This is a genomic window from Empedobacter stercoris (assembly GCF_020281205.1).
Classification (GTDB): domain Bacteria; phylum Bacteroidota; class Bacteroidia; order Flavobacteriales; family Weeksellaceae; genus Empedobacter; species Empedobacter stercoris.
Window position 1 is genome coordinate 1 of the sequence record NZ_JACXZC010000022.1, and the last position, 54,897, is coordinate 54,897.

At 32.2% G+C, this 54,897-nt stretch carries 52 protein-coding genes, 6 tRNA genes and 2 pseudogenes; 39 read left to right on the forward strand and 21 right to left on the reverse strand.

Going from position 1 to position 54,897, the window contains the following annotated elements; all coding sequences use genetic code 11:
• Positions 1 to 137: 137 nt before the first annotated feature.
• Complete coding sequence (locus IF125_RS10345; RefSeq protein ID WP_225542415.1) at positions 138 to 1,784, reverse strand: Na/Pi cotransporter family protein; 1,647 nt, start codon at positions 1,782 to 1,784, stop codon at positions 138 to 140.
• Positions 1,785 to 2,061: 277 nt separating this feature from the next.
• Between IF125_RS10345 and IF125_RS10350 the strand changes: the two genes are divergently transcribed.
• The 5 genes from IF125_RS10350 (at position 2,062) to IF125_RS10370 (ending at position 2,546) form a co-directional block, all read left to right on the forward strand.
• Positions 2,062 to 2,135 (forward strand) — tRNA-Thr (locus IF125_RS10350).
• Between the two features lie 17 nt (positions 2,136 to 2,152).
• A tRNA-Tyr gene (locus IF125_RS10355) sits at positions 2,153 to 2,234 on the forward strand.
• A gap of 7 nt (positions 2,235 to 2,241) precedes the next feature.
• Positions 2,242 to 2,318: transfer RNA gene (locus IF125_RS10360), tRNA-Thr, on the forward strand.
• Between the two features lie 40 nt (positions 2,319 to 2,358).
• A tRNA-Thr gene (locus IF125_RS10365) sits at positions 2,359 to 2,432 on the forward strand.
• A gap of 32 nt (positions 2,433 to 2,464) precedes the next feature.
• Positions 2,465 to 2,546, forward strand: a tRNA-Tyr gene (locus IF125_RS10370).
• 94 nt (positions 2,547 to 2,640) lie between these two features.
• On the opposite strand, the gene IF125_RS10375 is transcribed toward IF125_RS10370, so the two are convergent.
• Positions 2,641 to 3,399: a 5'-methylthioadenosine/adenosylhomocysteine nucleosidase gene (locus IF125_RS10375; RefSeq protein WP_171622030.1), complete on the reverse strand. Its 759-nt coding sequence runs from the start codon at positions 3,397 to 3,399 to the stop codon at positions 2,641 to 2,643.
• A 218-nt stretch (positions 3,400 to 3,617) separates the two neighbouring features.
• Between IF125_RS10375 and IF125_RS10380 the strand changes: the two genes are divergently transcribed.
• The gene (locus IF125_RS10380; protein ID WP_225542416.1) at positions 3,618 to 4,271 is read left to right on the forward strand and encodes a hypothetical protein; all 654 of its coding nucleotides are present in this window, start codon (positions 3,618 to 3,620) and stop codon (positions 4,269 to 4,271) included.
• Between the two features lie 55 nt (positions 4,272 to 4,326).
• Complete coding sequence (locus tag IF125_RS10385; RefSeq protein ID WP_225542417.1) at positions 4,327 to 4,653, forward strand: DMT family transporter; 327 nt, start codon at positions 4,327 to 4,329, stop codon at positions 4,651 to 4,653.
• Between the two features lie 68 nt (positions 4,654 to 4,721).
• Here the strand turns inward: IF125_RS10385 and IF125_RS10390 are convergent, their stop codons facing one another.
• Genes IF125_RS10390 through IF125_RS10400 form a run of 3 tightly spaced genes read right to left on the reverse strand, consistent with a single transcriptional unit; the run spans position 4,722 to position 7,752 of the window.
• Entirely contained in the window at positions 4,722 to 6,074 is a 1,353-nt protein-coding gene (locus IF125_RS10390; RefSeq protein WP_188319807.1) for a UDP-N-acetylmuramate--L-alanine ligase, read from the reverse strand.
• A gap of 18 nt (positions 6,075 to 6,092) precedes the next feature.
• Entirely contained in the window at positions 6,093 to 6,977 is an 885-nt protein-coding gene (locus IF125_RS10395; RefSeq protein WP_171622026.1) for a lysophospholipid acyltransferase family protein, read from the reverse strand.
• Between the two features lie 19 nt (positions 6,978 to 6,996).
• Positions 6,997 to 7,752, reverse strand: a complete 756-nt coding sequence (locus tag IF125_RS10400; protein WP_225542418.1) for an NUDIX hydrolase — start codon at positions 7,750 to 7,752, stop codon at positions 6,997 to 6,999.
• A gap of 114 nt (positions 7,753 to 7,866) precedes the next feature.
• Here IF125_RS10400 and IF125_RS10405 point away from each other — a divergent pair, with 114 nt between their 5' ends.
• The 8 genes from IF125_RS10405 to IF125_RS10440 all read left to right on the forward strand — a co-directional run bounded on the left by IF125_RS10405 (position 7,867) and on the right by IF125_RS10440 (position 14,613).
• Complete coding sequence (locus IF125_RS10405) at positions 7,867 to 9,975, forward strand: M3 family metallopeptidase (protein WP_225542419.1); 2,109 nt, start codon at positions 7,867 to 7,869, stop codon at positions 9,973 to 9,975.
• A 95-nt stretch (positions 9,976 to 10,070) separates the two neighbouring features.
• Positions 10,071 to 10,802 (forward strand): YebC/PmpR family DNA-binding transcriptional regulator, encoded by a 732-nt coding sequence (locus tag IF125_RS10410; protein ID WP_225540470.1) that lies wholly within the window; start codon positions 10,071 to 10,073, stop codon positions 10,800 to 10,802.
• An 82-nt stretch (positions 10,803 to 10,884) separates the two neighbouring features.
• Positions 10,885 to 11,292 carry a hypothetical protein gene (locus IF125_RS10415; RefSeq protein ID WP_225542420.1) on the forward strand — a complete coding sequence of 136 codons (408 nt, stop codon included), beginning with the start codon at positions 10,885 to 10,887 and terminating at the stop codon, positions 11,290 to 11,292.
• Positions 11,293 to 11,423: 131 nt separating this feature from the next.
• Positions 11,424 to 11,508, forward strand: a tRNA-Ser gene (locus tag IF125_RS10420).
• Positions 11,509 to 11,838: 330 nt separating this feature from the next.
• Positions 11,839 to 12,774 (forward strand): site-specific integrase, encoded by a 936-nt coding sequence (locus tag IF125_RS10425; RefSeq protein WP_225542421.1) that lies wholly within the window; start codon positions 11,839 to 11,841, stop codon positions 12,772 to 12,774.
• A 30-nt stretch (positions 12,775 to 12,804) separates the two neighbouring features.
• Entirely contained in the window at positions 12,805 to 13,059 is a 255-nt protein-coding gene (locus tag IF125_RS10430) for a tyrosine-type recombinase/integrase (RefSeq protein ID WP_225542422.1), read from the forward strand.
• Positions 13,060 to 13,135: 76 nt separating this feature from the next.
• Positions 13,136 to 13,336: a hypothetical protein gene (locus tag IF125_RS10435; protein WP_225542423.1), complete on the forward strand. Its 201-nt coding sequence runs from the start codon at positions 13,136 to 13,138 to the stop codon at positions 13,334 to 13,336.
• Positions 13,337 to 14,184: 848 nt separating this feature from the next.
• The gene (locus IF125_RS10440; protein ID WP_171623696.1) at positions 14,185 to 14,613 is read left to right on the forward strand and encodes a cold shock domain-containing protein; all 429 of its coding nucleotides are present in this window, start codon (positions 14,185 to 14,187) and stop codon (positions 14,611 to 14,613) included.
• Positions 14,614 to 14,623: 10 nt separating this feature from the next.
• Here IF125_RS10440 and IF125_RS10445 read toward each other — a convergent pair whose 3' ends face one another.
• Both IF125_RS10445 and IF125_RS10450 read right to left on the reverse strand, forming a co-directional pair.
• Positions 14,624 to 14,827, reverse strand: a complete 204-nt coding sequence (locus tag IF125_RS10445) for a (4Fe-4S)-binding protein (protein ID WP_171623695.1) — start codon at positions 14,825 to 14,827, stop codon at positions 14,624 to 14,626.
• Between the two features lie 57 nt (positions 14,828 to 14,884).
• Positions 14,885 to 15,052 carry a hypothetical protein gene (locus tag IF125_RS10450; RefSeq protein WP_225542424.1) on the reverse strand — a complete coding sequence of 56 codons (168 nt, stop codon included), beginning with the start codon at positions 15,050 to 15,052 and terminating at the stop codon, positions 14,885 to 14,887.
• 243 nt (positions 15,053 to 15,295) lie between these two features.
• Between IF125_RS10450 and IF125_RS10455 the strand changes: the two genes are divergently transcribed.
• A complete protein-coding gene (locus IF125_RS10455) occupies positions 15,296 to 15,541 on the forward strand; it encodes a hypothetical protein (protein ID WP_171623693.1) in 246 nt (81 codons plus the stop codon).
• A gap of 58 nt (positions 15,542 to 15,599) precedes the next feature.
• Here IF125_RS10455 and IF125_RS10460 read toward each other — a convergent pair whose 3' ends face one another.
• The 4 genes from IF125_RS10460 to IF125_RS10475 form a co-directional block, all read right to left on the reverse strand.
• Positions 15,600 to 16,112 carry a hypothetical protein gene (locus IF125_RS10460; RefSeq protein WP_225542425.1) on the reverse strand — a complete coding sequence of 171 codons (513 nt, stop codon included), beginning with the start codon at positions 16,110 to 16,112 and terminating at the stop codon, positions 15,600 to 15,602.
• Between the two features lie 78 nt (positions 16,113 to 16,190).
• On the reverse strand, positions 16,191 to 17,630 hold the full coding sequence (locus tag IF125_RS10465; protein ID WP_225542426.1) for an MBL fold metallo-hydrolase: 1,440 nt from the start codon (positions 17,628 to 17,630) through the stop codon (positions 16,191 to 16,193).
• Positions 17,631 to 17,768: 138 nt separating this feature from the next.
• Complete coding sequence (locus tag IF125_RS10470) at positions 17,769 to 18,356, reverse strand: methyltransferase domain-containing protein (RefSeq protein WP_188319031.1); 588 nt, start codon at positions 18,354 to 18,356, stop codon at positions 17,769 to 17,771.
• Between the two features lie 8 nt (positions 18,357 to 18,364).
• On the reverse strand, positions 18,365 to 19,168 hold the full coding sequence (locus IF125_RS10475) for a sulfite exporter TauE/SafE family protein (RefSeq protein ID WP_171623689.1): 804 nt from the start codon (positions 19,166 to 19,168) through the stop codon (positions 18,365 to 18,367).
• 221 nt (positions 19,169 to 19,389) lie between these two features.
• On the opposite strand from IF125_RS10475, the gene IF125_RS10480 reads away from it, so the two are divergent.
• Both IF125_RS10480 and IF125_RS10485 read left to right on the forward strand, forming a co-directional pair.
• The gene (locus IF125_RS10480; protein WP_225542427.1) at positions 19,390 to 20,712 is read left to right on the forward strand and encodes a M16 family metallopeptidase; all 1,323 of its coding nucleotides are present in this window, start codon (positions 19,390 to 19,392) and stop codon (positions 20,710 to 20,712) included.
• A gap of 14 nt (positions 20,713 to 20,726) precedes the next feature.
• A complete protein-coding gene (locus IF125_RS10485) occupies positions 20,727 to 22,769 on the forward strand; it encodes an insulinase family protein (RefSeq protein ID WP_225542428.1) in 2,043 nt (680 codons plus the stop codon).
• A 419-nt stretch (positions 22,770 to 23,188) separates the two neighbouring features.
• On the opposite strand, the gene ccsA is transcribed toward IF125_RS10485, so the two are convergent.
• Positions 23,189 to 26,476: a cytochrome c biogenesis protein gene (ccsA, locus tag IF125_RS10490; RefSeq protein ID WP_225542429.1), complete on the reverse strand. Its 3,288-nt coding sequence runs from the start codon at positions 26,474 to 26,476 to the stop codon at positions 23,189 to 23,191.
• 270 nt (positions 26,477 to 26,746) lie between these two features.
• On the opposite strand from ccsA, the gene IF125_RS10495 reads away from it, so the two are divergent.
• The 3 genes from IF125_RS10495 (at position 26,747) to IF125_RS10505 (ending at position 28,995) form a co-directional block, all read left to right on the forward strand.
• Positions 26,747 to 27,175: a CC0125/CC1285 family lipoprotein gene (locus IF125_RS10495; RefSeq protein ID WP_225542430.1), complete on the forward strand. Its 429-nt coding sequence runs from the start codon at positions 26,747 to 26,749 to the stop codon at positions 27,173 to 27,175.
• 94 nt (positions 27,176 to 27,269) lie between these two features.
• On the forward strand, positions 27,270 to 28,526 hold the full coding sequence (locus IF125_RS10500) for a Y-family DNA polymerase (protein ID WP_225542431.1): 1,257 nt from the start codon (positions 27,270 to 27,272) through the stop codon (positions 28,524 to 28,526).
• A 10-nt stretch (positions 28,527 to 28,536) separates the two neighbouring features.
• Entirely contained in the window at positions 28,537 to 28,995 is a 459-nt protein-coding gene (locus IF125_RS10505; protein WP_171623684.1) for a LexA family protein, read from the forward strand.
• Between the two features lie 65 nt (positions 28,996 to 29,060).
• Here IF125_RS10505 and IF125_RS10510 read toward each other — a convergent pair whose 3' ends face one another.
• Positions 29,061 to 30,434 carry a hypothetical protein gene (locus IF125_RS10510; RefSeq protein ID WP_225542432.1) on the reverse strand — a complete coding sequence of 458 codons (1,374 nt, stop codon included), beginning with the start codon at positions 30,432 to 30,434 and terminating at the stop codon, positions 29,061 to 29,063.
• A gap of 314 nt (positions 30,435 to 30,748) precedes the next feature.
• On the opposite strand from IF125_RS10510, the gene IF125_RS10515 reads away from it, so the two are divergent.
• Together IF125_RS10515 and IF125_RS10520 are read left to right on the forward strand one after the other, a co-directional pair.
• Entirely contained in the window at positions 30,749 to 30,997 is a 249-nt protein-coding gene (locus IF125_RS10515; RefSeq protein WP_171623682.1) for a type B 50S ribosomal protein L31, read from the forward strand.
• Between the two features lie 131 nt (positions 30,998 to 31,128).
• On the forward strand, positions 31,129 to 32,301 hold the full coding sequence (locus IF125_RS10520) for a proline dehydrogenase family protein (protein ID WP_225542433.1): 1,173 nt from the start codon (positions 31,129 to 31,131) through the stop codon (positions 32,299 to 32,301).
• Positions 32,302 to 32,356: 55 nt separating this feature from the next.
• Here the strand turns inward: IF125_RS10520 and IF125_RS10525 are convergent, their stop codons facing one another.
• A complete protein-coding gene (locus tag IF125_RS10525; protein ID WP_171623680.1) occupies positions 32,357 to 32,659 on the reverse strand; it encodes a hypothetical protein in 303 nt (100 codons plus the stop codon).
• Between the two features lie 182 nt (positions 32,660 to 32,841).
• On the opposite strand from IF125_RS10525, the gene priA reads away from it, so the two are divergent.
• The 7 genes from priA (at position 32,842) to IF125_RS10560 (ending at position 42,065) form a co-directional block, all read left to right on the forward strand.
• Positions 32,842 to 35,301: a replication restart helicase PriA gene (gene priA, locus IF125_RS10530; protein ID WP_171623679.1), complete on the forward strand. Its 2,460-nt coding sequence runs from the start codon at positions 32,842 to 32,844 to the stop codon at positions 35,299 to 35,301.
• Positions 35,302 to 35,490: 189 nt separating this feature from the next.
• Positions 35,491 to 36,180 carry an ABC transporter ATP-binding protein gene (locus tag IF125_RS10535; RefSeq protein ID WP_225542434.1) on the forward strand — a complete coding sequence of 230 codons (690 nt, stop codon included), beginning with the start codon at positions 35,491 to 35,493 and terminating at the stop codon, positions 36,178 to 36,180.
• A gap of 56 nt (positions 36,181 to 36,236) precedes the next feature.
• Positions 36,237 to 37,466: an ABC transporter permease gene (locus IF125_RS10540; RefSeq protein ID WP_225542435.1), complete on the forward strand. Its 1,230-nt coding sequence runs from the start codon at positions 36,237 to 36,239 to the stop codon at positions 37,464 to 37,466.
• Positions 37,466 to 38,722, forward strand: a complete 1,257-nt coding sequence (locus IF125_RS10545) for an ABC transporter permease (RefSeq protein WP_225542436.1) — start codon at positions 37,466 to 37,468, stop codon at positions 38,720 to 38,722. Before IF125_RS10540 ends, IF125_RS10545 begins: the two co-directional genes overlap by 1 nt.
• Before the next feature lie 24 nt (positions 38,723 to 38,746).
• Entirely contained in the window at positions 38,747 to 39,880 is a 1,134-nt protein-coding gene (locus IF125_RS10550; RefSeq protein ID WP_225542437.1) for an efflux RND transporter periplasmic adaptor subunit, read from the forward strand.
• 747 nt (positions 39,881 to 40,627) lie between these two features.
• The gene (locus tag IF125_RS10555) at positions 40,628 to 41,275 is read left to right on the forward strand and encodes a hypothetical protein (RefSeq protein WP_225542438.1); all 648 of its coding nucleotides are present in this window, start codon (positions 40,628 to 40,630) and stop codon (positions 41,273 to 41,275) included.
• Between the two features lie 235 nt (positions 41,276 to 41,510).
• The gene (locus IF125_RS10560) at positions 41,511 to 42,065 is read left to right on the forward strand and encodes a hypothetical protein (RefSeq protein WP_225542439.1); all 555 of its coding nucleotides are present in this window, start codon (positions 41,511 to 41,513) and stop codon (positions 42,063 to 42,065) included.
• Positions 42,066 to 42,217: 152 nt separating this feature from the next.
• Here the strand turns inward: IF125_RS10560 and IF125_RS10565 are convergent, their stop codons facing one another.
• Positions 42,218 to 42,694, reverse strand: coding sequence for a transposase (locus tag IF125_RS10565; protein ID WP_225542440.1), 477 nt, complete (start codon positions 42,692 to 42,694; stop codon positions 42,218 to 42,220).
• Positions 42,695 to 42,942: 248 nt separating this feature from the next.
• Here IF125_RS10565 and IF125_RS10570 point away from each other — a divergent pair, with 248 nt between their 5' ends.
• Positions 42,943 to 43,368, forward strand: coding sequence for a hypothetical protein (locus tag IF125_RS10570; protein ID WP_225542441.1), 426 nt, complete (start codon positions 42,943 to 42,945; stop codon positions 43,366 to 43,368).
• Between the two features lie 165 nt (positions 43,369 to 43,533).
• Here IF125_RS10570 and IF125_RS10575 read toward each other — a convergent pair whose 3' ends face one another.
• Positions 43,534 to 43,893 carry a transposase gene (locus IF125_RS10575; RefSeq protein ID WP_225542442.1) on the reverse strand — a complete coding sequence of 120 codons (360 nt, stop codon included), beginning with the start codon at positions 43,891 to 43,893 and terminating at the stop codon, positions 43,534 to 43,536.
• Positions 43,894 to 44,868: 975 nt separating this feature from the next.
• Here IF125_RS10575 and IF125_RS10580 point away from each other — a divergent pair.
• The gene (locus tag IF125_RS10580) at positions 44,869 to 45,594 is read left to right on the forward strand and encodes a hypothetical protein (RefSeq protein ID WP_225542443.1); all 726 of its coding nucleotides are present in this window, start codon (positions 44,869 to 44,871) and stop codon (positions 45,592 to 45,594) included.
• Between the two features lie 359 nt (positions 45,595 to 45,953).
• On the opposite strand, the gene IF125_RS10585 is transcribed toward IF125_RS10580, so the two are convergent.
• Positions 45,954 to 46,115 carry a hypothetical protein gene (locus IF125_RS10585; RefSeq protein WP_225542444.1) on the reverse strand — a complete coding sequence of 54 codons (162 nt, stop codon included), beginning with the start codon at positions 46,113 to 46,115 and terminating at the stop codon, positions 45,954 to 45,956.
• Between the two features lie 268 nt (positions 46,116 to 46,383).
• On the opposite strand from IF125_RS10585, the gene IF125_RS10590 reads away from it, so the two are divergent.
• The 6 genes from IF125_RS10590 to IF125_RS10615 all read left to right on the forward strand — a co-directional run bounded on the left by IF125_RS10590 (position 46,384) and on the right by IF125_RS10615 (position 51,472).
• Positions 46,384 to 46,653, forward strand: coding sequence for a transposase (locus IF125_RS10590; RefSeq protein WP_225542445.1), 270 nt, complete (start codon positions 46,384 to 46,386; stop codon positions 46,651 to 46,653).
• Positions 46,654 to 46,678: 25 nt separating this feature from the next.
• On the forward strand, positions 46,679 to 47,647 hold the full coding sequence (locus tag IF125_RS10595; RefSeq protein ID WP_225542446.1) for a Na/Pi cotransporter family protein: 969 nt from the start codon (positions 46,679 to 46,681) through the stop codon (positions 47,645 to 47,647).
• 47 nt (positions 47,648 to 47,694) lie between these two features.
• Entirely contained in the window at positions 47,695 to 48,339 is a 645-nt protein-coding gene (locus IF125_RS10600) for an HdeD family acid-resistance protein (protein WP_225542447.1), read from the forward strand.
• A 407-nt stretch (positions 48,340 to 48,746) separates the two neighbouring features.
• Positions 48,747 to 48,860 carry an RteC domain-containing protein gene (locus IF125_RS10605; protein WP_225542448.1) on the forward strand — a complete coding sequence of 38 codons (114 nt, stop codon included), beginning with the start codon at positions 48,747 to 48,749 and terminating at the stop codon, positions 48,858 to 48,860.
• 457 nt (positions 48,861 to 49,317) lie between these two features.
• Entirely contained in the window at positions 49,318 to 49,773 is a 456-nt protein-coding gene (locus IF125_RS10610) for an HRDC domain-containing protein (RefSeq protein WP_225542449.1), read from the forward strand.
• 526 nt (positions 49,774 to 50,299) lie between these two features.
• Positions 50,300 to 51,472, forward strand: coding sequence for a hypothetical protein (locus IF125_RS10615; RefSeq protein ID WP_225542450.1), 1,173 nt, complete (start codon positions 50,300 to 50,302; stop codon positions 51,470 to 51,472).
• 220 nt (positions 51,473 to 51,692) lie between these two features.
• Here IF125_RS10615 and IF125_RS10620 read toward each other — a convergent pair.
• Positions 51,693 to 52,592 (reverse strand): annotated as a pseudogene (locus IF125_RS10620) (IS91 family transposase); the annotation flags it as partial.
• A gap of 40 nt (positions 52,593 to 52,632) precedes the next feature.
• Here IF125_RS10620 and IF125_RS10625 point away from each other — a divergent pair.
• On the forward strand, positions 52,633 to 52,899 hold the full coding sequence (locus tag IF125_RS10625) for a GIY-YIG nuclease family protein (protein ID WP_225539818.1): 267 nt from the start codon (positions 52,633 to 52,635) through the stop codon (positions 52,897 to 52,899).
• On the opposite strand, the pseudogene IF125_RS10630 reads toward IF125_RS10625, so the two are convergent.
• The 3 genes and pseudogenes from IF125_RS10630 to IF125_RS10640 form a co-directional block, all read right to left on the reverse strand.
• Positions 52,900 to 53,121: pseudogene (locus IF125_RS10630) on the reverse strand (transposase zinc-binding domain-containing protein); the annotation flags it as partial. It abuts the gene before it with no gap.
• The gene (locus IF125_RS10635; RefSeq protein ID WP_262903672.1) at positions 53,106 to 53,570 is read right to left on the reverse strand and encodes a tyrosine-type recombinase/integrase; all 465 of its coding nucleotides are present in this window, start codon (positions 53,568 to 53,570) and stop codon (positions 53,106 to 53,108) included. The gene IF125_RS10635 and the pseudogene IF125_RS10630, both read right to left, overlap by 16 nt.
• A gap of 272 nt (positions 53,571 to 53,842) precedes the next feature.
• Positions 53,843 to 54,004, reverse strand: coding sequence for a hypothetical protein (locus tag IF125_RS10640; RefSeq protein WP_225542451.1), 162 nt, complete (start codon positions 54,002 to 54,004; stop codon positions 53,843 to 53,845).
• Between the last annotated feature and the right edge of the window lie 893 nt (positions 54,005 to 54,897).

The following is a 54,897-nucleotide window of genomic DNA, read 5'->3' on the forward strand; positions in this document are numbered from 1 at the left end:
AATTTAGCACTTGGCTAATCATTGGGGGCTAGCCCCCAATGATTTAATTTGAGTTGCACTTATTTGTTGAACTTAGATTCTAATTTTATTGAAAATATAGTTGCCACACAATCAAATTTCTTTAAACTTACAAATTTCTACTGATTTTTTAGCTTAACAATTGTTGTATTCGCTTTATAAAGATGATCGCCAAGAATTTCGTAATACTGAATCAAATCTTTGTAGAAAAGCGCACTTGTAGTCATTAACTTTTCTTTTTCGATCGTTTTCATCAGATTTGTTTCTGCTTCTTTGTAAATAGCATTAATTGTTTTTTCAATAAATTCGGCTTGTTTAATCGAAACTTCTTCTTGTGTTTCGTTCAGGTTTTGATTTAAAATTCGAGTCGTTTGATCCAAATTATCTTGAAAATCGACCAAATAAGATCTCATTTTTGGGGTGAAATAACTATTGGTCATACGACGACGACGGTGAATAGATGATATTTTAATCGCAATATCACCCACACTTTCCAAATGATGACAAAGCGTTATCAACTGATGAATAGCAATGGTATTTTCGTTTGGTAAATCTAAATCAGCAATTTCATTTAAAAATTCATTTACCTCACGTTCCAACTGATCGCCTTCTTTTTCAAGTTCTAAAATACGTTCGCGAAAAACCAAAATCTTTTCTTCATCACTTTCCGTAATCATTCGTCCAAGCGTATAAATCGTTTGTTTAGTTGTGGAAGCAAGTTTTAACAATTTCTTGTTTGCTTCGTTTTTATAGAGATCAGAATTTGTACCAAATGGAATGGCATAAAATTCTAATTTATTATCAGTTTGCTTGATCGAAAAATATTTTTTCTGACAATAAAAAGCCAATTTATTAATGAAAGGAGTAAGAAAAACAACCCCTACCAAATTACTAATTGTATCAAAAGTAATAAGTTGTACGGCAATATTTGTCGAAAACGTAGAACCTATAAATTTTAATAAGAAACTTGCAAGTAACATAAAAATAATTGCAACCAGGATATTAAATAATGTATGGAATGCAGCTACTATTTTTGTGTATTTATCACCGATTGCAGCTACTAAGTGAGCCGTAAAAGTCGTCCCTATATTTGCTCCTAAAACTATCATTGCTGCTAATTCGATAGGTAAACCTTTACTTGCTAATAGAATCGCAATTGTAATAGAAGCCGAAGAGAAATGAACCAAAACGGTCAGTAAAACACCAAAAAAGATGAATAATAAATTTGTTAAAATTCCATAGTTCGCTAAATCTTGTAAAAATTCTTGTAATTTTTGATGACTTTCTATAGAAGGCAAGAATGTTTTTAAGAAATACAACGATAGAAATAATAGAGAAAGTGAAAACAGAATTCCTCCAATTTTTCGTTGATTTCGTTTTTTCGATAGATAAAAAGGAAAGGCAATTAATACCAGAGGCAAGGCAATTTGTATTAAATCGAATTTCAATCCAAAATAAACCAACCACAAAGTAAGCGTTGTTCCGATGTTTGCACCTAATATCAATCCAAATGCTTTTCGCAAATTAATCAAACCTGCGTTTACAAAACCTAATATAAATACACTTGCAGCTGACGAAGATTGTATGGCAGTTGTAAAAAGAGTTCCTGTAACAATTGTAGAAAAATTGTTTTTGGTTAGTTTGTTTAATGTACGTTTAAAATTCGATCCAGATAAGGCCTGTAAATTTTCGCTCAATAATTTTATCGCAAAAATGAACAACGCAATTGCTCCGAAAAGTTGCAAAATTTGTATGATAAGATGCATTAATGATGAATTGACTACAAAAATAAGTACTCTAATGTAAATAGAATATTATCTTTTTTACTTTTATTAAAAAAAAGTTTATTTTTTTTTAAATTCTAAAATTCTGATTTTCAAAATTGAAGTTAAGATTTATCAAAAACTTCTTCTTTTTTTTGAAAAAACATTTGCGAGTTTCGAAAAACTGCCCTAATATTGCACCACGAAAAAGGAACAACACTTCTCTTGAGAAATTAAATTCTTGTTTTCGATTTGAAATATTCAAATAACAAATATTTTTGCCGATGTAGCTCAGCTGGCTAGAGCAGCTGATTTGTAATCAGCAGGTCGTGGGTTCGAGTCCCTCTATCGGCTCAGCAAAAATATAGGTTGGGGAGATACTCAAGCGGCCAACGAGGACGGACTGTAAATCCGTTGGTTTCACCTTCGCAGGTTCGAATCCTGCTCTCCCCACAAAATTGCCGATGTAGCTCAGCTGGCTAGAGCAGCTGATTTGTAATCAGCAGGTCGTGGGTTCGAGTCCCTCTATCGGCTCCAAAAAAGTTTATATTTTACTTTTAAAACAAAAATAACAATCGCCGATGTAGCTCAGCTGGCTAGAGCAGCTGATTTGTAATCAGCAGGTCGTGGGTTCGAGTCCCTCTATCGGCTCTTCTTTTTTGAAGAATACTTTATTATTAGGCGGGGAGATACTCAAGCGGCCAACGAGGACGGACTGTAAATCCGTTGGTTTCACCTTCGCAGGTTCGAATCCTGCTCTCCCCACACTCCATTTAATTATTGGAATAAAATCATCACTTGCTTGATGATTTTTTTATTAATGTGTGCATCAAAAAAAGCCCTTTAAAAAAAGGACTTTTTACTTGATGATATTCTTTATAATTTCGATCGAATAAACATTCGAAACTTTCTCTATAAAACTATTAAAATCCATTGTCGAATGATCATCTGCATCGTCTGATATTGTTCTAATAATGATAAAAGGAATTCCAAATTCATAACAAACTTGCGCTACCGCTGCTCCTTCCATTTCGACACAAAGAATTTCGGGTAAATTTTGTTGAAGTTTTTCTTTTTTTGCAGTTGTCGAGAAAAATAAATCTCCTGATCCTATTAAACCAACGTGTAACTGAGGCTCGTGAATATTAAATTTATTCAAATCTTTTTCGGAAATAACATTGTGAAGATGCTGTTCTTCTAATAAATCTAATATAGCGGTTGTTGCTATTTCTAATTGAAAAGGATTGGCTTCGAAATAAGCTTTTCCTAACATTGGAATTTCAAAAGTAGGAAACAAAGGAGAGGCATTCATGTCATGTTGAATTAAACTTTGCCCCAATACGATATCGCCTATTTTTACGTTAGAATGGATTCCTCCTGCAACACCTGTAAAAATTAATTCTGTAATTTTAAACTCTAATATTAAGGTAGAAACTGTTGTAGCTGCTGCAACTTTACCAACTCGTGAATAAACTACAACAACTTTTTGATTATTTAATTCACCTGTATAATAATGTCTTTGACCAATTTCGTGTTCCTCTTTATTTGATAATAAGTTAACTACACCATTTATTTCTTGAGGTATAGCACCCATTATTCCAATTATTCTTTCGCTCATTTTTAAAATTTGTAAGCGAAGGTACCAATTTATTTTCTGTATTTATAAACTGAACAATATATCTCGTAGATTAAAATAAAAGGTAAGCAAATGATAATCAAACAAGTGTTTAAAATATTTTTTATCATGATACAAAAGTAGACTATTTTTAGAATATGTTAAAAATCAATTGTGAATTCGTGTAGGCTTATTGTACTTTTGTGCAATAAATGTTTGAAATGAAAAAAATATCTATAGCACTTGTATGTTGTATGTCTGTTATGCTGATGAATTGTACAAATAAGTCAGAAGAAAATGTGGTTGAAAAAGAAGTTAAAACTGAAGTAACAGTTGAAGAACCAACCGAAATCGTAGAAGGTGTAATTCGTAAGTCTGCAGTAGAATGGACAGCTTATAAAACAACTGATAAAGTTGCAGTTTCAGGACGATTTGATGTCGTTTTAGTGAAAGATGCAAATGAAGAAGGTAAAACACCTCAAGAAGTTTTAGAAGGCGCAAATATTTTAGCTTCTATTGCGACTTTAAATTCTGATCAAATTGATCGTGATCAAAAATTGAAAGATATTTTGTTTGGAAATATGATCAATACAAGTGAAATCAAAGGTCAATTACACTTTAGAGAAGGAAAAACATTTTTGAATTTAACCTTAAATAATACATCGAAAGAATATGAAGTGAAATCATCTTTTGATGATAATACATTTGCAATCGAAGCCGATGTCGATTTAATGGACTTTAATACAACTAAAGCAATGGATGCTTTAAATCAAGCGTGTTTAGAGTTGCACAAAGGTGCTGACGGAATTTCTAAAACGTGGAGCGAAGTTCACATCAAAGGACAAGTAGAATTTAGTGATAGTTTCGGTAAATAATAGTATAAATAATTAATTTTGAGGCTACATTTTTGTAGTCTTAATTTTTATCAGAATGAATTGGATTATTTTATTGATAGCAGGTTTGTGCGAAGTAGGCTTTGCATCATGCTTAGGAAAAGCTAAGGAAGCAACTGGTAATGAGACTTATTTATGGTATAGTGGATTTTTATTCTTCTTAACCATAAGTATGGTTTTACTGGTAAAAGCTACCCAAACCTTACCAATAGGAACAGCTTATGCTGTATGGACAGGAATTGGTGCTGTGGGAACTGTTTTAGTCGGGATTTTTATTTTTAAAGAACCTGCAAGTTTCTGGCGAGTTTTCTTTTTAACAAGTTTAATCTGTTCGATAATAGGATTAAAATTTGTGTCAAATTAATGGAATGAACCAAATTAAATTATTCATAAAAAAGGAGAACATGAAATTTCAGGTTCTCCTTTTTTTATTTATGCTTTGAATAGTTCATTCAGATCAACTCCACCAAAGTTTCCAGAGCTCATCATCAAAAAGACCTTCTCTTTTTTATCCAAACTTTCGATGTATTGTTTTAATTGCTCCCCATTTGTAAAGACTAAAATAGAATCGTCACCAAAAGCTTTTTTGATATCTTCTGGAGAAATCATTGGCATACGTTTTATTTCTAAAGCCTCAGGGCTATACATTACAATTTTGATATCAGCTTTATCTAAAGCGCCTTTGTATTGTACTAAAAATTCAGGATTCAAAGAAGAATACGTATGAATTTCCAAACAACCTACAACAGTTTTATCCGTATATTGTTCTTTTACCGCATTGGTAACCGAAGTTACTTTACTTGGTGCATGTGCAAAATCTTTGTACGCAACAAAATCAGAGGTACGGTTAATTAATTCCAAACGTTTAGATGCACCTTTGAAAGATTGAATTGCTTCATTGAAATCATCATCCATTACACCTAATTGTTTACAAATCGCACGCGCACCTTCTAAATTCATTAAATTATGGTTACCAAAAACTTCCAATGGAATTGGACCATCTTCTGTTTCGATAAATGTAACTCCGTTCTCTATAAAGTGTTCTGGTAAATGATATGAAAACTTCTTAATTGCTTTTTCGGTTTCTTCTACCACTTTTACAACTTCTTCGTCTGTTTCGTTATAGATTAAAGCACCTCCATTAACGATAGAATCGACAAATTTTGAGAATTGAGAAGTATAATCTTCAAACGTAGGGAAAACGTTGATGTGATCCCAAGCAATCCCAGATATTAAAGCAATATTAGGTTGATACAACAAAAATTTAGAGCGACGATCTAAGGCTGATGATAAATATTCGTCACCTTCCATAATCATAAATTCGTTGTCATCTGTTAGTTTTACCATCACATCAAAACCATCCAATTGTGCACCGACCATATAATCAACATCGATGTTGTGGTAATGCAAAACATGTAAAATCATCGATGTAATGGTTGTTTTTCCATGAGAACCACCAATTACAACACGTGTTTTGTCTTTTGATTGTTCGTATAAATATTCTGGATATGAATAGATTTTTAAACCTAATTCTTGTGCACGTAACATTTCAGGATTATCAGCATGAGCATGCATTCCTAAAATAACAGCATCGATATCAGCTGTGATTTTTTCTGGATACCATCCCATTTCTTCTGGCAGAATTCCACGCTGAGCTAAACGAGTTTTCGAAGGTTCGAAAATAGCGTCATCAGAACCTGTAACTTGATATCCTTTTTCGTGCAAAGCAATTGCCAGATTATGCATAGCACTTCCGCCAATTGCAATAAAATGAACTTTTTTCATTTTGTATGTTGTATTCTTTTAGTCTTTTTTATTTTCTTCGTCGTATCCCATTTCTTCGAAATCATCAAACTCTTCGTCATCTTCGTTTAGATAATCATCCAATGATTTTTCGCTGTTTTCTGCAAGAATTTCGTCCATTGGTCGAACTTTATTAAATTCTGGAGCTTGTTCAATTGCATTCATTATTTTTTGCATAATAGCATCACTCGAATCATTTTCGTAATCAATATCCAATGGTTCTTTAAAAGTCATTGTTGCATTAATTCCTCTTTTTTTGATGCGCAAACCTTTTTTATCAAAAGCTCTACGAAAACCATCAATTACAACTGGAATAACAATAGGTTTATTTTTTTTGATTAAATGCGCAGTTCCACGGCGACCAGGGGCAAATGCAGTTGTGGTTCCTTGCGGAAAAGTTACAACCCAACCACTTTGCAAGGCGATATCGATATTGTTAATTTCTGATAAATCAACTTTTCGATTTACATTCTCTCCTTTTGCACGCCATGTTCTTTTCACTGTTACCGCTCCTGTATACGCGAATAACTTTGTCAAAAGATTATCTTTCATCGTTTCTTCTGCAGCAACGTAATAAAAATCAATCTTAGGGTTTAGTAGATAAATCGGATTTTTGATGGTATCAATAAATCCATTTTTCACACTACAAAATACATGATACATCGCAAATACATCTGCAAAATAAGTTTGATGATTTGAAACGAATAATACATTTTGAGCAGGTAAATCGACTAAGTTTTTTGTTCCAGTAACTTTTAATTTATTAAAACCATTGTAACGGTTATACGTAAAAGATCCCAATAAGAAAATCAATGATCTTTTTAGGAAATATAAATGTCCAAATGAATCGCGAAATGCGTTCTTTTTCTTTGCTTTTTGAGACACGAGTTCTTAATTGTTTAATTTACAAATTTAATAGGATTTTTAGATAATCTTTAAATTCTTCTAAAATCATTGCTGTTGCACCCCAAAGATATTCATCATTACCGATGTTGTAACCTGGAATTTCAACCACTTGACCAGAAAATTCTCTTTCAAAAACCTCGTAATCAGCATTCAAAAAAGCTTCCAAATTTAATGGAACAACATATTGTACTTCTCGTTCATCAGGGTTAAACAAAGGTTCTCCGTGATATATACCAATATAAGGATAAACCAAAAAGTTACTTGGCGGAATGTACATTTCACTCAGTTGTCGAATAATTTCGATATTTTCATAATCTACACCCAATTCTTCTACCGTTTCGCGAATAGCCGTTTCATCAAAACTGATATCATGTTCTTCAAACTGTCCGCCTGGTAAAGAAAATTGATGAGAATGTGCACCATCATACGATACACGCATCGTTACAGGAAATTCTATTTCTCCAAATTCATTTTGATACAATAAGATCATGACAGAAGCACTTCTTGGATTGGTACGTTTTACATATTCTAAATCAAATTTTTGACGATATGGAGGCGAAAGTTTTTCATGTGATTCCCAATTTGGTAATTCCTCTACACTTTCGGCTAATAAATATTTTAATTCTTCTAAATCTAAATACAAAATTTGTTGATTTTTAAGGTCATAAAAAAGAGTGAAATCTCTTCCACACTCTTCTTCAAAGGTAATTATTTTAGGTGAAAATAAATCAACCTTTTCAAGAAGCTTTATCAATTATTTAAGGCATAGAGAATGAGGTTGAAAGTCATATTCTAATCTTCAACACATTAATATTTTTGAAACTTTGAGTTATAAGTTTTAACTTCGTTAAGTTTAAAATAATATAAAATGTTCAATAAAAAACTTTTTTACGGAATGATGGTTGGTTCTTCAATCTTAGCCACTTCTTGTAGTCAAAAGTCAACAAATACGATGTGGAACGATACAAATCCTTTTTTCGAGGTAAGCAAATTGCCTTACCAAACAGCTGATTTTACGAAAATTAAGAACGAAGATTTCAAACCTGCTTTATTGCAAGGAATGGCTGAACAATTAGCTGAAATTAATAAAATTGCAACGAATCCTGCAGCACCAACTTTTGAAAATACGTTGGTTGAAATGGAAAAATCTGGACAACTTTTAACTCGTGTAAGTCATGTTTTTGGATTATTGACAGGAGCAAATACAAACGAAACATTGCAAGCAATAGAGGAGGAGATGTCTCCTAAATTTGCAGCACACAGCGATGCAATTTATTTGAATGATCAATTATTTCAACGTATAAAAAGTTTATACGAAAATAAAAAATCGTTGAACTTAGATAAAGAATCTGCTCGATTGTTAGATGTGTATTACCAACGATTTGAATTGGCTGGTGCTAATTTAACTTTATCGCAGAAAGACGAATTGAAAAAATTGAATGGAGAAATCGCTTCACTTGAAACAAAATTCTCGAATCAATTATTGAAAGGAACAAAAGCTGGGGGTGTAATCTTTACAAAAGAAGAATTAGCAGGATTAAGCGAAGCTGATTTGGAATCGTTCAAACAAGCAGATGGAACATATTTGATTAGTTTATTAAATACAACACAACAGCCAGAATTACAAAATATGTCGAATCCAGTATCACGAAAAAAATTATTTGATGCAGCTTGGATTCGAACAGAAAAAAATGATGAAAATGATACGCGTGCTACAATTTTAGCTTTGGTAAAAAGTCGTGCGGAGAAAGCTAAATTGTTAGGTTTTAATAACTATGCAGAGTGGAATTTACAAGATCAAATGGCACAAAATCCTACTGCTGCAAAAGGTCTTTTGAATAAAATGATTCCTGCTGCAACAGCAATGGCGCAAAAAGATGCATTAGAATTTGAAACTTTAGCAAAAAAAGAAAATTCGTCAAATACTTTATCAGCTGCAGATTGGAATTATTATGCTGAAAAAGTGCGTAAAGAAAAATATGACTTAGATGAAAATGAAATGAAATCTTATTTTGTTTTAGAGTCTGTTGTAGAAAATGGTCTTTTCTTTATGGCGAAAGAATTGTACGGAATTACATTCAAAAAACGAACGGATATTCCAACTTGGCACGAAGATGTAAAAGTGTACGAATTGTTTAATGAAGATGGTTCACAATTAGGATTATTCTATACAGATTATTTCAAAAGAGATTCTAAACAAGGAGGTGCTTGGATGAGTAATATCGTTGAGCAATCGCACTTATTCGGGACAAAACCTGTAATCTATAATGTAGGTAATTATACAAAACCTGCAAAAGGTCAACCTGCGTTGATTTCGTATGATGATGTGGTTACAACTTTCCACGAATTTGGACATGCTTTACACGGTTTTTTTGCGAATCAAACTTACCCAACCTTATCAGGAACGAATGTTTCGAGAGATTTTGTTGAGTTCCCATCTCAATTTCACGAACATTATGTAACAGAGCCTTCTGTACTAAGAAACTACGCAAAACATTATCAAACAGGTGCTACAATTCCTGATGCGTTAGTAGAAAAAATGAAAAAAGCAGCTAACTTTAACAAAGGTTATACATTAACAGAATTACTTTCTGCAGCATCGTTAGATTTGTCTTGGCATACAGTTTCTTCAGATCAAACAATAACGAATGTAGATGAATTTGAGAAACAAGCATTGATAGCGAATAAAACAAATTTACCACAGGTTCCGCCACGTTATCGTTCTACGTATTTTAGCCATATTTTTGGGGGAGGTTATGCAGCAGGTTACTTCGCTTATATTTGGGCAGAAATGTTAGATCATGATGCATACGAATGGACATTAGAAAATGGAGGAATGACTAGAGAAAATGGTCAAATTTTACGTGATAAAGTTTTCTCTCAAGGTAATTCGGATAACTTGAATGAAGTGTACAAAAATTTTAGAGGTAAAAATCCATCAATTGAACCGATGTTAAAATACCACGGATTGAAGTAATCAGTCTAAAATAATAACAACTTAAAAATCCAGGACATAGTTCTTGGATTTTTTTCGTATTATGAATAAATTTGCAACTATTAAAACAAGTATAAATGGGAAGAGCATTTGAATTTAGAAAAGGACGTAAATTGAAACGTTGGGCGGCAATGTCTAAAGCGTTTACTAAAATTGGGAAGGATATCGTAATGGCAGTAAAAGCAGGAGGGCCTGATCCGCATTCAAATTCTCATCTTCGTGCGGTAATTCAGAATGCCAAAGCGGTTAATATGCCGAAAGATAATATCGAACGCGCAATCAAAAAAGCATCTGATAAAAATACAGAAAACTATAAAGAAGTAATTTTTGAAGGTTATGGACCGCATGGAATTGCAATGTTAGTTGAAACTTCTACAAACAATAACAACCGTACAGTTGCCAGCGTTCGTTCTTACTTTAGTAAATGTAATGGACAATTAGGAACACAAGGTTCTGTTGAATTTATGTTTGATCATATTTGTAATTTTAAAATTCAAAAACCTGAAGGGGTTGATATGGAAGAATTAGAATTTGAAATGATCGATTTTGGTGTAGAAGAAGTTTTTGAAGATGAAGATGGAATTGTGTTAATTGCACCTTTTGAGAATTATGGAACAATCTTTAAATCTTTAGAAGAGGGCGGATACGAAATTATATCATCAGAATTTGAAAGAATTCCTCAAACAACAAAGGAATTAACAGAAGAAGAAAGAGCTGACATCGAGAAATTGTTAGAGAAATTTGATGAAGATGAAGACGTGAATAACGTGTATCATACAATGAAAGAGGATGACGAAGAAGATGAATAATATCTTTTCTGAAAACTATAATTTATTAAACCATTCAATTTAATTGAGTGGTTTTTTTTATCTTTAAAGCTAAATTGTATTCATGATCAAAACACTTACAATTTTAGGTTTAGTTTTGCAGTTTTTAGCTTTTTGGATGGCAGCTCCAGAAATTTTAGGAGCAGATTGGTTGAGAAAAACAGAAGACCTAATACGTAAAATGATTCGTCAAATCCCTCAGCTAATATTAGCTGTTTTTGGAATGTTTATGGGAATGATGTTTTATCATTCAATTAGTTCTTTAATTGTATTTATTTCAGTGCTTATCATCGTAGGGGTTATGTTGCTTTTTTATAAAAAATTAGAACAAATTCTTGATGACAAAATTTCACGACCATTAATTGAAAAATTAATTTTAAATGATGCTTTCCGATTTACTTTATTAAAGTTTGCAGCATTATTTTTTACACTTGGTTTCATAATTCAGGTCGGTTTAGTCCTTTTTACCTAATTATTTTAAAAAATAGTTATTTGATAATGAATTAACTAACAAGTTGTATAAAAAAAACTTTAAATCAAGGTTTGGTAATTCGAAAAAGCGTTCTATATTTGCACTCGCAATACGGCAATAAACGCTGTGTAGGAGAGTTGGCAGAGTGGTCGAATGCGGCAGTCTTGAAAACTGTTGAGGGTCACACCTCCGGGGGTTCGAATCCCTCACTCTCCGCAACTTTAAACAAAGTTGATTCAAATAACCTCTATTTTTAACGAAATAGAGGTTTTTTATGCAATAAACTTTCAGATTAAAACATTTGTTTCAGAAAAACAGCGACTATTTAGCGACCTATTTTAATTTCAAAAAAAGGTCGCAGAAATATTAAAGAAATAAGTCCTATCCCTTTACCCAAAAGAGATAGTAAAAAAGGACAATGAAAATACCCTAACCTTTTTCATAGCCCTTGTCATAGCCTAACCAAGAACGTGTCCAATAGATGAACATCTTGATTCTACACTAATAACACTTTAAATTTTATCTAACCAATAAAAATTGAATCAGATGAGACAGAATCTTAAAATTAATGTTGGTCCACATAACTCAAAGACCAATAAACAAGGACTACAACCAATATACTTTACAATCCGTATAGCCAATAAACGCTACGAATTCTCCACAAAAAAATACATCGATCCTAAAACGTGGGACCACAAAAATTCCAAAATCAAAGGAAAGACAGAAGAAGCCTATTCAATTAATGGTTACCTAGAAGTCATCAAATCTAAAATAATTAACCTCGAAATTCAATACAGCTTACGTAATGAAGTTTTAACAATAGAAGAAATAAAACAATTCCTTAATTCACAAGGCAACGCAAACAAACGTATGCTAGTACCTATCTTCCATCAACACAACGATCAATTAAAAAAAATAATCAACAAAGAAGTCGCACTTGGAACAATAGAACGCTATGAAACCACACTAAAGCACATCAAAGAATTTCTAAAACATCAATACATAGCTATTGATGATATCGACCACGCTTTTATTATGGATTTAGATTTCTATTTTCGAGCCGAACGCAAATGCAACAATAACACAACAGTCAAATATATTAAGAATTTCAAAAAGATAATTAGAGAATGTATGGCAAAAGATTGGATTCAAAAAGATCCATTTGTCAATTATAAACCGAAAGTCGAAAAAGTAGAACGAATCTTTCTTTCGCAAGAGGAAATCTATGCGATTTACGAAAAAGAACATTGCACTGAAAGATTAAACCTTGTAAGAGATATTTTTATTTTTTCCTGCTATACAGGTTTAGCCTATATTGATATTTTTAATTTAACGAAAAACCATATCGTAAAGGGTATTGATGGTCAATTGTGGATTCATACTTATAGACAGAAAACTTCTACTCCTACAAAAATTCCATTATTAAATATTCCGTTAGACATAATCGAAAAATACAAGGAACATTTTTTATGTCAAAACTGAAAATTATTACCTGTATTCAGTAACCAAAAGATGAATGCATACCTTAAAGAAATTGCAACTTTATCTGGGATCAATAAAGAACTGACTTTTCATTGTGCTAGACATACGTTTGCAACAACGGTAACACTTTCCAATGGTGTACCAATCGAATCAGTTTCCAAAATGTTAGGTCATACAAATATCACGACAACGCAACATTATGCAAGGATTACGGAACAAAAAATTATTCATGATATGGAACATTTAAAAAATGTAATTCAAAACAGAAAGATATTTCAACTATAAATTTAATTTTTAGAATTGTTGAATTTGTATTAAATTTCTGAATAATAACAATTTAACTAACCGTAATCAAAATTAGATGAGTCAAGAATTAATTTCGAAATTCAGCAATTTTGAATTACAATTAGCTGAATTAAAGTTTGCATGTGATGATCCAATCGAAGAGTCTAAAAAAGCAATCGCTTTAATTACAGACTTCTTAGATCAGATCCAAATGATTTTAACTACTCACCAATTTAATTCATTGCAAGACGAATTAGATTATTTCAAAAAAGACTAACCAAAAATTTACGAGAAGTTACATTATTACAAATCATTAAAAGTAATAGAAGCCAAGAAAGACTCATTTTGTTTGGATGTAAAACAAGAGATTGAAATCTTAGAGGCCTCAAGAGATAGCCTTAAAATTTTTCAAGACCAAGAGATTTTAATGCTATCTTATTGTAACACCAGTTCATTGGAGGAAGAAGAAAAGCGCGGGTTCAGAAAACTAATGCGACACTATAAATTATTAATTTAGTGTTGTTATGAGCTAAAATTATACAAGATTAACCCTTCAAGAACTATTTAAAATTGAGAAATATTTAGATCAAAAACTTTCCATTTCATCCATTGCTATTTTATTAAATACATTTTGTCGTACTTCATCACTTCGTAGATAATAAATTTAATTATTTTAGTTTAGATTTTAGTATTTCATAAGGTGTTTTTCCTTTAAATGATCCATGTGGTCTGTTGAAATTACAAAATTTCTGTATTGTTTGTATATCTATTGTGTGGTTTTAGTGGGATAAATTTATGAATTGAAGATGAGTTTTTTTGATTGTAGATTTGCAACTAATTCAGTTGCTTAATTTTTTGTATCTTTGTGCAATAATTGGTTTACAAAGCTTCTTTTATTTGCTTTACTGTACAAATTTATCGCTTCAGTTTATGTTTAGCACTTAAACTTTATTATCAAATTGGTACTACATTTTTTATCCAAGCATTTTATTAGTAATAAAAGCGTAAGCTATTTTACAGATTTAGTTTTCAAATTTTTTATTTTTAAAATTTGAAAGAAAATATAAAAATTAAAAGTTTTTCAAGTAAATCGGGTTAAATTCAAATTATAAAAAATATATAAATATGGCAGATTCATATTCTAAGAAAGAGAATATCAAGAAAAAAGAGAAAAAAAGACAAGAAAAACTTCTTCAAAGAGAAGAAAGAAAAACAAATAACAACAAAGGAAAATCATTAGAAGAAATGATTGCTTATGTTGATATCAATGGAAATTTAACAGATGTTCCTCCACATTTACAAAATAGAGAAGAGGATTTGTTAAGTCGCCAAGAAAATCCAAATACAGCGTTTGATCCTACACAAGTTTTTACGGGTGTAATCAATTCTTTTAATGAGAAAGGATTTGGTTTTATTACAGAAGAAAAATCAAACGATAGCATATTTTTTCACCAAAGTCAATTGAAACAAGAAGTGAAAAAATATGATAAAGTAACTTATAAGAAAGAAATTTCTGAAAAAGGTTTCAGAGCTATCGAAATCAATAAAAAATAATAGTTTAGTATTATTTAAAACTTAAAGCACCAGAAGGACATTGAGAAACTTGTTTCTTAATTTCTTCGCTGCTTGCGTTTTCAGGTTTTATCCAAGGTTTTTCTTTAGGATGATATACTTTTGGGAGTAATTTAGTGCAAATTCCTGCATGCTCGCACAATTCAGGTTTCCAAATTATGGTAACTTCTCCGTTCGTGTACTCGTGTTGGCTCATTTTTTTGAATTTTAATTGATTGAAATTACTCAAAAATGTTCAATATTAAAAATTAAATTAATCTTTATTAATCTTTGTGCTTTTCAGTTGTATACTTTCAATTTTTATCGTAATCCCTGACATTTCAGCTAATTTAGTGGCAATATTTAGACCTAATCCCGAACCAGAAATATGTACAGTTGCATCATTTTCTGCGCGAAAAAATCGTTCCTGTACGAGTTTCAAATCATCTGCATTTATTTCAAATCGTAAAATATTATAACATCACTTCCGATGATTGTCAACATTTTGTTTTGAATTAATATTCAAATGTCTTAATGTTTAGTTACTCTTAAAAGTAAATAAGGGAATCTTAAGAATGGCAATATACTGGAAAATTAGTCATGAATAAAAGTTAATAAATCGTAAAAAAGAGGTTTTTAAATAGAAATAATTGTAAATTTGTTATTGGTTTATAAAGCAGGTAAAATGGAAGAGATTTTAAGCAATGAAAAAGAAGAAAAGTTTTTAAATTATTGGGAAAACAGGTTTACAACAATTTTTAAAAACAATACAAGTTGGACAACTTTGTTTTTGACTGTGAACAAATCTACTTTTCCAGATTCATTAAATATTGAAACATTTTGTAAGAAATTTATGCAGGATTTCAATATGAAATTAACATATAAGCTTGATGAATCTGATAATGAATACGATTTAACAATAACGAGATAAGATAAAAAATCTCCTTTCAAATTTTTGTAAGGAGATTTTTTTTATTTCTTTCTTACAGCTATTTCAATTTGAAACTATTTACAATAGAAACAAAATCACTTTTCATGATATCTCGGTCTTCGAAACTACAATATTGTAGAATTTGATAAACAAACTCTTTTGTTTCGATAACAGTTTGCAAAAAATAAATGTGACCAGATTCGGGTTCATTTGTCTCAAATTCAGCATAAGCGAAATTGAATCCTTGTTGATACGAAACATAAGGTTTTTTTAGATATTTAAATCCGTTTTGTGTCGTATACGGCTCTATAGAATTCAATGTATAGTCGATCATATCTAATTTAGGATCGGCTAATTTTAATTCATCTTTATGCTCGAAAATTAAAAATCCGTACGAATTTGGTTTTGGTGCAATACTTTCAAATTGAATAGTTGCATAGTCATTTAATCCAATTGTGCGCTGATAATCTTTCGGAATTGTTAATACAAACGATTCAGCTCCACGTATTTTTTGTTGAGCAAAAAGTGTTGAGCAAAAGAGTAGGGTACAAATGAATACTATATTTTTCATGTATAATGTTTGAGTTGAAGAATACGAAAATAGCCTTGGTGTTCCAAGGCTATAACGTTATTTATTGCAAAAAATTGTTTATTTCGTTGAGCAAGAATTATTTCCCAATTGACATGGAGAGGTTCCTTCTACTATTTTAACGCCTTCTACTTCTTTTATTTTACCAAAACCTCCTGCTACATCAATTAAATTTTCGTAACCACGAGCACGTAAAATAGACGTGAAAATCATCGAACGGTATCCACCAGCACAATGTACTAAATAAGTTTCTTCTGGATCGATTATTTTCATTGATTCGTTGATAAAATCTAATGGAGCAGTAATTGCATCTTCTACATGAGCAGTTTCGAATTCTCCTGGTTTACGAACGTCTAAGACTTTTAATTCTGTTTCATCAACTAATTCGACAAATTCTTCAGGTGAAATAGAAACAATTTCATCAAAATCCTTTTCTGCATCAAGCCAAGCTTGGAAACCATTGTTCAAAAATCCAATCACATTATCATATCCAACACGTGCTAAACGTGTTACCGCTTCTTCTTCTGCACCAACTTCTGCAATTAGTAAAATTGGTTGTTTGATATCTGTAATTAACGTTCCAACCCATGGAGCAAAATTTCCTTTGATTCCGATGTTAATTGAATTTGGAACAAATCCTTCTGCGAATGTTTGCGGATCACGTACGTCTAAAATTAAGGCGTTTGCGTCTTCAGCAACTTGAATAAATTCATCAGGCGATAAAGCTTTATTGGCACGTTCTTTTACGACGTCTAAAGATTCTACACCCAATTTATTCATCATCACATTTTCTGGAAAATAGAAAGGAGGAGGCATTAATCCTGAAGTTAATTCTGTAATAAACTCCTCTTTTGTCATGTTAGGATTCAATGCATAATTTACATTTTTTTGATTTCCTAATGTATCAAAAGTTTCTTTACTCATATTTTTACCACAAGCAGAACCAGCTCCATGCGCAGGATAAACAATAATATCATTCGCTAAAGGCATAATTTTGTTTCGTAACGAATCAAATAAATAACCAGCTAATTTCTCTTGTGTTAAATCTGAATTTAATTTTTGAGCCAAATCAGGACGACCAACATCACCAATAAATAATGTATCTCCCGTAAAAATTGCATAATCTTTACCGTTTTCATCCTTCAATAAATAGGTTGTACTCTCCATCGTATGACCTGGGGTATGCAACGCTGTAATCGTAATATTACCTAAAGTAAATACTTCTCCATCTGTCGCAATATGCGCGTCAAAACTTGGTTCAGCTGTTGGACCATAAACAATTGTTGCACCAGTTTTTTGGGCTAAATCGACATGTCCAGAAACGAAATCAGCATGGAAATGTGTTTCAAAAATATACTTGATTTTTGCGTTATCTTTTGTTGCTTGATCAACATAAGATTGTGTTTCTCTCAACGGATCAATAATTGCAACTTCACCATTGCTTTCTATATAATAAGCACCTTGTGCAAGACATCCGGTGTAAATTTGTTCAATTTTCATAAGTATGAATTTAGTGTGTAAAAATACAAATAATTAAATTTAGAACTTTCCGTTAATGGACAAATTCTGATACTTTTTGTTTATTTAAAATCAAATAAGATTGATAGTTAACGCTAAAACTATGAATGAAATCATAGGTTATTTTGTGATCTTTTTTAAATTGATAAACAATTCATTTCCAGCTCGTGGAGGAATTGAGTTGTAACATTCTTCCATGACTTTGAAATCAAAATAATCGTTGAAATAGGTATGGTATTCGGCTTTGTTTCCGCCAAAAGGAGGAGTGTCATTTCCAAAATCTCTGTTGAATAAAACACCAACCAATTTACCATTTTCCGCTAATAATTGATTCATTTTGATGCTATACTTTTGGCGTAATTCAGGGTTTAAAGCACAAAAAAATGTTTGCTCTAATATCAAATCAAATTGATCATCTAATTCGAAAAAGTCTTTGTGAAGAACTTTTATATGAGGGTTGTCTTTAAATTTTTCTTTTATTTTTTCGACTACAATTTCAGCTATATCAATTAATGTGATGTTTGTAAAACCTTTTTCCAAAAGATATTCAGCTTCGTAAGCATTCCCGCACCCCGGAATTAAAATACGGATATTTTTATCTTCTAATTGATCAATATAAGCTTTTAATGGAGTAGAAGGGGACTTTAGATCCCAGCCAGTTTGGTTATTGATATATTTATCATTCCAAAAATTTTCGTTGAATTCCATATGATAAATTATTGAATTATAAATTCTTCGATGAACATGAAAACAGCCATTAAGATAATGAAAATTGCAAATGTTCGTTTTAAAAATTGTACAGGTAAAAATTTGTTAATGTAGGTTCCAACAAAAATACCAGCCATAGAAATTCCAATAAAAACACTTAAGAATTCCCAATCTATTTTGATGTGAAATGCATCACCAATAAAAAAACCTATTAACGAATTAATCGCAATGATGACTAATGATGTAGCCGAAGCCTTTTTCATATCCAATTTTGCGACCATCATCAAAGCAGGGACAATTAAAAATCCACCACCTGCACCAACCATTCCTGTTAATCCTCCAATCAAAAATCCTTGAATTAATAAAACAGGATTTAATTTTTCATCTCGCTGAACGATTTCCGTTTCTTTTTTACCTTTTAGCATAGAAACTGCTGCAAATATCATTAGAAACGCAAAAAGACCAAACATAGCCATTCGACGTGTGACGATAAAATCACCTATAGAAAATAAATTACTCGGAAGTGCTGGAATTAAAAAAGCACGAACCAACGTAATTCCAATAACTGCAGGTACACCAAATTGATAAACAACTTTCCAATCGACCATTTTTTTAGAAGCTTGCTTTATTCCACCAACTAATCCTGTAGAACCAACTATACATAAAGAATATGCAGTTGCAATTCTCTCGTCGAAATGAAAAATATAAGCTAAGATAGGTACAGCTAAGATAGAACCGCCACCACCAAGAACTCCCATGATAAGTCCAATGAAAAAAGCACCTACGAAACCAAAAAACTCTATAAAATCCATTTTCTTTCTCTCGATTTTTACAAATCTATAGTAAATACTAAAACATTTACTATAGGTTTATTCATAAATAATGTTGTAAATTAATAGAAATGCCTACTAAATCAATAGACATGTGCTATTTTACATTTTTTTAATATTAATGCAAATTTGGTGTAACATTTTTGAAAATACTGCTACTAATGTTACATAAGTAAATTGATAAAAACTTTAAAAACTACTAAATGAAGAAACTTTTTATGTCTATCTTATTTGTAGGTTCAGCACTTTTTGGACAGCAAATAGAATTTGATGAGTATACTTTACCAAATGGATTACATGTTATCCTTCATCAGGATAATTCAGCTCCAGTAGTGACAACTGGTGTGATGTATCACGTAGGATCGAAAGATGAACAAGTTGGTAAAACTGGATTTGCTCACTTTTTTGAGCATTTATTATTCGAAGGGACAGAAAATATCAAAAGAGGAGAATGGTTCAAGATTGTTTCTTCTCATGGAGGATCAAATAACGCGAATACAACGACTGATAGAACATATTATTACGAAACATTTCCGTCAAATAATTTAGAGTTAGGATTATGGATGGAATCAGATCGTTTGCGTCAGCCAATCATTAATCAAATTGGAGTTGATACTCAAAAAGAGGTTGTAAAAGAAGAAAAACGTTCTCGTTTAGACAATCAACCTTATGGAAGATTTTCTTACGGAGAAGCCGTTAACCCGCATGTTTTCAAGAAAAGTGGATACCGTTGGAGTGTAATTGGTTCGTTTGAAGATTTGAGTAATGCCAAATTAGAGGATTTTAAACACTTTAGTCAACAATACTATGTGCCAAATAATGCAGTGTTAGTGGTTGCAGGAGATTTCAAGAAAGAGGATGCTAAGAAATTAATTGAAAAATATTTTGGTGTAATTCCTCGTGGAAAAGAGGTTGTAAAAACAGTAATTCAAGAAGATCCAATTACGACTGAAGTGCGTGCAACGGAGTATGATTCTAATATTCAGATTCCTTTGTTAGCTATTAATTATCGTACTCCAGATAACAAATCGAAAGATGCCTATGCATTAGAAATGTTATCAAGTTATTTAACAGGAGGAAAATCCTCAGTTTTATATAAAAAATATGTTGATGAGAAGAAAGAAGCTTTACAGATTTTTGCTTTCAATCGTCAAATGGAAGACTACGGAATCTATTCAATCGGAATTTTACCTCAAGGAGAAGTTTCGTTTGATAAATTAGAAAAAGATTTACAACAAGATATAGAGAAAGTACAAACGAATTTAATTTCTGAAGAAGATTACCAAAAAATCTTAAATGGAATCGAAAATAGTTTTGTTGCTTCAAAATCAGGCGTTCAAAATATTGCACATGCTTTGGCCGATGCATATATGTTGGGTGGAGATACAAATAAAATCAACGAAGAATTGAAAATCTATCAATCAGTTTCGAGAGAAGATATCAAAAATGTTGCGAAAAAGTATCTTAACAAAAACCAACGTGTAATTATCCACTATTTACCAGAATCTAAAAAAGCTGCCAAATAAAAAACGACTGAATTATGAAAACAAAGATATTATCTCTTGCGATTGCTTTTATGGCAGTTAGCGTAAATGCTCAAGTTCAAATCCCTATGCCTAAACCAGGTCCAGCGCCTACGGTTAACTTAGGGAAATCAAACGAATTTAAACTAAAAAATGGTTTAACGGTTATCGTTGTAGAGAATCACAAATTACCTCGCGTTTCTGCGACATTAACAATTGATAATCCACCTTTTGCATTAGGTGCTAAGAAAGGTGCAGAATCTTTATTGAGTGAGATGTTAGGAACAGGAACAGTTTCGAAATCGAAAGATGAATTCAATAAAAGAATTGAGTTTTTAGGTGCTCGTGTTAACTTTTGGGAAGAAGGTGCTTCGGCAAGTTCTTTGACAAAATATTTTAACGAGATTTTTGGTTATATGGCAGATGGTGCTTTAAATCCAAATTTTACTGAAAGCGAATTTGCAGATGTTAAAAAACGTTACATCGAAGGTTTAAAAGCGAATGAGAAATCTGTAGAAAGTGCAGCTTCTCGCGTTTCTAATATTTTAGTTTACGGAAAAAACAATCCTTTCTCTGAGTTTGATACACCAGAACAAATCGAAAAAATAACGTTGCAAGACGTAAAGGATTACTACAATACCTACTACAAACCAAATAATGCTTATTTAATCGTTGTTGGAGATATTTCAACAAAAGATGTAAAAGCATTAGCCGATAAAAACTTCAAATCGTGGAAAGCTGGACAATTAAATATTCCTGCTTTTCCTAAAGTTGAAGAAGTAACAAAAACAGAGTTAAATGCGATTAATATGCCAAATGCAGTTCAGTCTGTTGTATCGGTATCTTATCCAGTTCAATTGACGAAGAAAGACCCTGATTATTACGCTTCATTAATTGCTTCTTCTATTTTAGGAGGAGATTTCAACTCAAAATTAAACATGAATCTTCGTGAAGCACACGGTTGGACATACGGTGCACGTGGAGGAGTTTCTGATTCTCGCTATATCGGTCGTTTCAATACAAATGCAACTGTTCGTAACGAAGTAACAGATTCTGCTATTGTCGAAACGATGAAAGAGATTAAAGGAATGACGGTAAATAAAATCGATCAACAAATGTTGGAAGATGTAAAAGCGAAATTCTTAGGAAACTTTATTTTGACATTAGAAAGTCCTTCAACTGTTGCAGGTCAAGCTTTAACGAAAAAGACGAATCAATTATCGGATAACTTTTATGCCGATTATATCAAAAATATAAACGCAGTTACAGTAGATGATGTGTTACGTGTTTCGAAAAAATATTTCCGTCCTGATCAAGCGAAAATTAATGTAACTGGAAAGTTAGAACAAATCGCACCCGCTTTAGAAAAATTGGGTTATCCTGTAACATATTACGATTCTTATGGTAATAAAATAGATAAACCAACCTCTGGAGCAAAATCGACAACAACTACAATAACTCAAATTACAGATAATTATTTGAAAGCGATTGGTGGAGCGGATAAAGTAAAAGCTGTAAAATCATTGGTTCAAAAAGGGAAAATTGAAACAATGGGAATGAGCGGTGATTATACTAAAAAAGATTTAGCACCAAATAAAACGTTGACTGTAATGAGTCTTGGCGGAATGAATGTTACTCAAGCTTTTGATGGAGAAAAAGGTTTTTATAATGTTGGTCAGAAAATTGATTTACCAGCTGAAATGACAGCTCCTTTAAAGAAAACAAACTCTTTATTTGCTCCTTTATCGGAAGGATATAAAACTGCTAAAGTAGAAGGAATCGTTTCTGAAAACGGAGTTGAATATTACAAAGTTGTTGCTGCAGAAATTTCTCGTACAGATTATTATGATATAAAAACTGGTTTATTGATGAAGTCTGAACAAGTAATGAAATCTCCTCAAGGTGAGATGGTCGCAACGACAATAAATAAAGGTTATAAATCTTTTGATGGTGTCTTGTTGCCTTCTGAAATGACAACAGAAGCTGGACCTCAAACAACTAAAATTACAATTGATACAGTAGAAGTAAATAAGAACGTTACAGAAGCTGATTTTAAATAGAAACAATTCTTTTAAATATTTTTCAAGTTAAAAGGCAATCCGAATTTTTTGGGTTGTCTTTTTCTTTTGTATCAAGATGTGGAATGCGCTGCAACAACCATTTTTTTCTGAACTTAACAAAGAACCAATTTAAGAAGGTTTGTCTTCTGAAATGCAGCATGAAAAGAGGGGTAAAGTAGAGTAGTGTAACAATGCGCTTTCTTTTTATTAAACGAGAAGCTTCCTTTCTTGTAATAAGAAGCTTCTTGTTTAATAAAAAGTTAGATCGAATTTATTGATAAGGGGAAAATATAAATCTGAATAATTCTCAGAATTGTGTTTTCATTTTATATGCGAGTCGTAGGCAGCGAGAAAAAACATTTAGAAAACAAAAAAGCTCATCTAAAGATGAGCTTTTTTGAAATTATAATTGAATAAATTTATTCTTTTGTTTTGATATGATACACTTTGTTTTGTAGGTACCACGCTGCAAGTGTTAACACTAACATTCCAACTGCTGTTGCAGGAACCCAAAATGGAATTGGAATTGGATCTCCAGCTGCATAAGAGTGTAAACCTGACAGGTAATAGTTAACACCGAAATACGTCATAACAACTGTCCAAATCGCCCACATCGCAGCAACGTTAAACGCGTATTTTCCTCTTAAACCTGGTACTAAACGCATATGTAGAACGACTGCATAAATAATTACCGAAACGAAAGCCCAAGTTTCTTTTGGATCCCAAGACCAATAGCGTCCCCAAGATTCATTAGCCCACATACCACCTAAAAATGTTCCGACAGTAAGTAAATAAATACCGATTGTTAAAGACATTTCAGAAACGTAAGTCATTTCTTTTAACGAAATTTCAATCTTCTTGTTTGGTTTAATCATCATAATAATTAACGAGAAAACGCCTAAAATTGCACTCAATCCAAAGAAACCATAAGACGAAACAATAATTGCAACGTGTACAATTAACCAATACGATTTAAGTACAGGTACCAATGGTGTAATTTGTGGATCTAACATAGAACCTCCGTGCGCAAACCCCATCATAATTACAGCAACCATAGCTCCTGTAGTTGGAATAAATGCATTTCGGTTTTTGTATAATAATAGTCCAGCCAATACACTCACCCAAGAGATAAATACAATGGCTTCGTATCCGTTCGACCAAGGTGCGTGTCCTGTTAAGTACCAACGAACACCCAGTCCTATTGCTTGTCCTATAAAGATGACTAACAATAATCCTAAACAAACATTGATGATTCGGTGTAATGCTTTGCTTTCTGAGAATAATTGAATGAATGATAAAATCATTAAAATTCCACCAACAGTTGCATAAGCAACCATCACCCAAAAGAACACATTGTATTTGTTGTATAATACTTCGATTTCAACTTTTGTTGCAGAAGGAACAACATTTTTCCCCCATTTGTGTTGGTATTTATCAATGTAATCAACTGCATTATCAGCAGGTGTCCAATCACCATTTTCGATACCTTTTGATACCATGTTAAAATATACACTCACCATTCCAAGTGCCATTGTATCAATTTCGACAGGATTTTCTTGTGTCTGATAAATCCAAGAAGTCCAACGTTCTGATGGATCATTTTGTACAGGAATGATTTTTAACTGATACCCTTTCGCTGTTTGATCTAAAATATTGAAACGTTCTGTTACCGAAATAACTTCTTCATCAAATTTTGAACGCTCAGAAGGTTTTCTTGAGAACGCTTCGTTATAGGCTTTGTCTAATTTGAAACGAGTTGTTTTAGGATCAATCAAATTCATTAACGATGTATAACCATCAGCATTCGCATTTGTTATTTTCGCTAATTGATCTCCTCCTTTAGAACCAACTTTAATCATAGGTGCATTCACCCAATAAGCAGGGTCTAATTGTAAAGAGATAAACCATTTATCAGCAGATAAACCGTGAAATTTATCTTTTTTATAGACTTTACGAAGAATTTCTAACGACTGTGTATTCACAGGTTTTATACGTCCTTCGATATCTTGAATTAGTAAATGACCAAATTTGTCAGCATGTTCATCTGGAATTTTAACTCCTTTCGCCAACTCATCGCCATTAGCCATCTCCGAAGAGAAGTTTACGATATGTTCTGGAGAATGTACATTTTGATCAGGTTCAGTTGTTATTTTTTGGTGCGTTGCTTTATTTCCATCAGTCGTTGTAGGATTTTGAGCAAAAGCTAATCCAGACAATAAAAAGAAGGGAAGTAAAATAGTTGTTTTTTTCGTGTGTAAACTTTTTAATAAAGAGTTTAACTGTAAGAAACGAGTTCCTTTCCAGAATAATGAAACAAACATTCCTCCAAATAACATAAAATAACCTAAGTAAGTAATATTAGTTCCCCACCAGTCTTGGTTAACAGATAAAATTGTTCCGTCCTCTGTAGGGAAATAGCTTGATTGGAAAAAACGATAACCTTTATAATCCATTACATTGTTCATATAAATGTGATGTTTTGTTTCTTTTCCTTCATCGATAACTGTAATATTAGATTCGAAAGAAGATGGATTGGTAGAACCAGGATAACGATCTAAAATAAAGTCATCTAAACGAATACTAAACGGAACTTTTACCATCTTAGAACCATATCCTAACGAAATATTCATTCCGTCAATTTGGACATCTGCAGAGTAATTCGAAACACCTTTTCCTCCAACAATAGTTACTGTATCACGTTTGTCACCAACAATCACTTCTGCTCTAATAGCGCCAGGAAGATTTTTTTCGTCTGCTTTAAATTTAGAACCTTGTCTGTATAAAACTTCTCCTTTGAACGAAGGGTTTGGAATCACAAACTGAGCATCGTTAATGGTATATAACGAACGCAATTTTAATGGAGCAGCAACATTAAATTCAACTTTACCAGCGCCTTCTTGCAATTTTTGCATGTCTGTTACTTGTCCAATCTCTTGACCAGCCATTTGTATATAATCACCTTCGAAAGGAGATTTGATAGTCAAATTTTCTCCTTCACCTGTAATTTGTACAGCGCCATCTTGCGGACGGTTATACGCGACAAGTGTTCCGTTAACGCTTTTGATTTCACCATTACGAATAAAAACTGAATTACGTCCACCTTGACCAACTGTAACAATTTCCAAAACGTTAATCCCGTCTTTTCTTCTTACAATTGTATCCAAAGCATGTGGAACAAAATCAAATGTGCGTAGTTTGATTACTTTGTCTTTGAACTGGTATTCACCTTCAAATTGTCTGTATAACAAAGAGTTTGTGCTGTCTTTTCGATCAAAATACGTCATATTGTATTGATGATTGTCGTACGCCAAACGTTGTGTTCCGTCATCAACCATCATCTTGAAATAAGATTTGTATGATGTAATTTCGTTGCTTGTACCTCCTTCTGGAATAGGCATTTCACCCTCGAAACTGATGTAGCGAGTAATTCCTCCTCCAATGAAAATAAACAAAAATGCTAAGTGGAAAACCAATAAAGGCAATTTTTCCTTTGACCATAATCTGTATCGTTTGATGTTCATTAAGAACAGTACGATTAACCAAATCATTAAAACCTCAAACCACTTTGCCTCGTAAATAACAGCTTTTGCAGTAGCCGTATCGTAGTCATTTTCAATGAAAGTGGCATACCCCATAGCGATTGCGTAGATAAACAGCAAGACCGTCATGGTTCTGGTAGAAAATAGATATTTTTCTAATTTACTCATTATTTATAATTGATTTACAAAAATAGGCGAGTTTATCAGATAAAGCATTATAACTTAAATGATTTTTATTAGAATCAATGAGTTAATAGAATGTTAAATAAGTGGTCGAGAAAAGAATGTTAATGTTTTGAATTTAATGACTTTAAAAGGGAATATGAAATGAATGTCATTTATTAAAAAATAATTTGTTAAGAAAATATTTAGATTTCTTAAAATTAGTTGTAAAAGGAACAACTTTTGTTAAAGCTCTTTTTACCAATTTAATTTAATATGAAAAGAATAACTCAAATTTTATGTGCTGGAGTTTTTGTATTGACTTTGGCAAGCTGTAATAACAGCAAAGCTGTTGCATACCAAAAATATAATGGAACAGGAGGTTACACCGAAGAAAAGGTGAATAATGATACGTATATTGTAACATTTGATGGAAATGAGTACAATAAAAAAGGAAGAACATTTGATTATGCTTTGTTAAGAGCAGCGGAAATAGGACAACGAAATAACTTTGATTATTTTGCTGTATTGAGCACCGTAAACGAAAAAGTTTTAGAAAAAAGTAACAGTTACACGAAGTTAGATACTAACGATACATGGTTGAAAGTACAATATTTCAAAAACAATAAACCATTAAAATATCAAACCGTTTACGAACCAGATGTTGTCGTAAAAGAATTGCGCAAAAAATATAAAATGAAATAACTGAAAAGTCACTTCAATTGGAGTGGCTTTATTTTTTATTAAATTAACATTTTCGATGACACGATGTGGCGTTTAATCTTCTCAACTTTGCAGCATGTTCGCTTTAATTGATTGTAATAATTTTTATGCCAGTTGTCATCGTGTATTTCAACCGAAACTTCTTCATCAGCCTATAGTTGTTTTGTCTAATAATGATGGTTGTGTCATTTCGCGTTCTGCAGAAGCGAAGTTAGAGGGGATTCCAATGGGAGCACCTGCACATCAATTTAAACGAATTTTTGAACAAAAAAAGATAGAGGTTTTTTCGTCTAATTATCAATTATATGCGGATATGAGCAATCGAGTGATGTCAATTTTATCGACGTATTCACCCGATTATGAGATTTATTCGATCGATGAATGTTTTCTAAAATTAGAAGGATTTAATCGTTTTGATTTGAAAAATTACGGATTAGAAATCAAATCTAAAATATATCAGTTTACCAAATTACCCGTTTGTGTTGGAATTGCACCAACAAAATCATTGGCAAAATTAGCCAATCATATTGCGAAAAAGTTTCCAGAAATTCACCAAGGTGTGTATGTAATCAAAACGCAAGAACAAATTTACAAAGCACTGAAATGGTTAGATATAGAAGATGTATGGGGAATTGGTCGACGAATGTCTCGACGATTGAGGTGGATAGGTGTTAAAAAAGCACTCGATTTTGTACAATTAAAAGATGATTTTCTTCTAAAAGAATTTTCGATTGTTGGTTTACGTCTGAAAAAAGATTTATTAGGAGAAGCTGTTTTAGATTTAGAAACCGTTTCAGCGAAAAAAAGTATTGCAACAACACGTAGCTTCGAAGAATATACCAGCGATTTTGAATATGTGAAAGAGCGTGTTTCGACTTTTGCTGTTTCGTGTGCAGAAAAACTTCGTAAACAGAAATCATCTTGCAATTTGATTACAGTATTCATTCAGACCAATAATTTTGATAAAAATAAACCACAATATTATCGTTCTATTTCGTGTCAATTGCCTTATGAATCCAATTCGAGTATTACCTTGTCTAAGTTTGCAATAAAGGTTTTTGAACAAATTTATAAAGAAGGATACGAGTACAAAAAGGCTGGAGTAGTGGTTTCGGGAATTGTTTCTTCGGATCAAAAACAATTGTCACTTTTTGAAGAAGAAAATCAACATCATCCTAATTTGATGAAAGCAATTGATACGATGAACAAGAAGTTTGGTGCCTCAAAAATAAAGTTAGCTTCGCAGGATTTGAATAAAACATGGAAAATGCGTCAAAATAAATTGTCTCCTTGTTATACCACAAAATGGAAGGATTTATTAGTTGTTTATTAAACTATAAAAAATGAAGCAAGACATAAAAATAATAGATAAAGAATTAAATGTTTTTGAAATCAATACGGAAGGTGAAAAATATTATATTCCAAATTTTGGTCAAGTAAATGCAGGTTTTCCTTCGCCTGCAGAAGATTTTGTAAACGATAAAATAAGTTTGGACGAACGTTATTTAACGCATCCAGAATCTACTTTTTTGATTGTGGTTGGTGGAGATTCGATGTATCCTATTTATCAAAAAAATGATATTTTGGTGATTCGAACAGATTTGATTCCCTTGCATAATGATGATATAATTGTATCAGTCAATCATGATGATTATACCTTGAAACGTTTTGATAAAGTCAATAATAAATTAGTTGCTCTTAACGCGAGCTATAAAAATTGTGTACAAATACAAGAAAGTGATGAGGTGATTATTTTAGGTGTTGTAGGCGTATTAGTTAGAGAAAAAAGTAATCGAATTTAGATTTATTTAAATGAATTATAGTTCATAAAAAAAGCTCAATCAAATTATGATTGAGCTTTTTAATTTTATTGATATGCCCCAATCGTAGGAGTCGTTCCTCGTGGTTGACCATTATAATCTAACGGAAATTGTTGTGCAAAACTAACTTTTCCTTTATTCTTTGCAGGAGATTCGGCTTTTAGCCATAGTTTATTGGCATTATAATCAGTGTTTTCAAACATTGGGTTTAATGTAATATTGTCCAAGAAATTTGGAGCAGTTGTTACATTTAATGTTGAGGTATCCGAATTATGAATAATATTGGTATCGAATAAATAATTAAATGGAGCACCATCTTTTTTATCTAATACGATTGCATTTGGTGTACGTTCATTATAAAAAATACAGTTTCCAAAAGTCGCTTTTGTTAAAGCCGAAACATTTTTATCATTGTTTTCGTTACTCAAGAAAAGTGAATAAGCTGGTCCGGCCGCAGTTGCAAAATTGAAATAATTAGCAAATGTTGAATGATAAAATTCGTATGATCCACCATATTCTATAGCTAAAGTTGCTAAATTACTGTTGTTCATAACCAAATTATGACCAGTAATTGTGGCATTTGTAGCTAAAATTCCGTACGATTGATTATTAACAATCTTCGCATTACTAATCTCTAATTTCGCATTGTTCACATGTAAACCAGTATCGGCACCAATAATTTTAGCATAATTAATTTTTGACGTACTATTTGGCGCTAATTCTATTTTATTCCATTGATCAGGAATCGAATCATATTTGTTGTTATGACGAGCCGAACGGAATTTTACTTCCTCATTCAAAGCACCATTTACCATAAGTTTCGCGCTGTTACCAATCGTTAAACTTGCACCTTTTTTGAAATATACTTTCGCACCTTTGTCAATTGTTAAATCGCTGGTAACAGTTAAATTTCCATCAATCACTTGCGCTTCATTTACATTCCAATTAGCAGAAGAAATCGTAGCATCTTTCGGATGAATTTTAGCTTTTTCTATCCACGATAATAATTTAATCTTTTTCGAAGAATTAGATGTTTCGAAATTAATTTCATCATCGTATAATGGATTTTGAGGCGCTTCTTGTGCATTAACTTCAACGAAAATAAATAAACTATCTTTTTTACGGATAGGAACATTTTCGAAACTTGTTCCTGCTTTTCCGTCAACATTAATATTAAAAAATGATTGATCTCCACGTGTCAAATAAATTTTCGGAATCACGCGATCATCATTTTCCGGGTTATAAATTTTTAAGAGATATGTCTCTGATTTCGAAAAATTATATACGGTGTCTACGGAAACAGTATCTTTGCTATAGCGCAATTCAGAACTAATTGGATCATAGTCAAAATCATCGCGACACGATTGAAAACCAATCAAAGAAGCGATACCAAGTCCAGCGACAAATGTTTTTACATTCATAGAATTAATGATTCATTGATAATAGTTAAACTACAAATGCGGTAATTTATTGTTTATAAGACAAAGATAAAAATTAGATTTTTATAGAGAGAATCTGAGAAAAATATTTGTACAAATAACGAAAATGTTTATATTTGCACCACGAAAAAAATGTGTACAAGAAGTGCAGGTTTAATTTTAAGAAGCCCATTACACTCGAAATTAAATTTGCTTAACGTATTGTTTTAAATGTTTTTTCAGTCAAATTGATTGCAACATTCTCAAAATAATATTATCTTTGCACTCCAATAAAGTTAACAAAGAAGATTAAAAAAATGAAAAAAGATATCCACCCAACAAATTACCGTTTAGTAGCATTCAAAGATATGTCTAACGAAGAAGTATTCATCACAAAATCTTGTGCAGATACTAGAGATACATTAGTTGTTGACGGAGTAGAGTACCCATTAATCAAAATGGAGATTTCTTCTACATCTCACCCATTTTACACAGGTAAATCTAAATTGGTTGATACTGCAGGACGTATCGACAAATTCAGAAGCAAATATGCTAAAAGAGGATAAGAATAGGCAACTATTTTATACCATTAAAATATATCAAAAACCTACAAGAATTTCTTGTAGGTTTTTTTATTTTAATCAGGTTTTAATTATAAATTTGTAAAGTTATATAACACAAAAAATAATTAACTCACATGTCATTATTCGACAATACACAGTTTGCTTTCGAATCGAAATCTGACAAAGATTTAAAGAAAGCCTATTACTTATACAAATTAATCGGAAGCCCCGCATTAACAAGTTTTGGAACTAAGTTTTTTAATTTACCATTTGCCGTAGATTTACCATTCGTTAAACCTGCCATTCGCGAAACAATTTACAAACAATTTGTAGGAGGCGAAACAGCAGAGCAAGGTGTGGTTGTAGCAAATGAATTATTTAAATACCATGTAAGTTCTATTTTAGATTACTCGGTTGAAGGATTAACAGAAGAAAAACAATTTGACGAAGTTCGTGACGTGATGTTACATTTAGTTGATTTGGCAAAATCAAATCCTTCAATTCCATTTGTAGTTTTTAAACCTACAGCATTTGGACGAATCGAATTATTTGAAAAAGTAGGAAAAAAACAAACATTAACAGCTGAAGAAGAAAAATCTTGGGCAAATATTCGTCAACGTTTCGAAGCAGTTTGTCAAAAAGGTTACGATTTAGACGTTAACATTATGATTGATGCAGAAGAAACTTGGATGCAAGGATCTGCAGATGATTTGACAGACGAAATGATGATGAAGTACAATACAAAACGTGCCTTGGTTTGGAATACGTTGCAAATGTATCGTCATGACCGTTTGGCTTATTTGAAAGAGATGTATGCAAAAGCTGAACGCGAAGGTTATTTCTTAGGATTTAAAATTGTTCGTGGAGCTTATATGGAAAAAGAACGTGCACGTGCGCAAGCAGAAGGTTATCCATCTCCAATTCAACCAAACAAGGAAGCATCAGACAGAGATTATAACTTAGCTTTAGAATTTATAACAACGCATCATGAGCGTTTTGGTTTATTTGCAGGTTCGCACAACGAAGAAAGTTGCGAATTGTTGATTAAATTAATGAACGAAAATGGAATCGAGAAAAGTAATCCTAATTTCTGGTTTGGACAATTATTCGGAATGAGTGATAATATTTCGTTTAACTTGGCTCATTTAGGTTATAATATTGCAAAATATTTACCTTACGGACCAATCAAAGAAGTGATTCCATACTTGGTTCGTCGTGCACAAGAAAATACCTCTGTTGCTGGACAAACTGGACGAGAATTGATGTTGATTGAAAAAGAATTAGAACGTCGTAAAAAATCGAAATAATCGAAATATATTATAAATAAAAATCCACTCAAACGAGTGGATTTTTTTATTCAATCTATTTTTTCTTAATTCTAATTTTTCCTTTGTGTTCGTGATACATCATACATGTCGCTTTATTATCGAGCTCATCACATGTTTTTTCAAAATCATAAATAACACTTACACTTTCACCTTCTTTTTTTTCTGAAAGTATTTCAGCATTGCAAACCAAATAATCCACTTTATTATCTATACGAATGTAAGTTCCTGTACAATCTCTAACAATTTCTCCTGTAAATAAGCGATCGTGTGTAACAGTTGTGCTACAAGAAAAAAGTATGAAGGTAGAAAGAGTTGCTAAAGTGAAAAGTGATTTCATATTTTAAAAGAATTTATTATTCTTAAAGATAAAACTTTCAATTCAAATTTATAGCTCATTTTATATAATTATTTATCCAAACAAACTGAAAATGAAATGATAATAATTTGTAAAAGTTTATGCTTTTATAATCTTAATTTCTGAGAAAAAAAATGCTTAACTTGCCCTTTTAATCGTATAAAATGAACACAACTTATTTTGCTGAAATTATTTTACCACTATCGTTGAATGGGACTTTTACTTACCATCTTTCCGAATCAGATGTACAGCAAATTAAGATTGGTCAGCGCGTTTCTGTACCTTTTGGAACCCAAAAGCTGTATACGGGTGTTGTACATTCTGTTCATCAAAATGCGCCAGAATTATACAAAACAAAATCAATTCATGCTTTTTTGGATGACGAACCTTTGGTTACGCAAACACAGATAAAGTTTTGGGAATGGATGGCGAATTATTATATGTGCTCATTGGGAGATGTTTTTCGGAATGCCTTTCCTTCAGCGTTAAAATTAGAATCACAGACTTTTGTTCGATTGATTAATCCCAATTACGAAACGATAGAAGAATTAAATGATTACGAATTCTTGGTTTTCGAAGCATTGAAACTTCGAGAAATTATTTCGGTTGAAGAAGCAGCTTTGATTGTAGATGAGAAATCTGCTATTCCTACACTTAAATTATTAATTGATAAAGGAATTATTCGGTTAGATGAAAAACTGAACGAAAAGTATACACCAAAAATTGATAATTATGTCAGATTACATCCCAATTTAAAAGGAAATGAAACGGCTTTCATCGAAATTTTAAGTCAATTAAATAAAGCACCAAAACAACGTGAAACCTTGTTACAATTAATTACGTTAGAAACGCAATTGCAAGAAAAACCGCTCAAAGTTGCTGATTTTGTAAAACAAGGTGCTACAAATGCAGTGTTGAAATCGTTGGCAGAGAAAGGAGCTGTTGAGATTTATCAGCATCAAACATCTCGCGTAGAAGAAGAAGAAAAAGATGTTGCTGCGATTGCGGAATTAACATTGAAACAAACTGAAGCTTTAAACCAAATTAAAGAATATTTTAGAGAAAAATCCACTGTTTTGTTGCATGGTGTAACATCAAGCGGTAAAACGGAAATTTACCTCAAATTGATGGAGCAAGTGATTGCAAAAGGAAATAAAGTGTTGTATTTATTGCCTGAAATTTCTGTTACCACGCAAATTGTTCATCGTATCAAAAAACATTTTGGTGAAAAGGTAGGGGTTTATCATTCTAAATTTAATCAAAATGAACGTGTCGAATTGTGGCAAAAAACCTTGAATGGAGATTTTGACATTATTATCGGTCCGCGAACTGCGCTGTATCTACCTTTTGATCATTTGGGAATGATTATCGTAGACGAAGAACACGAATCTTCTTACAAACAAATGGATGTTAAACCTTTTTTTCATGCACGTGATATGGCGATGTTGTTAGGAGGAATGATGAATGCGAAAATCTTATTAGGTTCTGCTACGCCTTCTGCTGAAAGTTATTTTAATGCAAAACAAAATAAATATGGTTATGTTGAGTTAAAAGAGCGTTTTGGAAATATACAATTGCCAGAAATTAATTTGATTGATCTAAAAAAAGCACAAAAAGAAAAGGAAATAACAGAAGATATTTCGCACACACTTCGAGACGAAATTTTTGAGCAATTAAACCTAAAGAAACAAGTCATTCTGTTTCAGAATCGTCGTGGATATGCACCGATTATGGAATGTAATACCTGTGGTCATACACCCGAATGTTCGAATTGTGATGTGAGTTTAACTTATCATAAATTCTCAAATCAATTAAAATGTCATTATTGTGGTTATGCCCAAGCTAAGCCATTGCGTTGTCCAAGTTGTGGTTCGCATGAATTGAATACAAAAGGTATTGGTACAGAACAAATAGAACATCAAGTACAAGCTATTTTTCCAGAAGCGAAGGTCAGAAGAATGGATGTAGATGCGATGAGAGGAAAGTTTGCCTACGAAAAATTAATTGAAGATTTTGAAAACAAAGAAATTGATATTTTGATCGGTACACAAATGATTACTAAAGGGTTTGATTTTGGAAATGTAAATTTTGTTGGTGTGATTCGAGCAGATTCTTTGTTGAATTTCCCTGATTTTAGAGCACATGAAAAAGCATTTCAATTGTTGACGCAAGTTTCTGGACGAGCAGGGAGAAGACAAGAACAAGGGAAAGTATTGATTCAATCTTTTCAGCCCGAACATCAGATTTTGCAAAATGTCACAACGTATAGTTATGCGCCAACGATGAAGGATATTTTGTACGAACGCAAAGAGTTTTTGTATCCTCCTTATGCACGCTTAATCAAACTTCGTTTTAAACATAAAAATAAAGAACGATTAGATAAAACAGCAGCTCAATTGGTTACTTTACTTCAACCAAGTTTCGAGACTAAATGTTTGCTTGGACCAGAAGCGCCGTCGATTGGACGAATCAATAATTTATATATTACAGATGTGATGATTAAAATTCGACCAAATCAATCGCCTCAAAAAGTAAAAGATTTAATTCAATCAAAAATAGATCAATTGCATACAATTGCAGCTTTTCGTTCGGTACGAATTGATGTAGATGTAGATCCTGTTTAAAAATATAAACTCTCAAAACCTTAGGTTTTGAGAGTTTTTTAGTTGATGTTATACTTCAAAATTACTTAACGATTTAATTCGATACAGCTAAGATTAAATCTATTCAACAGAATTCTTCAAAAGTGAGTGTAACATTTTTCCAATAATTTCGACTTATCTGTTATCTTTATTGAAATTTTACAACAATCTATGATATCTATTCGAGATTTAAATAAATCCTACATAATGGGGAAAAATAAACTTCACGTATTAAAAGGAATCAACCTTGAAATAGCGGAAGGCGAGTTTGTTGCGATTATGGGATCTTCGGGTTCGGGTAAATCAACTTTATTGAATATCATTGGAATGTTGGATGAACATGATACAGGTGTTTATGAACTGGATGGTGTTAGAATTGAAAAATTAAACGAGACAAAAGCGGCTAATTATCGGAACAAATTCTTAGGTTTTATTTTTCAATCCTATAACTTAATTAGTTTCAAAAATGTATTGGAGAACGTAGCCTTACCGCTGTATTATCAAAAAGTAAAACGTTCAGACCGAAATAAAATAGCACTTAGTTACCTCGAAAGAGTAGGATTGGAACCTTGGGCTTCTCATATGCCTAACGAACTCTCGGGAGGACAAAAGCAGCGTGTGGCAATAGCACGAGCTTTGGCAGCAAAACCTAAATTGTTATTAGCAGATGAGCCTACTGGAGCGTTGGATACCAAAACTTCACAAGAAGTCATGCATCTAATTCAAGAAATTAATGACGAAGGAAAAACAATTGTGATGGTGACGCACGAAGACGATATTGCGAATATGTGTAAACGTATTGTTCGTCTAAAAGATGGTGTAATTGTAAGTGACGAAAAAGTAGAACAAGTAAGAGTTTAATGATTTTCGAATTTCAAATTTTGGAAATTTTAAATCAAAAATCGTAAATATAGAATATGTTTGATACAGACCGTTGGCGAGAAATTTGGTCGTCTATTGCAAGTAATAAATTGCGTACAGCATTGTCTGGATTGACAATTGCTTTGGCGCTTTTTGTGTTTATTACCTTGTATGGATTGGGAAATGGTTTGCAAAATGGTTTTCAACAAGAATTTTTTCAGGCAAATTCGTTAAATATAACTATTAACGGAGGAACAACAACAGAACCTTATAAGGGATTTAAGCAAGGACGAAAAATTGAGTTGGATATCAAAGACTTCAATTTTATTCAACATTCTTATCCTGAAGAAATCAAATCAGTTGTAAGTACAATTGCCAAAGTAGATACGATTCGAAACGAAGCCAATTCTGGTAGTTATTCGATTACTGGAGTTTATCCTGCTTATGAGGGAATGATCAATGAAAAAGTAACTCTTGGTCGATTTATCAATCAAAAAGATATGGACAATCAGACCAAATCTATTGTAGTAGGACGATTAGTTGCACAAGACTTTTATCCCAATCAAATTGCGATTGGTAAATACTTACAAATAGGAGCGAGCATGTACCAAATTGTAGGTGTTTTCGAAAGTAAAGATGGTGGCGATAATGCCGAACGAGCGTTGTATGCACCATTCACAACATTCAGAACAATTTATGCGACAGATAAGGTTTCGTCTATTATTGTAATGCCAAAAGATGGCATGTCCTTGACTGATATTTCTAAATTAGCAAATGCAATCGAATATAATATGAGAGCTCGACACAATGTTGCGTCTTCAGATTATGGTGGAATGTGGGTGCGTAACGCTGCCGAAACAATGGAAGATACCAATCAGTTTTTTGTAATCTTAACAATAATTGTCTTTGTAATTGGAGGAGGAAGTTTAATTGCAGGAATTGTAAGTATTGGAAACATAATGGTGTTTAGCGTAAAAGAACGTACCAAAGAAATTGGTATTCGCAAGGCTTTAGGTGCAACACCAGCCAATGTTTTGTCGCTTATTTTGCAAGAAGCTATTATAATTACACTTATTTTTGGAGCCATAGGAATTGCTTTTGCCGCTTTATTAGTAGAGAATATTGGCGATAGTTTAGAAGAATATTTTATTTATAATCCAGGTGTTGAAACCAATTCGTTGGTAATGGCTTGTATTATTTTGTTTGTTGCAGGAACAGTTTCTGGATTAATTCCAGCTTTGAATGCAGCACGTATAAAACCAATTGATGCTTTAAGAGACGAATAATGAACTTTGTAAAATTTGTTTTTGATCCAGATGCTTGGAGCGAAGTCTACGTGGCGATTCGCAAAAATAAGTTGCGCACTATTTTGACGATGATAGGTGTAGCTTGGGGAATGTTCTTGTTTGTTCTTTTGTTAGGAGTGACACGTGGTTTACAAAATGGTTTTGATCGCAATTTGGCAAATGCCGCAACCAATTCTTTATTTGTTTGGGGAGGTACTACTTCAATGCCGTACCAAGGTTTTCAGAAAGGACGCACAATTGAATTGAAAATGAGTGACGTTCGACAAATTCAGGCTCGTTTTCCTCAAATTTCGTTGTTAGCTCCTCGAAACTCGAAACCAAATTCAATATTAACTTACGGAACAAAATATAATTTTTACACGGTTAATGGAGATTATCCAGATCAAAACCGAATGTTTGGAAAAGACATCATTCAAGGTCGCTTTATCAACGAAGATGATATCAAAACTGAAGCTAAAATTTGTGTTATTGGAATAGAAGTTGCCGAACAATTCTTCGGAAAAAACGCACATCCTTTGGGAAAATCAATTCGTATAAGTGATAGTTATTACACAATTGTAGGGGTTTACGACACGCCTTCTTCACCCGTAGAAAGCAAAGATCAGGTATTTATTCCATTTACAACATTCCAAAAAATATACAATCAAGGAGAAACAATTCAATATTTGAGCTTGAGTTTACCCAATAATTATAATATTGTAGCTTTTGAAAAAGAATTGAAAACGTTTCTCAAACAAATCAAAAACATTGCACCCGAAGATGATCAAGGAATAGGTGGTTTTAATTTAGGTGAAATGCTGGGTAAAATTATGAAGTTTGTAAAAGGAATGCAATTTTTAGCAATCGTTGTAGGCGGAATGACTCTTTTTTCCGGTGTTATTGCAATTGCAAGTATTCTATTGATTACAGTTTCAGAGCGTACAAAAGAATTCGGAATTCGAAGAGCTTTAGGTGCAATTCCAGCTCAAATTCGAGGTCAAATTTTATTAGAGTCAGTTGTGTTAACTTTAATTGCTGGATTAGGCGGAATTATTTTTGCTGCATTATTATTAATGGTTCTTAACGAAGTGATCATTCCATCCAATAAAAACATACCTTTATATAATGCCTCAATCGATTTGATTACCTTATTTACAGCTTTAGCTGTCATGGTTGTTATGGCAACTTTAGCGGGTTTAATTCCTGCACAACGCGCAATACAAATCAAGCCAATTGATGCTTTAAGAGACGAATAACTAAAACTTAACAAATAGAAAAGAATGAAAAAAATTCTAAAGATTTTGATGATTGTCATTTTTATCGGTGCTGTAATCGGTGTGATTGCGTATTTCGGTAAAAAGAATAGCCAAGACAATGAAGTTTACGAGACAACCACCCCTTTTATGGGAAATATCGAAGTAAAAGCTGTTGCAACAGGCGAAGTGAAACCGTTAGAAACGATAGAAATTAAACCCAATATTTCGGGGGTTATAAAATCAATCAATGTATCCGAAGGTCAATATGTAGAAAAAGGACAATTAATTTGCGAACTAAAAGTTGTCCCAAATGTTCAATCGCTAAATGCGGCGCGTCAAGCTATTCAAGCTGCACAGATTACAGTCGATCAGGAACGTCGTAACTTCAATCGAACATCTACTTTATATAATCAAGGCGTTTTACCTCGCGCTGATTACGACAATGCAAATGCAATTTATAAGTCAGCTCAACAACAATTAAAAGCTGCTGAAAATGATTATAAAGTCGCACAAACAGGTATTGCTCCAGGTTTGGAAGCGTATGCGACGACACGTATTTTAGCAACAACTTCTGGAATGATTCTCGACATTCCTGTTGAGGTAGGAAATATGGTTCAAGAAATCAATAATTTCTCTACAGGAACGACGATCGCTACAATGGCAGATGTTAAGAAAATGATTTTTCAAGGAAAAGTTGATGAGGCTGAGGTTGGTAAATTAAAAGAAGGCATGAAAATTAACGTGTCGATTGGGGCAATTCCAAATAAAACGTTTACAGCAATCTTAGATTTTATCTCGCCTCAAGGAGTAGCGAATAATGGAGTAGTGCAGTTCGAAATCAAAGCGCCAGTACAATTGGATTCTAATAATTTTATTCGTGCAGGTTACTCTGCAAATGCTGAGGTAGTGACGCAGGAAGCAAAAAATGTTTTGTTGGTAAAATCTGCTCATGTGCGCTATGATGAAAACCAAAAGCCGTATGTCGAAATTCTAACTTCTGGCAAAGGACAAGATGCGAAGTACGAGAAAAAATACATTACATTAGGAATTACAGATGGAGTAAATGTACAAGTGAAATCAGGCCTTAACAAATCAGATAAAATAAAAATTTGGAATACCGATTTAGAAAAAAATAAAAACGGAAATGGACCGCATTAAAAATACCCATTAAACAACAGATAGAAGGAAAATAGTGATGTTTTCCTTCTTTTTTTTTTTGACTAATTTATTTCGCTTCGCGAAACCTTTCCCGAGTCCATAACCCAAAAGTAGCCGCTGCCCATTTGCTTGATTCAGCAAATCGTCACCGCCTAATCATTTTATGCAGTGAAAATACAAACCTCGCGCGCAATGAGTTTCCTTTTTTTTAAACTATAAACCGTCCAAAAAAAGTATTGTATACACTCTACTGCCTCTCTACTGCCACTATGTTGCCTTCATCTTGCCTTCATCCTGCCTTTAAGTAGGGAGTAAGCTGCAAGTACGAATTGAGGATATAGCTGATTTTTCACGAAACTTAAATCAAAATTATGACTAAAAATATTAGTTCTATTTTTAAGTAGCGTAGGGTATTTTACTTTCATTTCAATATTGATTGGAACTCAAGGTTGGAAAAATATGTTTGATAGTCTAAAAAATATAAAAGAAAATCCACTCGATTTTTATATGTTTTTATGGCCAATTATAATTTCAGAATACTTTTATTTGTTAACATAAAACTTTATTTGAATTTAAAATCACACAAAAAAAATCCATAAACAATTCTAAATACGCAATTAATTAGCTTATTTAATTTACTCACTTTCAGTAAATAGCGTCTATTTTACTTTTTATTTGGTTTTTATAGAAAGTTGCGTATATTTGAGAGTTAGCGGCAATATTCCCAAAACTCAGTACCCAAACCAAATGAAAGTAATAAATCGTAATAATATTTTTCAGAATTATCTAGAAATTAGAAAATTAATCTCAAACTTTCAAAATGCTTTTTTTGATGAAGAATACGACTCAAAAGAAGATGAAATTTTTGACGCTCTAAGTTTTGAAAATAAAATTGAAACTGAAAATTTTTCTGTTCGAGTTCCAAATAATAACCTTGAAAATCATCCTGATAAATTAACTGAAAAAATCAAAAGTTTACTTGACTTTTTAAATGTTAAGGAATTAATTATTATTTCCCATTTAAAACTCGATTTTTTTGGAAATTTGGAACACGACTTCCCAAAAGTTATAAATGCTTATAAAAAATTATCAGAATATTTACCAAACAAAAGTTTCAAAGAAGCTATTGAACTAGACAAATCAGAAATTGCGAATTTTGTAGAAATTTTCTTTTGGTTAGAACGTTGTGACGCAAGTATTCCAGAATATGTTTTTTGGTTTGATAAAGATGAAAAATTCTGTTTCTATTTGTGCAAATATGGAAACATCCATTTTATAGATTTAACGAAAGGAAATCTAATACCCGAAAACGAATTGAAAAATCTTGGCTTTGAATTAGATGATGAAAATCAATTTGAAAAAAACGCAATTGAAGGAAGGCAAATAAAAATCTGATAAATACTGCCGCTAACAAGGTATTGCCAAAAGCGGGGCTAAAGTGCAAAACTCAGCTTTCGTTTTTCAATTTCGCCAAAAACGAATTTTATTCGTTTTTTATTTGTAAATTTAACTCATAAAAATTCGTTTTGGCTCGCCTCGGTGCAGAATTTAAGCTTTCAGCCATAAATTCCCCGCCTTCGGCAATACCCGAAACGTTACCTTCAATGCTACCAAAAACATCGTTATAAAAATGGGAATAGGAATATTTTATTTATTAATAATTTTAGTCATTCTGACAACTTGTTGCTTAATTTGGCTTTTTATTTCAATCAAAAAGAAAAGTAAAATTGGAATCATTATACCGATACTATTTTTTCTTTTTGTTGGATTTCTATTTTCATTAAATTACATTGATGAAAACACAATTTCGAATGAAGATGTAAAAAATGATTTGCAAGTCATAAATTTAAATCTTAAAGATACTTTTAAAATACTTGAAAACGATGTTAGTGGAATGCCTGAGAGGTATCAAAAAACAAAAATTGAAATTTCCAATACTGACAAACAAAACTTAATTTCAGAAATTATAAATTCAAAAAATTTCGAAAATTTAAAATCTAAAGAAGATATTAGAATAAATTCAGAAAAGAAAAACAGATATTTATCACATGATATTTTGAACTATAAATATCCTGATTTTTATTCTCGTGAATTCTACACCGAAATTAATAATATTCCTACTCGATTTTTTTTGAAACTTGATATCAAAAGCAATGAACTTGAATATCAGAAAATTGGAGATTAAAAAGCACTGCAGGTAACATAGGTAACTGTTGCACAACTCCAAATTTTATAAAAATTTAAAATATTTGACCTCGTTTAAGCCATTTTAAGCGAGGTTTATTTTTAGAGAAATATGCTGAATTGTAATATTAGGTTGCTCAAAAACGCACTTTTTTAAGTCGTGAAGGAGTACTTTTGTAAAAAGCTGTATTTCCCTTGTCTTAGGGAAACAACTTGGGCTAAAACACTCGGGGTTTTGAAAATTAAGCGCAGGTATTTCTTCAAGTTGTAAGATAAACTTGACATCAAAACGTGTTTATTGGCTTGAGCCATTCCTCTGCTGTTGATTCGTTTTAGGTTAAAAAAGTTAATCAACGTTCCTAAAACGGGTTCTACTGTAGCACTTCGACGCTTTACTAATCTGCGGTGATACGCTTTGTTTTGGGTGAGTTTTTCGAGCATTTTATCGTACAAAGGTTTGTGAATGCTTTCTTGACCTTGAGTGCCATAATGTTTTTGAGTGGATTTGTACAAAAAATGTAAATCTAATGCTTGATTTACACGGCGATAAAAGTTATCGGTTGAACTAACCGCTCTAAGCTTAGTTCGTAAAATAATTGTGGGGTAAATTCTTTTCGTCCTTGCATTCAACAAGATCCGAATTTTTTTTTATTTTTGAGTTGTGCAACAAGCACATTGTATTGGCAAAATGCGGGTTAAAGTGTAAGTTGAACTACTCTACTTTTTTATCCGCCAATATTTTCCAATTCCACATTTTTGATTAACTTAGTTCCATTGAAAAAATATTGGCTACGATTGGTCTAAAATTGAACTAAAGTTCATTTTTTCCCGCACTTCGCCAATACTTTTTCCGTTAGCATAAATTCTATACCAAAATCATGTTAAACAAAAAAAGCATTAAAAGAATAAATAAAGTTCTTTCATATTTTCTGATTTTTTCAGTCATCTCAATTTTTTCTGTTTATATAATTTTTTTCAGCAATTTTGTAATGCCTTGGGAAAGGAATGAAATTATTAAAACTTCATTAAATTGGGGTGGATTAAATGAATTTCCAAAAAATGCTGAAATTATAAACATTGAAAAAAAAGGTTCAATGTTTACAAGACAATTTATAATTGAATTTAAAAGTTCGGATAAAGAAATTAACTCTTGGATAGAAAAAAGTAAAAGATTAAAAAATAATATTCCAAAAATCGAAAATCAAACCAAAATTTACGAAATATATCCTGGTGAAGAAAATGCTTTCGGTGGAAAAGTTGAGATAAAAAACAATATTGTAAAAATAAATATGAGTTGGAGTTAAACAAAAATCACAAAAGAACTTCTGCTAACAGCAGTAACTGTTGCACAACTCCAATTATTATAAAAATTTAAAATATTTGACCTCGTTTATGTCTTTTTAAGCGAGGTTTATTTTTTGGAAAATATATTATAATATAAAATTAGGTTTGCTTAAAAACGCACTTTTTTAAGTCGTGAAGGAGTAATTTTGTAAAAAGCTGTATTTCCCTTGTTTTAGGGAAACAACTTGGGCTATAACACTCGGGATTTTGAAAATAAAGCGCAGGTATTTCTTCAAGTTGTAAGATAAACTTGACATCAAAACGTGTTTATTGGCTTGTGCCATTCCTCTGCTGTTGATTCGTTTTAGGTTAAAAAAGTTAATCAACGTTCCTAAAACGGGTTCTACTGTAGCACTTCGACGCTTTACTAACCTGCGGTGATATACTTTGTTTTGGGTGAGTTTTTCGTGCATTTTATCGTACAAAGGTTTGTGAATGCTCTCTTGACTTTGGCTGTCGTAATATTTTTGAGTGGATTTGTACAAAAAATGTAAATCTAATGCTTGATTTACACGGCGATAAAAGTTATCGGGTGGAACTAACTGATCTAAAATTAGTTCGTAAAATAATTGTGGGTAAATTCTTTTCGTCCTTGCATACTACAAGATCCGAATTTTTTTTATTTTTGAGTTGTGCAACAAGCACAATGTATTGGCGCAATGGCGGATTAAGTCTAAAATTTAAAGTTTTCGGCATTCTATTCCGCAAAAAGCTGTTTTTCTTTTGTTTTTTTTATTAAATTTACCAAAAGCCACAGCTTTTGCTTCGTTCGGTTCTGAATTGAACTTTCGCTCAATTCAAGCCCGCACTTCGCCAAGCCGCGGCAAGTTGTGTGACGTTTTAAAAAACTGACTGCTGAATTGAAAAACATAAAATTTTTAGTTACAAAACATTATCTTTACGGACTCATTCTCCTTTCCATTTTTTATGCTGTTATCGGAGAAATTCCAAGGTGGTATACGATTGAAAGAGATTGGATAGAATGGACTACGTCAATAATTGCGATACCTAATAATTGGAAAATTAGTTTCAAAATATTTGACTAAAAAAATAGCGAAAGAAAGAAGAAAATATTATGGAATATCATTTTTAGCACTCTTCGCTTCGTGGATTCTAATATTGTACTCTAAAGCATTAGTTGTCGGAATAATAAGTTCATTTGAATTTGGGCAGGCGCGGGTTTTGGAATCACTTGTAGGATATTCAATTTATCAACTTTGGATTTACGGAATATTTGGAATTATTCACGGAATATTTGGCGGATATTTTCTTTCGAGAGAATTAAAAGAATCGTAAAAGAAAACGGCACACAACAAACATATTGCCGTCAGGCGGGCAAAATACTTCCGTTTGAAATTTATTTGTAAATTTAAACATTGTCGCTTGCTTGGAGTTTTCTGGCGAAAATCCCGCCCGAACGGCAATATGCAAAACGTTATAGGACATTTACGCTAACTACTATGGAAAAAAGTCTTCTTGAAAAATATGAAGGAAGTAACACTTTGAGAGCTTTAGTCAATTTGATACCAACCATTGGAGGTTCATTAGATATTTTACTTTCAATTAAGGGTTCGAAATGGAGAGAAGATAGACTCAAAGAATTCTTATCTCATTTAGATTCTAGGATTTCAGAAATTGAAAGTCTTGATTTAATTAACAAAATTAGCGAATCAGAGGAATTTTATGATTTAATAGTTCAGTCGATGAATTCTGTTATTAAAACTAGACACAGAGAAAAAATTATATGTTATACTAATATTTTGATATGTAATTTAACAAATCAAGAGTCTAAAATTAGCAGTGATTTATATGTTTCAATACTAGATTCAATAACAATTGATGAAATAAAATATTTATCAGCATTAAAAGATTCAAATTTTCAAATAACTTTTGAAAAAATTAATGGTGAAAATGTTATTTGGGAAATGTATAAACAACATTTAGAGAAAACTAATATTAATAAAATTCCAGAAAACTGTTTGTTAAAATTTGATAACGAATTAATATGGAAAATATTAAGTGATAAAAATCTGATTTTAATTGAAAGCAAAAAGGATTTTAAATATTTACCATACACATATTCGACTTCGATGTCAAGTCTTTCGAGTACTATTACATCTTCTTCAAGTACAACTTATAAAATTTCTGAATTTGGAAAGGACTTCATTAATTGGATATTAAACTAATAAACGTCCTATAACAGCGGTAACCGTTGCACAACTCCCAATTTCGGAAAATAATTCTAAAAAACGAGCTTTTTTAAAGCGATTTCTGAGAAGCTTTATATTTTAAGGTAGACTAAATTTCTAAAATTTGAGTAGCTTATTTTGCATTTTTTAAGGGATTAGGGATGCTTTGAAAATTCCCAAGTTGTTCCCTTCTCTTTGGGATAGAATTTGGACTATTGAGGTTGTAATAGGAAGTGGTTTTTTCACTATAAACTTCAAGTATTTATTTAAGTTATAGGTCAAGGCCGCCATCAGTACATGTTTGTTCGCTTGGGCTAAGCCGCGGCTGTTGATGCGTTTCATGTTGTGATGATTGATCAGCGTTCTAAAACTGGTTCTACCGTAGCACTTCGACACTTTACTAACCTGCGGTGATATGCTTTGTTTTTGGTGAGTTTTTCGTGCATTTTATCGTACAAAGGTTTGTGAATGCTTTCTTGACCTTGAGTGCCATAATGTTTTTGAGTGGATTTGTACAAAAAATGTAAATCTAATGCTTGATTTACACGGCGATAAAAGTTATCGGTTGAACTAACCGCTCTAAGCTTAGTTCGTAAAATAATTGTGGGGTAAATTCTTTTCGTCCTTGCATACTACAAGATCCGAATTTTTTTTATTTTTGAGTTGTGCAACAATCACATGGGTTTTGCCATCGCACTGAATGGTCTTGCTATATATGTAAATCCCCCAAAAACTCAGACAGTTTAAAATATTATAAAAAGTTATAAATTTAAACTGTTATTAAAGATGAAAAAGTCAAGATTTACAGAAACACAAATCAGCCAAGTACTCAAGGAGCATGAAGCTGGAAAAAAGGCATCCGATATATGCCGAGAATTATCCATCAGTCCAAATACCTTTTATTTTTGGAAGCGCAAATATGGTGGCATGGATCAAGAAATGTTGCGTCAATACAAAGAATTGGAGCGAGAAAATGCCCGCTTGAAGAAGATGTATGCGGATTTAAGTTTGGATCACAGTATTTTAAAAGAGGTCATCGAAAAAGAAAATCATTAATCAATAGGAAGAATAAGCAGAAAGAATGTTAGAGAATTTTCAAACGTTTATAATCATAATAGCATCGATAGCTCTGTTTGTATTTGGATTGCAGAGTTTCAGTAAAGAAATAGAAAATCTTGGCACCGAAAAGCTATCAAAATGGATTGGCAAAATAACCAAATTACCATTGGGTGGATTTTTATTGGGAGGGCTGTTTACTTCCATTGTACAATCAAGTACCTTGGTATCAACACTGACGGTTTCATTGGTTAATACAGGTATTATTACTTTCCGTGATAGTATTCTAATTATGCTTGGTACAAATATCGGTAATACATCAACAGCTTGGATTGTATCTATGAACTCGTCTTTCCTCGGGCCGTTTTTTATTGTTTTAGGAACAGTAATTAGTATGATACCCACTAAAATTGCCGTTGCAGGTAAATCTGTATTTTACTTTGGTTTTATATTTTTTTCATTATCATTTATCAGTCAAGCTATGGAGCCAATAAAGAACGACCCTTTATTGGTAGATATTTTATCTAAGGCATCGAATCCTTTATTAGGCATTATCTACGGCATCATCATTACAATAATAATTCAATCCAGTTCTGTAGTTGTCGGATTAGTCATTGTCTTACTTTCGCAAGGTACTATTGATATTGAAGTTGCTATTCCTATAGTAATCGGAGCTAATATAGGTACTACTTCCACTGCACTGCTTGTTAGTTTAAAATTTTCATCTTTATCAAAATTGGTAGCATGGTCGGCATCGGCTTTTAATATTGTTGGGGTTATTATTATGTTACCATTTTTCGGTGTTCTGAAAAATATAGCACTCTCATTCAGCGATATACCTTCATTACAAGTAGCTATGGCATTTACGGTGAGTAATACGTTTACATCGCTATTTTTCCTTTTGTTTATAAATCCAACGATTCGCAGATTACAAAAACATAAATGGTATAGACAATCATTTGAACAACCTTCAGAAATAGAAATTACGAGTTAAAAACAACAACAGGATATGTAATTTAATAACAGTAAAAACTAAGTGTTATGGCTACATTTTTAAAAACAATCAAAAAAACAGTAAAACATTGGTACGTACCTGCAATTATTGGGGTACTTCTAATCGTATTTGGAATTTATATTTTCACAACACCGCTCGAAACCTATGGCACATTAACGATGCTATTCAGCCTTTCATTTTTGTTCTCAGGTATTGCTGAAACTTTATTTTCTGTACAGAACAGAAAAATAATAGAGGGATGGGGTTGGTATTTGACGGGAGGTATTTTTAATACGGTTATTGGTCTGATGCTATTATCCAGACCTGAAATATCAGCATTTACATTACCACTTGTTGTTGGCTTTACACTTATGTTTCGTTCGATACAAGGATTGGGGTTCTCTTTTGAGCTTAAAAATTATGGCTCTTTAAAATGGGGGAATCTTGCCATAGCAAGTATTCTGGGACTTGTGTTTTCCATTATTCTATTATTCAACCCAATTTTCACAGGAATATCATTAGTGGTAATGACAGCTTTAGCCTTCATTTTTTCTGGTATTACGGGAATTGTTTTAGGTTTTCAACTAAAGAAACTAAAAGCTCTACCTTCTAAAATCAGAAAAGAGCTTAATGAAAAAATAGATGTGTTGAAAAAAGAATATTATGAAGAAATTGAGCGTGAAGAGAAGTAAGAGTAATAGGTAAAATAAGTTACTCTCTATGTTAGAATATAATATCTGATATAGTGAAAGTAAATATTTAAGGAAGGATGTTATAAATGATAGTTCATTTGTGACAGGGCAGATTATATAGTAAATGGGGATGGAAAGCGAAGCTGGTAATCCCCCTAATAATAATCCCCAAGTAATGTATTCAAATGAACTGAATAGCTCCTAATTGACACGTTTATGCAAACTTATATTTATTAACGTATGATCATTTTAAGTCAAATGAATGGATAAATTTTACAACAAAATAATGTCTGAGTTGGAAATTGCAATCAATGAATTAGAGATTAAAGGCGATTGTTCTATACAACGGATAGAACAATCGCCTTTCAGATTTAAAAGAGTTTGTACTAAAAAACGATTTTAAAGATATGGAAGCAGAAATCTATTTTTTCAAATATCAGAAACCTGTTATTGTTTCGAAGCTCATTTACTATAATGCTGTTTATAAAATCGAATCAAAGCCAATCAACTACAAGTGGTGAATAAAATATAAGAGACTACAGCTAATAACTAAGCTTTAGCTTCGCTCTGTTCGGGCAGAGTCCTTGGGTCATCTTGTCCGGTGGGTGGGCACAAGATGAATTGAAAATCACTGAATACTAAAACAAATAATAAACCATGAAGTAAAGCCCGTTGAACCCTTCGATAAACTCAGGGCAGGCCGACCTTAGGAAGCTTAATACGTATGATGAAGTTTTCGAAGTGCAGCTTTAAGATACATGAGCAGTAATTTTACAATTACTGCTTTTTTTTATAGTTAATTTAGCATTTTTGTCTGTCTAAACTATTGATGATAGGCTAAAACATTACGTTATTAATACCTTATGATTTTTAGAAATATTAACTATATTTGAAAGGAGTTTGTGTACTTTTTTCACAGACTGACGTTAGCAGCAACCGCTTGGGACAACCGTAACTTGACAATTTAACAGTATAAAAATGAAAATAAAGCACTTTTACATACGGCTGAACAAAGAAAATTTACAAATAGACCAAGACACTTTAAATAGTTTTTTGGACAATGTTGTTGTCAAGAAAACAGTAACAGAGCTCATAAATGGACAGCCTAACTTTTGGTCAATTTTAGTTTTTTATGAGGAGCAAAAAACAAACAGACAAGACAGAAACTCTGAAAAAAATGCTGTAATTTCGGAAACAGAACTTACAGAAGAAGAGAAAAATATTTATGATGTTTTGAGAGAATGGCGACAAGACAAAGCGAGTGAATTAAATGTTCCTAGTTATGTAGTTGCTCATAACACAGAGCTTATGACCATAACTAAAATAAAACCTCAATCAGTAGATGAACTTTCAAAAGTAAAGGGCTTTGTTAGTGGTGGACAAAAAATTACAAAATACGGAGATGATATAATCGCTGTTCTTAATTCAATCTAAAAACCAATATTTTGTTAGTTATTGTGCCTCGACTACGTCTGATACAATACAGCATCACTTCTGCGGTGATGCTGCTAATAACTAAGCTTTAGCTTCGCTCTGTTCGGGCAAAGCCCTTGGGTCGTCTTGTCTGGAAGACACGAAACCTTTAGGTTCACCGAATACAAAAACAAATAGAATGCATGAGGTAGATGAACTAATAATCACTGAACACCAAAACAAATCATTAAAATGTGAAGTAAAGCCCTTTGAAACCTTCGATAAACTCAGGGCATGCCCACCGGAGTAACTTAATACGTATGATGAAGTTTTCGAAGTGCAGCTTTAAGATATACGAGCAGTAATTTTACGATTACTGCTTTTTTTTGGGCTGATATAGAATTTTTGCCTGTCTAAAACCATTGATGATAGGCATAAAACCTTGAATTATGAAGACCTAATGAATTTATGAAATATTAACTATATTTGAAAGGAGTTTGTGTGCTTTTTTCACAGACTGCCGTTAGTGGCAATTATATCAAAACCGATGAATAAGTTTATTACAATAGTTTTTTGTTTGAATTCCTTAATAAGTTTTGGACAAACAAATTCAGAAAATTACAGATTTTCTAATGACATTTTATCTCAAATTGATAATGATACTGTCGCTTGGAAATATCAGACAGGAGCATCTGAATTGTCATTTAACGGATATTATGCAGAAGTCCTTAAAATTTGGGACAAAAATGGTGTCAGAAAACCAAAAACAACAAACAAAGACAGTTTATACTATATCAATAGCAAAAAAGTCAATGCAAAAGATTACATAATTGAACAATCTAAAAATTCACAGATTGTAATTATTAACGAAGCACACCACATCCCTAAACATCGCACTTTCACTAAATCTCTTCTAAAAGATTTATATGACAATGGCTATCGTTATCTTGGACTCGAAGCATTATTTGATTCCACAATTAATGAACGAAAATTTCCTATAATAGAAAGTGGATACTACACAAAAGAACCTGAGTTTGGAAATTTGATTTCAGAGGCTTTAAAAATTGGCTATACCCTTTTCAGTTATGAAGCTTCTGAAGGCAAGAATGGAAAAGAAAGAGAAATTGAACAAGCTGAAAACATTCAAAAGTTTATTGAAAGTGTTCCAAATGCAAAAATTCTTATTCATTGCGGCTATGCTCACGCTTTCGAAAATGAATATCCTTCTTGGGGAAAAGCAATGGCAGGTAGATTAAAAGATAATACGAACATAGACCCTTTTACCATAGACCAAACAATGTTTTTAGAAAGGTCTGACAAAGAAAATAATCATTTATTTATCAAACTTAATGACACAACAGAACCTATTGTACTTATAGATAAAGACGGACAAGTTTTTAATGGAAATAAAGAAATTAGACAAACAGATATTGTTATTATACATCCTGAAACAAAATATATAGATAATCGACCTGATTGGTTACAGAATGGAAAAGAAAGCTACACAATACCTTCAAATAAAATTAAAAACAGTTCACCCTTACTTTTGTTAGCTTATAGAGAAAATGAATTTGAAAATAATGGAGTACCAACTGATATAATCGAAATTAATGATAATAAGCCATCTAAAAAACTGTATCTCACAAAAGGAAATTACACTATTGTAATAAAGGACAAAAACTATAACATCATTGAAAAATACAAGGTTGAAATCAAATAACTGCCACTAATAACTAAGCTTTCGTCTTGCCCGGAGGGCATGAGATGGAAGCCTGTTGAACGTAACCGGAGTTAGCTTTTAATTCTTATGGAGTTATCGAAGTTTAGTTTTAAGATATACAAGCAGTATTTTATATGATTACTGCTTTTTTTTGTGCTTCCTTAGACTGTGAAGTACTAAAAACTTTAATTTTCAGGCATAAAATCCCTTACCCATTAAGTTAATTAACAGGGGAATTTACTTTTGATTTAAAAAGATAAGTTTTTGGTGGACCTCTATCTCCAAAGAGTGCTAATGTTACTAAATTGCCTTCTTTACAGTAATAACAAAGGCGATGTTTTGTTTTTATTTTTGATTCTTTTCGTTTGACTTTTAATTGTTTTTGTAAGTCTTGTAATTTTCCTCTTTTCCAACTGCTGCTTAAAATTCCACAATGTCTTATTCGAACAAAACGTTTGGGTAAAATGTGTAAACTAAAACGACGAATAAATTCGTGATTTGGTAAGACCATTTGTTTATTTTGACCATTGTTGCGATAATCTTTGTACTGAAACGTGACTTGTGTTGCTGTTACATTTTTTAGTCGATGATTACTAATGGCTACCTTGTGTGTGTATCGTCCTAAATATTCGATCACTTGCTTGGGGCCACCAAAAGGTCGTTTGGCATAAACCACCCAATTCTTTTCAAACAAACTTTGTAAAACTTGAGCATCAGCCAACTTTTCTTTGCGCAACAAGGTTACATATTTAGCACGAAAAACCTTACTCAACGCTTTTACTGCAAACAAATATTTATCGGTTTTTATCTTGCGTTTCCAATTTCCATTTCTATCAATTCCACCGCCAGGAACAATGCAATGCAAGTGCGGATGCAAACTTAAATTTTGTCCCCAGGTATGCAGAATGGCAATCATTCCCAATTGCAATCCTTCCGTTTTTCCAAATTGAGACAACGTAGCCCAAGTTGCTTCAAATAATATGCGATACATGATTTGCGGATGAGAAATCGCTAAACCATTGAGCGTATCGGGCAACGTAAATACCAAATGATAATACGAACAAGGCAACAAATCTTGCTCGCGAGCTTGTATCCATTCTTCACGTTTGTGTCCTTGACAATTTCCCCGTAGGATTTTATCATTATATTTATATAAAAAAATGTATTACTATGTTTATGTATTATATAGCATAAAAGATAAAATGTTATATACTGGATATACTAAAGATTTAAACAAACGAATTAAAACTCATAATGAAGGAAAAGTTGTTGCGACAAAGTATAGACAACCTCTTATTCTTATTTATTGGGAAGGTTGCTTAAATCAACAAGATGCCACAAAAAGAGAAAAATACCTAAAATCAGGTAGTGGTAAAATTTATTTAAAAAATAGATTAAAAAATTATTGGAATAATCCAACGGGGTAAAGGACAATGCCTGTTTCTGCAACTGTTGTAACTGATGCTAATGTTTCCGCACGCATCACAAGCATCTACATGTCCGCTCAAAGCTGCTGTTCTACATAAAGTCAACGCCCGTAAGGTTTTCTCTTGATGAACCGTAAAGTTTTGGTTGGACAAATCGACCTTTCTAAGCACATCGGCTACACTTCGGCCAGGCTCAGTACGGGCTTCTACTTGCGGCTGCATAAGGCAAAAACGGTATCGAGTGGACTATGAACTTTTTGTTGTTCCAATTGGCAGACGTGCAGGTATTCCATTGTGGTTTCTACTCGTTCGTGTCCCATCAGTTTTTGAACTTGAAGAATATTCACACCATCTTCCAACAAGTGTGTAGCGTAGCTGTGACGCAAGGTATGCGTGTGAACGTCTTTTAAAATTCCAGCTTTTCTACAAACCGACTGAATCGCCCATTGAACTCCACGTAGACTATAACGCGAATCAAATCCTTTGGCATCTTTGGTGTTGCCAGTAAATAAAAAAGTAGTCGGATGTTCAATTGAAATGTACTTTTTTATCCCTCGAATGAGATAATCAGAAAGCGGAACATAACGATCTTTTTTACCTTTGCTTTGAACTATATGAAGCAGTTTACGATCAAAATCTAAATGTTTTAATTCAATTTTTCTTACCTCCATACAACGAAGTCCACAACTGTAAATTAAACCAATAAGTAAACGATGTTTTAATAAATCAGCACTTTATAACATTCGCCAAATCTCTTCTCGGCTTAAAATAACAGGTAATTTTTTCTGTTTTGAAATAGAGGGAAGTGCGAGATGATCATAAGGTAAACCTTCTGTTTTTAAGAGAAAACGTAAGCCATAAACCGTGTGTTTAAAATAAGATTGCGAAGGAGAATTTGAGCGTTGTTGGAGTTCAAAAAGATAATCTTTAACCTGTTCAGGATCTAATTGGGTTGGTAAAGATCCAAACGAAGCGCCATTGCAGCAACATGACGTGAATAATTTTCAAACGTGCGTTTACTTCGACCTAAAATAGAAATATTTCGTTCAAAACGTTGCAGAAGTTCAGAAAAACCTGTAATTTCACGACAAGCACGATTTAACAAGGTCGAGTTTAATTTCTCAGGAGATTTTTTTTAGTAACCATAATTTTGAATTTTTCAATATCCTAAATATATGTTTTATAATGGAAAAGCTACCGGAGGTTTAGTTCAACAACTAATCTTCCTTCTTGCCCGAAGGGCAGAAGGTAAAAACCTGTTGAGGAACCTGTAATTAGAACTATCATATATTATATAGCTAAAATTATCTGTTTTACTTTATTATTTAGTGACAGAATTTCCCAGAGCTACTAATTATAAAGCAAAACATCTAATCATTTCTTGCTGTAAAAACGATGTTTTCGGGTCAGAAATCTACTATCTAGTTTCTCAAATCTAAAAATCTCAAAAAATATTTCCCGTCATAACAGTCAGTTAGGGATAGAAAGTAAAATAAATGTAAAATGTGTTTGGAAGTTCGGAAAAATGGGTTGTATATTTGCAATCCCAATACGAAAGACGAGTAGTATTGTAGTTGACATAAAGTAAAACAAACGACAAAAATTTTTTAAAATAAATTTTGTTGATTTAAGAAATAAGTTTTACCTTTGCAACCGCAAATCACGAGAGTGATTTTGCTGCGAAGTAAATTGACTTATTGAAATAAAAACTTTAAATTTTTTAAAATAAAATTTGGTAGTTAAGAAATAAGTTTTACCTTTGCAACCGCTTACAGAAACAGCGATGTTTTGTAAGTTATAAACTGAGAAGTTCATTTGAAATTATAATATATACAGAAGAAAAAATAAGCCGAATAATAACGAAGTCAATCCTTGAATAATGGAGCTTAAGGAAATTCGAAGTTGTAAAAACTAAGTCTTTTAGACTAAACAAAATAATTTACAATGGAGAGTTTGATCCTGGCTCAGGATGAACGCTAGCGGGAGGCCTAACACATG

Bases quoted from the DNA above. Each gene is read 5' to 3' on its own strand.
- IF125_RS10345 (WP_225542415.1), bottom strand. From the start codon at position 1,784: ATGCATCTTATCATACAAATTTTGCAACTTTTCGGAGCAATTGCGTTG.
- IF125_RS10375 (WP_171622030.1), bottom strand. From the start codon at position 3,399: ATGAGCGAAAGAATAATTGGAATAATGGGTGCTATACCTCAAGAAATA.
- IF125_RS10380 (WP_225542416.1), top strand. From the start codon at position 3,618: ATGAAAAAAATATCTATAGCACTTGTATGTTGTATGTCTGTTATGCTG.
- IF125_RS10385 (WP_225542417.1), top strand. From the start codon at position 4,327: ATGAATTGGATTATTTTATTGATAGCAGGTTTGTGCGAAGTAGGCTTT.
- IF125_RS10390 (WP_188319807.1), bottom strand. From the start codon at position 6,074: ATGAAAAAAGTTCATTTTATTGCAATTGGCGGAAGTGCTATGCATAAT.
- IF125_RS10405 (WP_225542419.1), top strand. From the start codon at position 7,867: ATGTTCAATAAAAAACTTTTTTACGGAATGATGGTTGGTTCTTCAATC.
- IF125_RS10410 (WP_225540470.1), top strand. From the start codon at position 10,071: ATGGGAAGAGCATTTGAATTTAGAAAAGGACGTAAATTGAAACGTTGG.
- IF125_RS10415 (WP_225542420.1), top strand. From the start codon at position 10,885: ATGATCAAAACACTTACAATTTTAGGTTTAGTTTTGCAGTTTTTAGCT.
- IF125_RS10425 (WP_225542421.1), top strand. From the start codon at position 11,839: ATGAGACAGAATCTTAAAATTAATGTTGGTCCACATAACTCAAAGACC.
- IF125_RS10430 (WP_225542422.1), top strand. From the start codon at position 12,805: ATGAATGCATACCTTAAAGAAATTGCAACTTTATCTGGGATCAATAAA.
- IF125_RS10435 (WP_225542423.1), top strand. From the start codon at position 13,136: ATGAGTCAAGAATTAATTTCGAAATTCAGCAATTTTGAATTACAATTA.
- IF125_RS10440 (WP_171623696.1), top strand. From the start codon at position 14,185: ATGGCAGATTCATATTCTAAGAAAGAGAATATCAAGAAAAAAGAGAAA.
- IF125_RS10445 (WP_171623695.1), bottom strand. From the start codon at position 14,827: ATGAGCCAACACGAGTACACGAACGGAGAAGTTACCATAATTTGGAAA.
- IF125_RS10455 (WP_171623693.1), top strand. From the start codon at position 15,296: ATGGAAGAGATTTTAAGCAATGAAAAAGAAGAAAAGTTTTTAAATTAT.
- IF125_RS10460 (WP_225542425.1), bottom strand. From the start codon at position 16,112: ATGAAAAATATAGTATTCATTTGTACCCTACTCTTTTGCTCAACACTT.
- IF125_RS10465 (WP_225542426.1), bottom strand. From the start codon at position 17,630: ATGAAAATTGAACAAATTTACACCGGATGTCTTGCACAAGGTGCTTAT.
- IF125_RS10470 (WP_188319031.1), bottom strand. From the start codon at position 18,356: ATGGAATTCAACGAAAATTTTTGGAATGATAAATATATCAATAACCAA.
- IF125_RS10475 (WP_171623689.1), bottom strand. From the start codon at position 19,168: ATGGATTTTATAGAGTTTTTTGGTTTCGTAGGTGCTTTTTTCATTGGA.
- IF125_RS10480 (WP_225542427.1), top strand. From the start codon at position 19,390: ATGAAGAAACTTTTTATGTCTATCTTATTTGTAGGTTCAGCACTTTTT.
- IF125_RS10485 (WP_225542428.1), top strand. From the start codon at position 20,727: ATGAAAACAAAGATATTATCTCTTGCGATTGCTTTTATGGCAGTTAGC.
- ccsA (WP_225542429.1), bottom strand. From the start codon at position 26,476: ATGAGTAAATTAGAAAAATATCTATTTTCTACCAGAACCATGACGGTC.
- IF125_RS10495 (WP_225542430.1), top strand. From the start codon at position 26,747: ATGAAAAGAATAACTCAAATTTTATGTGCTGGAGTTTTTGTATTGACT.
- IF125_RS10500 (WP_225542431.1), top strand. From the start codon at position 27,270: ATGTTCGCTTTAATTGATTGTAATAATTTTTATGCCAGTTGTCATCGT.
- IF125_RS10505 (WP_171623684.1), top strand. From the start codon at position 28,537: ATGAAGCAAGACATAAAAATAATAGATAAAGAATTAAATGTTTTTGAA.
- IF125_RS10510 (WP_225542432.1), bottom strand. From the start codon at position 30,434: ATGAATGTAAAAACATTTGTCGCTGGACTTGGTATCGCTTCTTTGATT.
- IF125_RS10515 (WP_171623682.1), top strand. From the start codon at position 30,749: ATGAAAAAAGATATCCACCCAACAAATTACCGTTTAGTAGCATTCAAA.
- IF125_RS10520 (WP_225542433.1), top strand. From the start codon at position 31,129: ATGTCATTATTCGACAATACACAGTTTGCTTTCGAATCGAAATCTGAC.
- IF125_RS10525 (WP_171623680.1), bottom strand. From the start codon at position 32,659: ATGAAATCACTTTTCACTTTAGCAACTCTTTCTACCTTCATACTTTTT.
- priA (WP_171623679.1), top strand. From the start codon at position 32,842: ATGAACACAACTTATTTTGCTGAAATTATTTTACCACTATCGTTGAAT.
- IF125_RS10535 (WP_225542434.1), top strand. From the start codon at position 35,491: ATGATATCTATTCGAGATTTAAATAAATCCTACATAATGGGGAAAAAT.
- IF125_RS10540 (WP_225542435.1), top strand. From the start codon at position 36,237: ATGTTTGATACAGACCGTTGGCGAGAAATTTGGTCGTCTATTGCAAGT.
- IF125_RS10545 (WP_225542436.1), top strand. From the start codon at position 37,466: ATGAACTTTGTAAAATTTGTTTTTGATCCAGATGCTTGGAGCGAAGTC.
- IF125_RS10550 (WP_225542437.1), top strand. From the start codon at position 38,747: ATGAAAAAAATTCTAAAGATTTTGATGATTGTCATTTTTATCGGTGCT.
- IF125_RS10555 (WP_225542438.1), top strand. From the start codon at position 40,628: ATGAAAGTAATAAATCGTAATAATATTTTTCAGAATTATCTAGAAATT.
- IF125_RS10560 (WP_225542439.1), top strand. From the start codon at position 41,511: ATGGGAATAGGAATATTTTATTTATTAATAATTTTAGTCATTCTGACA.
- IF125_RS10570 (WP_225542441.1), top strand. From the start codon at position 42,943: ATGTTAAACAAAAAAAGCATTAAAAGAATAAATAAAGTTCTTTCATAT.
- IF125_RS10580 (WP_225542443.1), top strand. From the start codon at position 44,869: ATGGAAAAAAGTCTTCTTGAAAAATATGAAGGAAGTAACACTTTGAGA.
- IF125_RS10590 (WP_225542445.1), top strand. From the start codon at position 46,384: ATGAAAAAGTCAAGATTTACAGAAACACAAATCAGCCAAGTACTCAAG.
- IF125_RS10595 (WP_225542446.1), top strand. From the start codon at position 46,679: ATGTTAGAGAATTTTCAAACGTTTATAATCATAATAGCATCGATAGCT.
- IF125_RS10600 (WP_225542447.1), top strand. From the start codon at position 47,695: ATGGCTACATTTTTAAAAACAATCAAAAAAACAGTAAAACATTGGTAC.
- IF125_RS10605 (WP_225542448.1), top strand. From the start codon at position 48,747: ATGGAAGCAGAAATCTATTTTTTCAAATATCAGAAACCTGTTATTGTT.
- IF125_RS10610 (WP_225542449.1), top strand. From the start codon at position 49,318: ATGAAAATAAAGCACTTTTACATACGGCTGAACAAAGAAAATTTACAA.
- IF125_RS10615 (WP_225542450.1), top strand. From the start codon at position 50,300: ATGAATAAGTTTATTACAATAGTTTTTTGTTTGAATTCCTTAATAAGT.
- IF125_RS10625 (WP_225539818.1), top strand. From the start codon at position 52,633: ATGTATTACTATGTTTATGTATTATATAGCATAAAAGATAAAATGTTA.
- IF125_RS10635 (WP_262903672.1), bottom strand. From the start codon at position 53,570: ATGGAGGTAAGAAAAATTGAATTAAAACATTTAGATTTTGATCGTAAA.